General features: G+C 61.9%; 46 protein-coding genes, 1 other RNA gene and 1 pseudogene. 28 read left to right on the plus strand and 20 right to left on the minus strand.

All coding sequences use genetic code 11. The features are described from left to right. Positions 1-1,243, plus strand: a 1,243-nt coding sequence (locus IEX85_RS17555) for a PAS domain S-box protein (protein WP_188861915.1), incomplete at its 5' end; no start/stop codon positions are given. A 197-nt stretch (positions 1,244-1,440) separates the two neighbouring features. Here IEX85_RS17555 and IEX85_RS17560 read toward each other — a convergent pair. Next, positions 1,441-2,460 (minus strand): M48 family metalloprotease, encoded by a 1,020-nt coding sequence (locus IEX85_RS17560; protein ID WP_188861916.1) that lies wholly within the window; start codon positions 2,458-2,460, stop codon positions 1,441-1,443. Positions 2,461-2,662: 202 nt separating this feature from the next. Here IEX85_RS17560 and IEX85_RS17565 point away from each other — a divergent pair, with 202 nt between their 5' ends. The 5 genes from IEX85_RS17565 to rimK all read left to right on the plus strand — a co-directional run bounded on the left by IEX85_RS17565 (position 2,663) and on the right by rimK (position 6,497). Continuing rightward, a complete protein-coding gene (locus IEX85_RS17565) occupies positions 2,663-3,061 on the plus strand; it encodes a DUF2750 domain-containing protein (protein WP_188861917.1) in 399 nt (132 codons plus the stop codon). Beyond that, the gene (locus IEX85_RS17570) at positions 3,054-4,034 is read left to right on the plus strand and encodes a serine/threonine protein kinase (RefSeq protein ID WP_229721990.1); all 981 of its coding nucleotides are present in this window, start codon (positions 3,054-3,056) and stop codon (positions 4,032-4,034) included. Before IEX85_RS17565 ends, IEX85_RS17570 begins: the two co-directional genes overlap by 8 nt. Positions 4,035-4,071: 37 nt before the next feature. Then, positions 4,072-5,055 carry a zinc transporter ZntB gene (zntB, locus tag IEX85_RS17575; RefSeq protein ID WP_188861919.1) on the plus strand — a complete coding sequence of 328 codons (984 nt, stop codon included), beginning with the start codon at positions 4,072-4,074 and terminating at the stop codon, positions 5,053-5,055. 111 nt (positions 5,056-5,166) lie between these two features. After that, positions 5,167-5,595, plus strand: coding sequence for an ATP-dependent zinc protease family protein (locus IEX85_RS17580; protein WP_188861920.1), 429 nt, complete (start codon positions 5,167-5,169; stop codon positions 5,593-5,595). Continuing rightward, a complete protein-coding gene (gene rimK, locus IEX85_RS17585; protein WP_188861921.1) occupies positions 5,592-6,497 on the plus strand; it encodes a 30S ribosomal protein S6--L-glutamate ligase in 906 nt (301 codons plus the stop codon). The genes IEX85_RS17580 and rimK overlap by 4 nt, the downstream gene beginning before the upstream one ends. Before the next feature lie 56 nt (positions 6,498-6,553). Here the strand turns inward: rimK and IEX85_RS17590 are convergent, their stop codons facing one another. Beyond that, positions 6,554-7,669, minus strand: a complete 1,116-nt coding sequence (locus tag IEX85_RS17590) for a GNAT family N-acetyltransferase/peptidase C39 family protein (RefSeq protein WP_188861922.1) — start codon at positions 7,667-7,669, stop codon at positions 6,554-6,556. 162 nt (positions 7,670-7,831) lie between these two features. Between IEX85_RS17590 and IEX85_RS17595 the strand changes: the two genes are divergently transcribed. Beyond that, positions 7,832-9,304: a RimK family ATP-grasp domain-containing protein gene (locus IEX85_RS17595; RefSeq protein WP_188861923.1), complete on the plus strand. Its 1,473-nt coding sequence runs from the start codon at positions 7,832-7,834 to the stop codon at positions 9,302-9,304. 200 nt (positions 9,305-9,504) lie between these two features. On the opposite strand, the gene IEX85_RS17600 is transcribed toward IEX85_RS17595, so the two are convergent. Continuing rightward, positions 9,505-9,708: a cold-shock protein gene (locus tag IEX85_RS17600; RefSeq protein WP_188861924.1), complete on the minus strand. Its 204-nt coding sequence runs from the start codon at positions 9,706-9,708 to the stop codon at positions 9,505-9,507. Positions 9,709-10,257: 549 nt separating this feature from the next. Between IEX85_RS17600 and IEX85_RS17605 the strand changes: the two genes are divergently transcribed. After that, positions 10,258-11,508, plus strand: coding sequence for a DUF3422 domain-containing protein (locus tag IEX85_RS17605; protein ID WP_188861925.1), 1,251 nt, complete (start codon positions 10,258-10,260; stop codon positions 11,506-11,508). Positions 11,509-12,071: 563 nt separating this feature from the next. Here the strand turns inward: IEX85_RS17605 and IEX85_RS17610 are convergent. The 3 genes from IEX85_RS17610 to IEX85_RS17620 all read right to left on the minus strand — a co-directional run bounded on the left by IEX85_RS17610 (position 12,072) and on the right by IEX85_RS17620 (position 15,570). Then, a complete protein-coding gene (locus tag IEX85_RS17610; protein WP_188861926.1) occupies positions 12,072-13,373 on the minus strand; it encodes an MFS transporter in 1,302 nt (433 codons plus the stop codon). Between the two features lie 168 nt (positions 13,374-13,541). Next, positions 13,542-14,387 carry an S-formylglutathione hydrolase gene (gene fghA / locus IEX85_RS17615; protein WP_308425659.1) on the minus strand — a complete coding sequence of 282 codons (846 nt, stop codon included), beginning with the start codon at positions 14,385-14,387 and terminating at the stop codon, positions 13,542-13,544. 73 nt (positions 14,388-14,460) lie between these two features. Then, on the minus strand, positions 14,461-15,570 hold the full coding sequence (locus tag IEX85_RS17620; protein WP_188861927.1) for an S-(hydroxymethyl)glutathione dehydrogenase/class III alcohol dehydrogenase: 1,110 nt from the start codon (positions 15,568-15,570) through the stop codon (positions 14,461-14,463). Between the two features lie 233 nt (positions 15,571-15,803). Here IEX85_RS17620 and IEX85_RS17625 point away from each other — a divergent pair, with 233 nt between their 5' ends. From IEX85_RS17625 to IEX85_RS17635, 3 genes are all read left to right on the plus strand, one after another. Next, positions 15,804-16,277, plus strand: coding sequence for a peroxiredoxin (locus tag IEX85_RS17625; protein WP_188861928.1), 474 nt, complete (start codon positions 15,804-15,806; stop codon positions 16,275-16,277). Positions 16,278-16,423: 146 nt separating this feature from the next. Continuing rightward, complete coding sequence (locus IEX85_RS17630) at positions 16,424-16,561, plus strand: hypothetical protein (RefSeq protein WP_188861929.1); 138 nt, start codon at positions 16,424-16,426, stop codon at positions 16,559-16,561. A gap of 180 nt (positions 16,562-16,741) precedes the next feature. Further along, complete coding sequence (locus IEX85_RS17635; protein WP_188861930.1) at positions 16,742-17,257, plus strand: Crp/Fnr family transcriptional regulator; 516 nt, start codon at positions 16,742-16,744, stop codon at positions 17,255-17,257. Between the two features lie 91 nt (positions 17,258-17,348). On the opposite strand, the gene IEX85_RS17640 is transcribed toward IEX85_RS17635, so the two are convergent. Then, positions 17,349-17,894 (minus strand): DUF2058 domain-containing protein, encoded by a 546-nt coding sequence (locus IEX85_RS17640; RefSeq protein WP_188861931.1) that lies wholly within the window; start codon positions 17,892-17,894, stop codon positions 17,349-17,351. Between the two features lie 264 nt (positions 17,895-18,158). Here IEX85_RS17640 and IEX85_RS17645 point away from each other — a divergent pair, with 264 nt between their 5' ends. Both IEX85_RS17645 and IEX85_RS17650 read left to right on the plus strand, forming a co-directional pair. After that, positions 18,159-18,800, plus strand: a complete 642-nt coding sequence (locus IEX85_RS17645) for a LysE family translocator (protein ID WP_188861932.1) — start codon at positions 18,159-18,161, stop codon at positions 18,798-18,800. A 39-nt stretch (positions 18,801-18,839) separates the two neighbouring features. Then, complete coding sequence (locus tag IEX85_RS17650) at positions 18,840-19,403, plus strand: LOG family protein (protein ID WP_188861933.1); 564 nt, start codon at positions 18,840-18,842, stop codon at positions 19,401-19,403. Between the two features lie 188 nt (positions 19,404-19,591). On the opposite strand, the gene IEX85_RS17655 is transcribed toward IEX85_RS17650, so the two are convergent. Next, entirely contained in the window at positions 19,592-20,170 is a 579-nt protein-coding gene (locus IEX85_RS17655; RefSeq protein ID WP_188861934.1) for a YceI family protein, read from the minus strand. Beyond that, positions 20,167-20,739 carry a cytochrome b gene (locus IEX85_RS17660; protein ID WP_188861935.1) on the minus strand — a complete coding sequence of 191 codons (573 nt, stop codon included), beginning with the start codon at positions 20,737-20,739 and terminating at the stop codon, positions 20,167-20,169. The genes IEX85_RS17655 and IEX85_RS17660 overlap by 4 nt, the downstream gene beginning before the upstream one ends. 130 nt (positions 20,740-20,869) lie before the next feature. Between IEX85_RS17660 and IEX85_RS17665 the strand changes: the two genes are divergently transcribed. The 5 genes from IEX85_RS17665 to IEX85_RS17685 all read left to right on the plus strand — a co-directional run bounded on the left by IEX85_RS17665 (position 20,870) and on the right by IEX85_RS17685 (position 23,767). Further along, entirely contained in the window at positions 20,870-21,829 is a 960-nt protein-coding gene (locus IEX85_RS17665) for a LysR family transcriptional regulator (protein WP_229721991.1), read from the plus strand. 1 nt (position 21,830) lies between these two features. Then, positions 21,831-22,442, plus strand: a complete 612-nt coding sequence (locus IEX85_RS17670) for a LysE family translocator (protein WP_188861937.1) — start codon at positions 21,831-21,833, stop codon at positions 22,440-22,442. Between the two features lie 127 nt (positions 22,443-22,569). After that, an RNA gene (gene ffs / locus IEX85_RS17675) (signal recognition particle sRNA small type) lies at positions 22,570-22,666 on the plus strand. A gap of 174 nt (positions 22,667-22,840) precedes the next feature. Next, complete coding sequence (locus IEX85_RS17680; protein ID WP_188861938.1) at positions 22,841-23,365, plus strand: gamma carbonic anhydrase family protein; 525 nt, start codon at positions 22,841-22,843, stop codon at positions 23,363-23,365. Positions 23,366-23,605: 240 nt separating this feature from the next. Beyond that, positions 23,606-23,767: a hypothetical protein gene (locus IEX85_RS17685; protein WP_188861939.1), complete on the plus strand. Its 162-nt coding sequence runs from the start codon at positions 23,606-23,608 to the stop codon at positions 23,765-23,767. A 189-nt stretch (positions 23,768-23,956) separates the two neighbouring features. On the opposite strand, the gene aroQ is transcribed toward IEX85_RS17685, so the two are convergent. From aroQ to IEX85_RS17705, 4 genes are all read right to left on the minus strand, one after another. After that, positions 23,957-24,394 carry a type II 3-dehydroquinate dehydratase gene (gene aroQ / locus IEX85_RS17690; protein ID WP_188861940.1) on the minus strand — a complete coding sequence of 146 codons (438 nt, stop codon included), beginning with the start codon at positions 24,392-24,394 and terminating at the stop codon, positions 23,957-23,959. 134 nt (positions 24,395-24,528) lie between these two features. After that, the gene (locus tag IEX85_RS17695; RefSeq protein WP_188861941.1) at positions 24,529-25,797 is read right to left on the minus strand and encodes a TRAP transporter large permease; all 1,269 of its coding nucleotides are present in this window, start codon (positions 25,795-25,797) and stop codon (positions 24,529-24,531) included. A gap of 4 nt (positions 25,798-25,801) precedes the next feature. Continuing rightward, the gene (locus IEX85_RS17700) at positions 25,802-26,284 is read right to left on the minus strand and encodes a TRAP transporter small permease (protein ID WP_188861942.1); all 483 of its coding nucleotides are present in this window, start codon (positions 26,282-26,284) and stop codon (positions 25,802-25,804) included. Positions 26,285-26,366: 82 nt separating this feature from the next. Then, positions 26,367-27,380 (minus strand): DctP family TRAP transporter solute-binding subunit, encoded by a 1,014-nt coding sequence (locus IEX85_RS17705; RefSeq protein WP_229721992.1) that lies wholly within the window; start codon positions 27,378-27,380, stop codon positions 26,367-26,369. A 658-nt stretch (positions 27,381-28,038) separates the two neighbouring features. On the opposite strand from IEX85_RS17705, the gene IEX85_RS17710 reads away from it, so the two are divergent. Next, entirely contained in the window at positions 28,039-28,893 is an 855-nt protein-coding gene (locus IEX85_RS17710; protein ID WP_188861943.1) for a shikimate dehydrogenase family protein, read from the plus strand. A gap of 121 nt (positions 28,894-29,014) precedes the next feature. Continuing rightward, positions 29,015-29,680 carry a GntR family transcriptional regulator gene (locus tag IEX85_RS17715; protein WP_188861944.1) on the plus strand — a complete coding sequence of 222 codons (666 nt, stop codon included), beginning with the start codon at positions 29,015-29,017 and terminating at the stop codon, positions 29,678-29,680. Positions 29,681-29,962: 282 nt separating this feature from the next. Here IEX85_RS17715 and IEX85_RS17720 read toward each other — a convergent pair whose 3' ends face one another. After that, on the minus strand, positions 29,963-30,898 hold the full coding sequence (locus IEX85_RS17720; RefSeq protein ID WP_188861945.1) for an AEC family transporter: 936 nt from the start codon (positions 30,896-30,898) through the stop codon (positions 29,963-29,965). A gap of 145 nt (positions 30,899-31,043) precedes the next feature. Next, complete coding sequence (pcaQ, locus tag IEX85_RS17725) at positions 31,044-31,967, minus strand: pca operon transcription factor PcaQ (RefSeq protein WP_188861946.1); 924 nt, start codon at positions 31,965-31,967, stop codon at positions 31,044-31,046. Between the two features lie 238 nt (positions 31,968-32,205). On the opposite strand from pcaQ, the gene IEX85_RS17730 reads away from it, so the two are divergent. Then, the gene (locus IEX85_RS17730) at positions 32,206-34,047 is read left to right on the plus strand and encodes a bifunctional sugar phosphate isomerase/epimerase/4-hydroxyphenylpyruvate dioxygenase family protein (protein WP_188861947.1); all 1,842 of its coding nucleotides are present in this window, start codon (positions 32,206-32,208) and stop codon (positions 34,045-34,047) included. A 223-nt stretch (positions 34,048-34,270) separates the two neighbouring features. On the opposite strand, the gene IEX85_RS17735 is transcribed toward IEX85_RS17730, so the two are convergent. The 5 genes from IEX85_RS17735 to IEX85_RS17755 all read right to left on the minus strand — a co-directional run bounded on the left by IEX85_RS17735 (position 34,271) and on the right by IEX85_RS17755 (position 39,365). After that, on the minus strand, positions 34,271-34,822 hold the full coding sequence (locus tag IEX85_RS17735) for a cyclic nucleotide-binding domain-containing protein (protein ID WP_188861948.1): 552 nt from the start codon (positions 34,820-34,822) through the stop codon (positions 34,271-34,273). Positions 34,823-35,030: 208 nt separating this feature from the next. Next, entirely contained in the window at positions 35,031-36,023 is a 993-nt protein-coding gene (locus tag IEX85_RS17740) for an aldo/keto reductase (protein ID WP_188861949.1), read from the minus strand. Between the two features lie 98 nt (positions 36,024-36,121). Continuing rightward, positions 36,122-37,072: a Gfo/Idh/MocA family oxidoreductase gene (locus IEX85_RS17745; protein ID WP_188861950.1), complete on the minus strand. Its 951-nt coding sequence runs from the start codon at positions 37,070-37,072 to the stop codon at positions 36,122-36,124. 40 nt (positions 37,073-37,112) lie between these two features. Beyond that, positions 37,113-38,018 carry an NAD(P)-dependent oxidoreductase gene (locus IEX85_RS17750; RefSeq protein WP_188861951.1) on the minus strand — a complete coding sequence of 302 codons (906 nt, stop codon included), beginning with the start codon at positions 38,016-38,018 and terminating at the stop codon, positions 37,113-37,115. 123 nt (positions 38,019-38,141) lie between these two features. Further along, positions 38,142-39,365 carry a LysR family transcriptional regulator gene (locus tag IEX85_RS17755; protein ID WP_188861952.1) on the minus strand — a complete coding sequence of 408 codons (1,224 nt, stop codon included), beginning with the start codon at positions 39,363-39,365 and terminating at the stop codon, positions 38,142-38,144. Positions 39,366-39,596: 231 nt separating this feature from the next. Here IEX85_RS17755 and IEX85_RS17760 point away from each other — a divergent pair, with 231 nt between their 5' ends. The 7 genes and pseudogenes from IEX85_RS17760 to pntA all read left to right on the plus strand — a co-directional run. Then, a complete protein-coding gene (locus IEX85_RS17760) occupies positions 39,597-40,610 on the plus strand; it encodes an amidohydrolase family protein (RefSeq protein ID WP_188861953.1) in 1,014 nt (337 codons plus the stop codon). Positions 40,611-40,629: 19 nt separating this feature from the next. Continuing rightward, positions 40,630-41,307 (plus strand): 4-carboxy-4-hydroxy-2-oxoadipate aldolase/oxaloacetate decarboxylase, encoded by a 678-nt coding sequence (locus IEX85_RS17765; RefSeq protein WP_188861954.1) that lies wholly within the window; start codon positions 40,630-40,632, stop codon positions 41,305-41,307. Next, on the plus strand, positions 41,300-42,364 hold the full coding sequence (locus IEX85_RS17770) for a 4-oxalomesaconate tautomerase (RefSeq protein WP_188861955.1): 1,065 nt from the start codon (positions 41,300-41,302) through the stop codon (positions 42,362-42,364). Before IEX85_RS17765 ends, IEX85_RS17770 begins: the two co-directional genes overlap by 8 nt. A 17-nt stretch (positions 42,365-42,381) precedes the next feature. Further along, positions 42,382-43,257, plus strand: a complete 876-nt coding sequence (locus tag IEX85_RS17775) for an amidohydrolase family protein (RefSeq protein WP_229721993.1) — start codon at positions 42,382-42,384, stop codon at positions 43,255-43,257. Between the two features lie 154 nt (positions 43,258-43,411). Next, a complete protein-coding gene (locus tag IEX85_RS17780; protein WP_188861956.1) occupies positions 43,412-43,780 on the plus strand; it encodes a protocatechuate 3,4-dioxygenase in 369 nt (122 codons plus the stop codon). Next, positions 43,773-44,618 carry a class III extradiol dioxygenase family protein gene (locus tag IEX85_RS17785; protein ID WP_188861957.1) on the plus strand — a complete coding sequence of 282 codons (846 nt, stop codon included), beginning with the start codon at positions 43,773-43,775 and terminating at the stop codon, positions 44,616-44,618. Before IEX85_RS17780 ends, IEX85_RS17785 begins: the two co-directional genes overlap by 8 nt. Before the next feature lie 861 nt (positions 44,619-45,479). Then, positions 45,480-45,809, plus strand: a pseudogene (gene pntA, locus IEX85_RS17790) (Re/Si-specific NAD(P)(+) transhydrogenase subunit alpha); the annotation flags it as partial.

The raw sequence follows: 45,809 nt of genomic DNA on the forward strand, positions 1-45,809 counted from the left end.
CAGAATGCTGGTGCCGCAGGCCATTCGGGCCGGCCATGACGGCTTCGTCAATGCCAACCGCGTTACCGGCGAGGACAAGATCGTCGGCACCAGCCGCGAAGTTCAGATCGAGCGCAAGGACGGCGATATCGTCTGGGGCAGTCTGTCGCTGTCCCGAATCCGCGTCGGCGAGAATCTGATCTATACCGCCTTCGTCAAGGACATCACCCGCGAGCGCGAGACCCGCGAGATCATCAACCAGACGCTGGAACAGGCGCTGGATGCGGTCGTGACCATCGACGAAAACAACAATGTCACCTTCTACAACGCTGCGGCCGAGCGCCTCTGGGGTTACGCCCGGGAGGAGGTGCTGGGGCAGAACGTCAAGATGCTGGTGCCGCAGATAATCCAGGCCAACCACGACCGCTACGTCAACGCCAACCGCGAAACCGGTGAGGACAAGATCGTCGGCACCAGCCGTGATGTCCAGATCGAGCGCAGGGACGGCAGCTGTGTCTGGGGCAGCCTGTCGCTGTCCAAGGTCCGGCTTCACGACAAGATCATCTACACCGCCTTCGTCAAGGACATCACCCGGGAGCGCGAGGCGCGCGAAACCATCAACCAGACGCTGGAGCAGGCGCTGGATGCGGTGGTGACCATCGACGAGACCAACAGCGTCACCTTCTTCAACGCCGCGGCCGAGAAGCTCTGGGGCTATTCGCGCAACGAAGTGCTCGGACAGAACGTCAAGATGCTGGTGCCGCAGATGATCCAGGCGCAGCACGATGGCTACGTCAACGCCAACCGCCAGGGCGGCCAGGACAAGATCGTCGGCACCAGCCGCGAGGTGCAGATAGAGCGCAAGGACGGTGGCCGTCTCTGGGGCAATCTGTCACTGTCCAAGATCGAGCTGGAAGGTCGGATCGGCTACACCGCTTTCCTGCGCAATGTCACCGTGGAACGGGAATCCCGCGAAACCACCAATGCGGCGATGGATGAAGTGCTGGCGTCGAGCAACAAGATCGGCGATATCGTATCGGTGATCGACAACATCTCCGCCCAGACCGGGTTGCTGTCGCTCAATGCCGCCATCGAAGCGGCCAGGGCCGGCGAACAGGGGCGCGGCTTTGCGGTGGTGGCGGACGAAGTGCGTACCCTGGCGCAGCGCTCGTCGGCGTCCGCCAGCGAGATCAGCACCCTGGTTGACGAAACCAAGGCGCGCATCCGCGATCTGGCCGAGGCTCTGCAGCGGCTCGCAGGCTAGGGCCGCTTGATTCGCGGCGGGGCGCCGTCCCCATAAGGGCCTGCCTGCGCCTGTAGGAGCCCGGTCCCCGGGCGAACGCCTTGCGCACGGCGAAACCACCAGGGGGTTCGCCCACGGAGTGGGCTCCTACGGCGGCTCTGGCTGCTCCGGTCGCCTGTGGAAGGCGCCCTTTGGGTACGTCGCTCCCGCTGTAATGCTTACTTTTTCTGCAGCCGTTCGACTTCCGCCTGCATGCGCAGGTAGCGCTCGGCGGTGTTCGGGTGGGTCCCGCGACTGTGGCGTATCGCCCCCGGGAAGTCGGTACCGAGGCGGCGCCAGAAGGCCGGAGCCCGGTCGATCGGGTAGCCGGCGCGCTTGAGCAGCGTCAGCGCCGCCATATCCGCTTCCATTTCCCAATCCGGGGAGCCGTGCCTTATACCCAGAGTGGCCGCGATGCCGGGGCTTGGGATGCCATGAAGGGTGGCGGTGAAATCCAGCAGCGCGCCCAGCAGCAGGTTGCGTAGCTGGCGGTCGATATGATCGAGGCCGTTGTGGGCCAGCTCGTGGGCCACGACCAGCGCCAGTTCGTCGTCGTCGCTGGCGTAACGCAGCATCGCTTCGGGGATCCGCACCCGGTTGCCATAGGCGAAGGCGTTGACGGGGCCGCCATTGCTGAGCGCGACCGGCCAGTCGCACAGCATCAAAGGCTGGAGCTCGACGCTCTGCGACCCGGTGTCGCCGCGCTGGTATTGGACGCGCACGGGTCCTGTCTGTTCGCGCAACAGCTTTTCGGCCTGCTCGAGTGGCATCTGTCGGCTGTCGAGCGTCCGGCCCTGAATGCGAATGATGCGGTCCCCGGCTTTCAGGCCAGCACGGGCGGCGGGACTGCCCGGCAATGGCGCGCGCAGCCTGGCATGCCTGTCGAGGTGGTAGAGCGTTGTCGCCGCCTCCCGCCAGGCCGGTGGATAGCCATAGCGGTAGTGCATGCGCAGCCCGAACCAGCTGCGGGTATGCTCAGGGCACAGCGGCAGTGCGGCGTGCAGCAGAGGTACCGCAACCCGCGCCAGGCGAAACTCGCGGGCATGGCGCAGGGCCAGGGCCTGCTGTTGCTGCGACAGCGTTTCGCGTTCGATCGCGTCCTTTGGCGGCGCTTCGGGGAGCGGGCCCGGCGCGGCGCAGCCGGTCAGCCACAGGCACAGCAGCCAGCCCAGGCCCCGGCGGGCGGGTTTCAGTTTCATCGACACTCCTTGCCTGTACGTCGGCGCCTTGAGTGTATCGTCTGTGCCGACGCTCATTCATTCCCCGATATCGCTATTCAGCCGTAAAAACGCCGCACCGGAGCCTGTTTGCATACTTGATCGGGGGCCCGCATTCGTCCATGCTGCACGGCAAAGTTAGGGCGCTTGCGAACAAGTCCCCACGACCTGAAGAAGACCGATTATGACCTATAAACTGACAGAACAGCAGCGGACCCGGGTGCAGGAGCGCGATGCGCAGGAGCGCTTCGATCATTTCCTCGAAAAAACCGCTGACTGGGAAGAGATCTGGAGTCTGGCGGACGCCAACGGTTGCGTCATGCTCACCACCGACGACGGCGAAAGCTGCCTGCCGGTGTGGCCGCATCCGGACTACGCCCTGGACTGGGCCACCGAAGGCTGGGAGGACTGCGAGCCGCTTAAAATCGATCTCGAGTCCTGGTTCGAGCGCTGGACGCCGGGGCTGGAAGAGGACGAAATACTGGTGGCGGTATTCCCGCGCCTCGACGATGAAGGCGTGCTGGTGTCCTCGCGCGAACTGTCCGCCGCCATCGAGGCGCTGTTCGGAGCCGGTGGTGACTGACGCCCTGCACCCTTTCGATACCCTGACACCGGATTTCATCATCGATGCGATCGAGGCGAACGGCTACCTGTGCGATGGCAGCATGCTGGCGCTGAACAGCTACGAGAACCGGGTGTATCAGGTCGGTATCGAGGGCGAGCTGCCGCTGATCGCCAAATTCTATCGTCCGGGGCGCTGGAGCGATCAGCAGATTCAGGAGGAGCACGACTTCTGTTACGAGCTGGTCGAACAGGAGTTGCCGGTCGTGGCGCCGCTGCGCGATGGCGCGGGCAACAGCCTGTTGCGCTGCGACGGCTTCCGGTTCGCGCTCTATCCGCGTCGCGGCGGCCGCGCGCCGGAATTCGACAATTTCGACAACCTGCTGGTGATGGGGCGGTTTCTCGGGCGTTTGCACGCCATAGGGGCGCGGCGGCCATTCCAGCACCGGCCGGAACTGGACAGCAGGAGCTACGGCCACGACAGCGTCGAGCTGCTGTTGCGGGACTTCATTCCGGCTGAGCTGCGCCCGGCCTATGAAACCCTTGCGCGGGACCTTTTGGTGCGTATCGACGAGCTCATGGCGCAGCCTCTGGATCTGCTGCGGGTTCATGGCGACTGCCATGTCGGCAACGTGCTCTGGCGCGACGACACGCCGAACTTCGTCGATTTCGACGATTCCCGCATGGCGCCGGCGGTGCAGGACATCTGGATGCTGCTGTCGGGGGATCGCCTCGAGCAGACGCGCCAGCTGGCCGAGGTGGTCGACGGCTACAATGAATTTTGCGACTTCCAGCCGCGTGAACTGCGTCTGGTCGAGGCGTTGCGCACGCTGCGCATCATGCACTATTCCGCCTGGATTGCGCGACGCTGGGAGGACCCGGCGTTTCCCAAAGCCTTTACCTGGTTCAACACCCCGCGGTACTGGAGCGAACATATCCTCGAATTGCGGGAGCAGTTTGCGGCGCTGAACGAGCCGCCGCTGCTACTGATGTAAGCCCTGTCACTATACTTCAACTCTCATGGATGCAAGGATGGAAGTGTTATCTGGCCCCGAGGGGCTGATTTACGGGTTTGTATTCGACCGCCGGGGCGGCGCCCGGGCGCTGGCCTGGAACGAGGTCGGCGACTGGAGCCCGGAGCAGGGTGTGCTCTGGCTGCATTTCGACTATACCGAGGAGGCGGCGCAGCATTGGCTGCGCGAATGTTCGGGGCTCGATCCGCTGGTGGCCAATGCGCTGCTGACGGAAGATACCCGCCCGCGGACCACGGTAGTGGACAACGGCCTGCTGGTGGCGCTGCGCGGCGTCAATCTCAATCCGCAGGCCAACCCGGAGGACATGGTGTCCATCCGGCTCTACGTATCGGACGCGCTGGTCGTCAGCACGCGCAAGCGCCGGTTGCTGTCGGTTGCGGATATGGTCGGGCAGATGCAGGTGGGGCGCGGGCCGCGCAGCAGCGCGGAGTTTCTGCTCGAGCTGGCCGACCGGCTGGTCGACCGGATGAGCGATACCGTCGACGAGTTCGAGGATCGGGTGGCGGACCTGGAAGAACAGGTGCTGCACAGCGGAGACGGCGGGCTGCGCCAGCCGCTGGCGCAGCTGCGGCGTCAGACCATCGGTCTGCGGCGGTACCTGGCGCCTGAGCGCGAAGCCCTGGTACGCATGGCCAGCGAGCCGCTGGACTGGCTCGACGAGGGATTTCGTCTGCGCATGCGCGAGGTGTCGGACCGGCTGGTGCGGCATATCGAAGACCTGGACGCGGTTCGCGAGCGCGCGGCCGTGACCCAGGAAGAGCTTTTGAGTCGCCTGTCGGATCAGCTGAACTCGAGGCTGTACGTGCTGTCGCTGGTGGCGGCGATCTTTCTGCCACTGGGATTCTTGACCGGTTTGCTCGGCGTCAATGTCGGTGGCATTCCCGGCGCGGACAATCCCCGTGCCTTTGTCGAGTTTTCCATCCTGCTGCTGATACTGGTTGCGCTGCAGGTATGGATCTTCCGGCGCAAGAGATGGCTTTAGCGGGTTGTTGAAATGCGTTTTCGAGGTAGCCCTCGGCAACACAGATAGATTTTCAACCGCCTGTCAGACAGGTGTTCCTAAACCAACAGAAAGCAGGAGCGGGAATTAGCTATGCTGGAAACCATAGGGTGGCGCGAGTGGATGTCGCTGCCGGAGCTGGGTATCGACAGGATCAAGGTGAAGGTCGATACCGGAGCGCGTACCTCCTGTCTCCACGCCTTCAGGGTCGAGCCGTTTCGCGAAAAGGGCGCGCTCTGGGTGGCGGCGGATGTGCACCCGCTGCAGAACAATCAGGAGCGGGTGGTCAGTTTCGTGGTGCCGGTGCTCGATGAGCGGCAGGTCTCCGATTCCGGTGGACATCGCGAACAGCGCTACGTTATCGAGACCCTGGCTCGCCTTGGCGAGCATGAGTGGCCTATCGAGATGACACTGACCAACCGAGACAGCATGAAGTTTCGCATGCTGCTGGGGCGGACCGCGATGCGCGGGCGTTTTTCCGTCGACCCGGCAGCCTCGTACCTGCAGGGAGGACGGCCATGAAGCTGGCGCTACTATCGCGTAATGCCCGGTTGTATTCGTCGCGCAGACTCGTCGAAGCAGCACGGGAGCGGGGACACGACGTTCAGGTTGTCGATGTTCTCAAGTGTTATATGAACATCAATATGCAGCACCCGGAAATTCACGTGAAGGGGGAGGTGCTTTCCGAGTTCGATGCGGTTATTCCGCGCATCGGCGCCTCCGTGACCTTCTACGGGACCGCAGTGCTGCGCCAGTTCGAGATGATGGGCACCTATCCGCTCAACGAGTCGGTCGCCATCTCCCGCTCGCGGGACAAGCTGCGCTCGATGCAGCTGCTGTCGCGCAAGGGTATCGGTCTGCCGGTGACGGGTTTTGCCAACAAGCCCGCGGATATTCCCGACCTGATCGAGATGGTCGGCGGCGCGCCGCTGGTGATCAAGCTGCTCGAGGGTACCCAGGGCATCGGCGTGGTGCTGGCGGAAACCCGCAAGGCGGCCGAGAGTGTGCTGGAGGCGTTCATGGGGCTCAAGGCCTCGGTAATGGTGCAGGAGTACATCAAGGAGGCCGGCGGCGCCGATATCCGCTGCTTCGTCATCGGTGACAAGGTGATAGCGGCCATGAAACGCCAGGCCAAGCCCGGCGAGTTCCGCTCCAATCTGCACCGTGGCGGTGTCGCGACCCTGGTGCGGCTGACGCCGGAAGAGCGCAGCACCGCGGTGCGGGCCGCCCGCACCATGGGGCTCAATGTCGCTGGTGTCGATATCCTGCGCTCCAACCACGGGCCGCTGGTGATGGAGGTCAACTCGTCCCCGGGTCTCGAGGGCATCGAAGCCGCGACCGGGCTCGATGTCGCCGGCCGCATCATCCAGTTCATCGAGAAAAACTACTCCAGCCACAAGACACGAACCCGCGGCAAGGGGTGAGTGCCTACATTCGCGGTGCCGGGCTGTTCGCGGCGGGGCGCCGCTCCTACGCGATTCTAGAGCGTGCTGCGCAGGCTCAGTGCCAGGGTGCTCTTGAGCCGCGAGCGGCCGAAAGCGGCCATGGCGAGAAACTCGCCGACCTCGACCGGCACGTCGATGTAGTCGGTTTCGCTCTGGTACTCGTCACGTTCCCGGTCCGGGTCCGTCAGGTAGACGAAGCGTTCGTCCGCGGCGGTGATCATGACCCAGTGCGGCGCCTTGTTGCGGTTCAGGCGCCAGGTGCTGATCAGGCTGATCAGCACATCGCCGCGCGCGATATGGCGCTGGAGCTGCTCCGGCGTCATTTCCTGGTTCTGTATATCGACATCGCTGTCCGCCAGCTGCTCGGTGAAATCCTCATGCACCAGCGCGATTACCTGTTTCTTGTCCGGGTCCCTGACGCTGTCGATAAAGGGAACCTGTGTCGCGTTGCAGTAGAGGGTAACGGCAAAGCCGCGGCGCCAGGCGCTCAGCGCCAGCCCCTGCGGCGAGCAGCCGCCGTGCCCGGCGGTCATGAAGATGGTGGTCGACTCGCGCCAGATCTTGAGCTCTTCGCGGCGGCTCATGCGGTAGCCCGGGTCGAGGTGGTGCATGCCCATCATCAGGCTTGCCGGGCCGCAGCTGAACGGGGTGGTCTGTTCGTAGAAGGCGGTGCGGCGTTCCGGGGCGATGCCGCCCTGGCGCCGAATCGGCTTCTCCATTTTCAGCGCATCGCCGCCATCCTCGTAGTAGGCGCGGATGGTGCCGATGGCGTGATAGCCGGCGCGGCGGTACAGCGCGATCGCCGCCTGGTTATGAACATTGACCTCCAGCCGCATGAAGATGCAGTTCTGTTCCCGCGCTGCCTGCTCGCTGTCATCCAGCAGCCGCTGGGCGACGCCCTGGCCGCGAAGCTCGGGTAGCACCGCCAGCGAATAGAGGCGCGCAAGCCGGGTACCGCGCCGATAGAGCACCAGCGCGTAGCCGGCGGGCAGGGTGTCGTGAAAGGCCAGGAGTAGGGAGGCGTGACCGTGCCGGATCAGGCGCTGAAAGCTGCGCCGCGACAGGCGGTCGCTGGTAAAGCACTGGCGCTCGATCCGCAACAGATCGTCGATATCGGCTGCGGTCGCCAGGCGGGTGCTCGGGGCGTTCAAGGCTCGTTTTCCTGAAGGGGTACGGCCCGATAGTAGCACTGCCCGATCGAACGGGAGAGGGGGACGATAAAATTTGTTTCCGGGCGCTTGCGCTCTATTGTGCCGGCCGATCCGCCATGCGCATAATCGCGCAATTACCAGCTGATGCGGAAGCACCAAGCCATGTCTGCGTTCTACGTCGTCGTCGACGATCTGGGCGACTGGGGGCCCTACTATCCCAGCAAGGATGTCATCTCCTTCGATCAGTATCTGGCCCTTGCGGCTGCTGGCAGCGGCCGGGTCCGGGTGCTCAACTTCTGTCGCAACAGTCGTGCGCTGGGCCGGGGCTACTACTGCTCGCTGCTGGCCGAGGCGCGCGGCCACCATGTGATTCCCAGCGTCCGCGTCATCAGCGATCTGCGGCGCAAGTCGCTCTATTCGCTGCAGCTCGATGGCCTGTCCCAGATCCTGGACAAACTCGCCAAGCGGCTGTCCGGCGATCAGAACCGGATCGAGCTGAGGATCTTTTTCGGCGAGACCCGCACCGCGGAGCTTGCCGCTGTTGCCAAGCAGTTGTTCGAGCGTTTTGCCTCGCCGTTACTCGAGGTGCGGCTCAAGCGCAACAAGGTGTGGCAGGTCGAGAGTATCCGCCAGCTGGCGCTGCGGGAAGTCACGGACGAAGCCGAGCAGGAGCTGCTTGCGGCGGCGCTCGAGCGCTTCAGTAACCGTATCTGGCTCAAGCCCCGCGCGCGCAAGCGCTACCGCTACGATCTGGCGATGCTGGTCGATCCGGACGAGGCGCTGCCGCCGAGCGACAAGGATGCGCTCAAGCAGTTCGTCGCCAGTGGCCGCCAGCTTGGCATCAATGTGGAGATGATCGGCAAGCGTGACCTGATGCGTCTGCCGGAGTACGACGGGCTCTTTATCCGCGAAACCACGGCGGTGGACCACCATACCTATCGCTTCGCCAAGAAGGCGGAAGCCGAAGGCCTGGTGGTGATCGACGACCCGACCTCGATCCTGCGCTGCACCAACAAGATCTATCTGGCGGAGCTTTTGAAGACCAACCGGGTGGCGACGCCTGCGACCAGTATTGTCAGCCACGCCGACAAGGCGACGGTCGATGGCATGATCGCCACTCTCGGTTTTCCGATGGTGCTGAAGATACCGGACGGCGCCTTTTCCCGCGGTATGTGCAAGGTGGAAACCCGCGAGGCGCTGGTGAAGGGGCTGCGCGAGCTGCTGCAGAACTCATCGCTGGTACTGGCCCAGGAGTTTCTCTATACCGACTACGACTGGCGCATCGGCGTGCTCAACAACAAGCCGCTGTTCGCCTGTCGCTACTACATGGTCAAGGATCACTGGCAGATCTATCGCCATGGCAACGCCGGCGACGTCGATTCCGGCGGTTTTGATACGCTGCCCACCTATGAGGTGCCGCCGGCGGTGCTGGAGGCGGCACTCAAGGCCACGCGGCTGATCGGCGACGGCCTCTATGGCGTGGATCTGAAGCAAAGCGGCGACCGGGTGGTGGTGATCGAGGTCAACGACAACCCGAGCGTCGATGCCGGTGTCGAGGATCGTTTTCTCGGCACCGCGCTCTACCACGAGATCATGGCCGAGTTCCTGCGCCGGATGGAGATGAATAGAAGATGATGCGTAACCCGTCACTCGTAACGAGCGGCAGTACCTGATGCCCGCCGCTCCTCGGCTTTGGCATCCTGCGGCGCCCTAACTCCTGCATCCCTGCAGTCGTGCGCATCCCTGCGCCCGCGGCATACCGTTCATCCTGAACATAAAAAAACCAGCGGCTCTTGCGAGGCGCTGGTTTTTTTTAAAGCGAGATCGGGTCGGTCTTAGATGACCTGGACGTTCTCAGCCTGCGGACCTTTCTGGCCCTGAGTGATGTTGAACTGTACTTTCTGACCTTCGGCCAGGGTACGGAAGCCATCACCAACGATCGCACGGAAGTGTACGAATACGTCCGGACCGTTGTCCTGAGCGATGAAACCGTAACCTTTCTCTTCGTTGAACCACTTAACAGTGCCGGTAGTAGACATTCTGAACTCCATAAAGGATTTGTTTTTCAAAAATATGCCCAGCTGGATTCGCAAGCGAATCTGGCTGCGCGGGTCTAGCTGAGAAATGCAGGTATTCCGTTATGAAGATCAGACGAGCTACTACAAGGAGAAACTTCGTTTGGTGACATCAATCTGGAGCCGTATTTCGAGCCTGCTCACGAGCATAGCGAATTCCGGGGGGAAGTCAACAGCAGATGTGGCCGCTGTGGCGATAAAATTACGTGCTTCAAAAAAGCTTCATGCGGTACGCGTCCGGGGCCGTTCAGGCACTGTCCGCAGACCTGCTTTTGGGGTGTGAAAATGCCCTCGGGACGGTTCAGCCGAGGTAGGTGTTGAGGCCGTACCGTCATTGCCTCAGAATAGGCACAGTGCCCGATAAAACCGCGACCAGGCCCCGAGACCCGGTGGCCGCTGTTGTCGGATGACGCTGGCAGCAGGCTACGGAGGACGCATCGCCAGAGCGATGGTCCGTACCGTTTACAGAGCAAGGATTGAGGGCTTTGTGGCCCCCAGCACAGGATCCGCAGTATGCAAAGCCATCCCCTCCGGGACCAGATCATCGCCGAGGTTCACGCCCGTCCCTTCCAGCAAATGAGTGCGCCGCTGGCGTTGCTGCAGGTGGCGATACTCCATGAAGACAAGTCGCCGGAGGAGATCGACGCCACTGTCAGGCGGCTGGCGTGCGAGGCGGGCTACGATGTCGGGGCCGGGGCGCCGGGGTTCTTCTTCACGCGAAAGGGCAGCGAGGCGTTGCGCTACGAGCCGCACAGCGAATTCTACAGCCTGACGCTCTACCATTTTGGCGACCTCGAAGTGCCGGTGCTGCCCGAGGCCTGGGCAGATCAGCTGCCAGGGGCCTTCCTCTGCGGTGTCGAGGTGCTGTTCCGGCAGCAGGGCGTTGATTTCGATGACTGGGTCGCGGGCAGTTTCGGCGGCTTTCAGGTCAGCGGCGCCGATGTGATGGACAGGGCCGCGACGCTGCGGACCGATTTCCAGGTGCGTGCCGATACCGGCTACAACCGGGTGCTGGTGGAAGACCGCGAGGGCATGAACCTGTACCGCGCCGGCCGGCTGCTGCAGCGGATCTGCGAGATCGAAACCTACAGGCACATGGCGCTGCTGGCACTGCCCCTGGCGCTGGAAACGGTGCCGCGAGTCACCGAGCTGGATCAGCAACTGGCGGCGGTTGTCGAGCGGATCGCCGAGTCGCAGAGCGAGCCGTCCACACTGTTGCAGGAACTGATGGCGCTGGCGGCGCAGGTCGAGACGCTGTCGGCGCGCACCGCCAATCGGTTGTCGGCGACCGAGGCCTATTTTGCGCTGGTGGAACGGCGTATCGCCGAATTGCGCGAAACCCGCATCGAGGGGCTGCAGACGGTCGAGCAGTTTATGGAGCGTCGTCTGGATCCGGCCCACCGCACCTGTCGTTCGACCGGCGAGCGCATCGACAGGCTGTCGCAGCGCATCTCCCGCTCGACCGAGCTGATCCGCTCCCAGGTCGACCTCTCCATCGAAAATCAGAGCCGCGACCTGCTGCAGGGCATCAACCGCCGCGCGCGCAGCCAGCTGCGCCTGCAGGCCAAGCTGGAAAGCTTCACGGTGATCGTGGTGACTTACTATGCCTTCGACCTGATCGACAGAACCTCACGCAACCTGCTCGAGGATCACAGCCTCGAGGACAAGGCGAGCTATTTCCTCAGTGCGTCGGTGCCACTGATTGCGCTGGTGCTGTTCTGGTATGTGCGGCGCATGCTCAAGGGTGTCGACAAGGACGATTGAGTGGTGTTGGGTGAGCACGGCCTCAACGGAAAACCACTGCCGGAGGATGGCCTGAGTGATGCAGGGCACTCTTTGGCCGTTACCGGCAAAGTTCGGGCATCACGAAGCCCGTCAAAACGATCGCAGTACAGATCGTTTGGTGTCGGTCGGCAGAGTGTATGACGGTAGGACAACAGGCGCAGCCCGCAGCCTGAAATGGGTACCGCGCATGTTGGGTTACGCGGCTGCGCCGCTAGACCCAACCTACCAAAGCCTGTGGTATCGCGTGCTTCGTAGGATGCGGTGGAGCGCAGCGCAACCCATCACCCGGGCGCAGCCCGCAGCCTGGACTGTGTACCGGGCATGTTGGGTTACGCGGCTGCGCCGCTAGACCCAACCGAAGCCTGTGGTATCGCGTGCTTCGTAGGATGCGGTGGAGCGCAGCGCAACCCATCACCCGGGCGCAGCCCGCAGCCTGGACTGGGTACCGGGCATGTTGGGTTACGCGGCTGCGCCGCTAGACCCAACCTAGGTTCTTGCCCGCTCCTTGCGAGCTCTGGGCATCGCTCAGCCCGTCAAAACGTTCATCCGGCCGCCTGGCCCTGCTGTGCCGGTGGTGCTTTGGTGGTGTCGCTCGGAGTCTCCGTCACCGGCTCGGCGGCATCCTGAGCGGCGTGGAACAGCTCTTCGGCCGGGAACTGCGCTGCGGGCTGTGGCACGAAGGCGACTTTTTCGCGCGCCTGGCCTGCCACGACGGACTGATAGATCGCAAACAGCATCAGCAGGAACACGCAGACTCCGGTATAGGCGAACAGGGCGCCCGGGCCGAACTGTCCCATCAGGGCGCCGCTGATCAGCGGTCCGGCGATGGCGCCGCTGCCGTAGCCGACCAGCAGGCCGGAGGAGGTCTGCATCAGCTGGTTGGGGTCGCTCCAGTCGTTGACATGGGCCGACGACAGGGAATAGATCACGAACGCCAGACTGCCGTAAGCGAATACGGTGCCATAGAGCCAGTAGTTCGGCAGCGATAGCCGGCTCAATTCGATCATCGCAAGACTCAGCAGCAGAGTTCCGAAGCTGACCGCGGCCAGCACGCGACGCCGTTCTATCCTGTCCGAGAGCCGTCCTATGGGAATCTGCAGGAACAGGCCGCCGAATATTCCGCACATCATGAATATCGATATCTGTTGCACGCTGAGGCCGAGGTCCTGGGCGAATATCGGCGCCATGGCGAAAAAGGCCGAGTTGATGGCGCCGGCGCAGATGGCGCCCCAGAAGCCCGCTGGCGCCGTCTCCAGCAGCGGTTTGATGCGCAGCCGGGACATGGGCTCGGGCGCCGGGGCCTGGGACCGGGTCAGCAGCAGCGGCACCAGCGACAGCGAGAAGGCGATCGAGGCCATGGCGAAGAGGTCGAAGTGGCCGGGGTCGGAAAAACGCAGCAGCAGCTGGCCGATGCCGTAGGCCAGATAGTTCACCACCATATACAGCGCCAGAATACTGCCGCGGGTCTCGTTGGTGGCGCGGGCGTTGAGCCAGCTTTCGGTGACGATGAACAGCCCCGCCAGGCAGTAGCCGTCGACGTAGCGCAGTACTGCCCAGACCCTGGGGTCGATCCAGAGCATATGGATCAGCGGCGACATCGACAGCACCGAGGCGAAGGCGGCAAAGGCGCGGATATGTCCGGCGCGCTCGATCTGTTTGGGTGCAAAGCGGGCCCCGACGAACATGCCGAGGAAGTAGCAGGCCATCAGCAGGCCGAGCACTTCGACGGAGAAGCCCTCGAGCTTGCTGCGCAGGCTGGTCAGGGTGGTGAACAGGCCGTTGGCGAGCAACAGCAGACCATAGCTGGAAAACAGCGCAGTAAGGGTACGGGCAGTGGCGAACATCCGGGTGACATCCGTGAGCAGCAGGGGATGATTGGGCCCGTACGGCAGAAAGCCGTCGCAGGGGTAGGTGCTGCATTATGGAGCCGGCAAACGGAAATGGGGAGTCGCATACGCGACTGGATATTGCTCAAATGCGACAGCCCGGTTCGGGCTGTCGCTCTCTTGCCGTCAGGCCTTGCGCAGGGCGTCGGCGTGGAAGCGCAGGTGCGCTTCGATGAAGGTCGCGATGAAGAAGTAGCTGTGATCGTATCCCGGCTGCATGCGCAGTTCCAGCGGGTGCCCGGCATCGGCGCAGGCATCGATCAGCAACTGCGGCTTGAGCTGTTCTGCGAGAAAGTCGTCGGCTTCGCCCTGGTCGACCAGAAGCGGCAGCCGCTCCTCGAGCTCGCCGCGAATCAGCTCGCAGGCATCGTGCTGACGCCAGCTGTCACGGTCGTCGCCGAGGTAGTTGCTGAATGCCTTTTTACCCCAGGGGCACTCGACCGGATGGGTGATCGGCGCGAACGCCGAGACCGATGCATAGCGGCCGGGGTTCTTCAGTGCGCAGATCAGAGCGCCGTGTCCGCCCATCGAGTGGCCGCTGATGCTGCGGCGGTCCGAGACCGGGAAGTTGGCCTCGACCAGTGCCGGCAGTTCCTGCGTCACGTAGTCGTACATGCGGTAGTGGTCGGACCAGGGCTTTTCGGTGGCGTTGAGATAGAAGCCGGCGCCGCTGCCGAAGTCGTAACTGTCGTGCTCACCAGGCAGGTCGGTGCCGCGCGGGCTGGTGTCCGGCGCGATCAGCACCAGGCCGAGTTCCGAGGCCAGGCGCTGGGCGCCGGCTTTCTGCATGAAGTTCTCGTCGCTGCAGGTCAGGCCCGAAAGCCAGTAGAGGCTGGGGCAGGGAGCGGACTCGGCCTGCGGCGGCAGATAGACCGCGAACACCATGTCGCAGTCGAGGGTTTCGGAGCGGTGGCGATAGCGTTCCAGCCAGCCGCCGAAGCAGCGGTTGCGTGCGATACGTTCCAGGCTCATGACGTCATTCCGGAAAGTTGCGGGTGATAGAACAAAACGGGCCCCGAAGGGCCCGTCAGCAGGGTAACGGCGATCAGAACAGGATGACGGAGCGAATGCTCTTGCCTTCGTGCATCAGGTCGAAGGCCTTGTTGATATCGTCCAGGCCCATGGTGTGGGTGACGAAGTCGTCGATGTTGATCTGGCCGGCCATGTAGCGGTCGACGTAACCCGGCAGTTCGGTGCGTCCCTTGACGCCGCCGAAGGCGGTTCCGCGCCAGACGCGGCCGGTGACCAGCTGGAACGGACGGGTGGAGATTTCCTGGCCTGCGCCGGCGACGCCGACGATGACCGATTCGCCCCAGCCCTTGTGGCAGCACTCGAGCGCCGCACGCATCAGGTTGACGTTGCCGATGCACTCGAAGGAGTAGTCGACGCCGCCGTCGGTCAGGTCGACGATGACTTCCTGGATCGGAGCGTCGTACTTCTTCGGGTTGACGAAGTCGGTGGCGCCGAGCATGCGTGCCATCTCGAATTTGTCTTCGTTGATGTCGATGGCGATGATGCGGGAGGCCTTCGCCAGCACGGCGCCCTGGATGACGCTCAGGCCAATGCCGCCAAGACCGAACACGGCCACGGTCGAGCCCGGCTCAACCTTGGCGGTGTTGAGCACCGCACCGATACCGGTGGTGACGCCGCAGCCCAGCAGGCAGACCTTGTCCAGCGGGGCTTCCTTGTTGATCTTGGCGACCGCGATCTCCGGCACCACGGTGTACTCGGAGAAGGTCGAGGTGCCCATGTAGTGGAAAATCGGCTTGCCGTTGAGCGAGAAGCGTGTGGTGCCGTCCGGCATCAGGCCTTTGCCCTGGGTGGCGCGGATGGCCTGGCAGAGGTTGGTCTTGCCGGAGAGGCAGAACTTGCATTTGCCGCATTCCGGGGTGTAAAGCGGAATGACGTGGTCACCGGGCTTGAGGGTGGTGACACCGGGGCCGACTTCTTCGACGACGGCGCCGCCTTCGTGGCCGAGGATCGCCGGGAAGATGCCTTCCGGGTCGTCACCGGACAGGGTGAAGGCGTCGGTGTGGCAGACGCCGGTGGCGACCATGCGCAGCAGAACTTCGCCTTCCTTCGGGCCGGCGACATCGATTTCTTCGATCTGCAGAGGTTTGCCTGCTTCCCAGGCTACGGCGGCACGGGACTTCATATGCGTATCCTTAGTATTGCGGTTGTCGGGAGTCGGGACCGACCGGCAGCGGATGCCGGCGGCTACAGCGCTCCGCTAAGTGTAGTTTACCGGGGCAAGAGTCTAGCTACCCTGGCGCCGGAGGTTAAGTCACGACACTGCATAACATTGTTGTTCAGCTGCAATAATGGCGACATGCCAACCGGAGACTGAATGGTTAGACTTTCGAGGTCATGCAACGGAGGAGATATCGAATGATCAAGGTGGGAGACAGGATTCCGGCGGTCAATCTGACCCGGGTCACCAGCGAGGGAAACGAAACAGTGGCGGCCGACGAGCTGTTCAGCGGGAAAAAGGTGGTGCTGTTCGCGGTGCCGGGGGCCTTCACGCCGACCTGTTCCAATGCGCACCTGCCCGGTTACGTCGTCAATGCCGACACTTTCTTCGACAAGGGTGTCGACATGATTGCGTGCCTGTCGGTCAATGACGGGGCGGTGATGCGGGCCTGGCAGCAGGCGCAGAATGCCGAGCAGATCACCATGCTGGCCGATGGCGGAGCGGCTTTTACTCGGGCACTGGGGCTGGAACTCGACACCGGCGACTTCGGCGGTATCCGCTCGCAGCGTTACGCGGCGATTGTCGACGACGGTGTGGTGACGATGCTGAATGTCGAGGCGCCGAAGGCGTTCGAGGTGAGCGATGCCGAAACGCTACTGAAACTTCTTTAACGAACGGCTCGAAAATTGACCGGGGTCAAACTGTCTTCGCCTTCGGGCCGTTCCCCGGTCGAAAATTGAGCTGGATCAATTTCGACGGCGGTCAATGCGCATAATCTGCAAGCAACGAACAACGAGCGGTCTGCGAGGTAAATGCAATGTTTGGTATCGATGCTTACAGTCTGGAAGTGCTTGTGCCGAGTATCGTCGGTGTCCTGGGTATAGCCGGCGTGATGGTCTGGGCCTTCATCAAGGTACGTCATCTGATGAATGACGACCACAAGAAGGCGCATTGAGAAAAGTCGGAAAAATCCGCTCGTCGAGCGGGCACCGGGTCCGACAGGGCCTATACTGAAAATCAGGCTCCGCACCGCCCGTCACGGGATATCGGTCGGGGCCTGATTCCGGTTCGGGGTGCTTTTTTCCATCCGTTCTGCACTCTGCAGGCGAGGGGACCGGCCTCAAGGAGAGACCTGATGCGCAGGCTGTCAGGGCAGTGTCTGCTGGACGAGTGGGGGCTGCCGTATTTCAGGGATATATCCACCTTCGGCGCACTCGACAGCGCCACCATCTCTCACCTGATACGTTCGGGCCAGGTGCTGGAACTGGAACCCGGAGAAGTGCTGTTCGAGGCGGGGGACGGATCCGACGGCTTCTACGTCATTCTGCGAGGCCAGATCGCCTTCTTCAAATACCACGCCGGGCATTATGCCTTTATCCGCAACTACCACTTTGGCGAGAACATCGGCTTCGTCGGCATGATCGCCTTGCATCATCGTATCGGCAGGGCGCAGGCCGATGGTGAAGCTGTGGTGGTCAAGGTGCCGCTCAGCCTGTTCAACGACCTCTACGATAGGGATACGCAGGAGTTCGCGCTGCTGCTGATGAATCTTGCGCGTGATATGGCGCGGGGCATCCGGGCCGTTGACAACATTATCGTCGAGCACAGCTTTGCGGTGTCGAGGGATGGTCTGCCGCCCGGTGTCTATTGAACGGCGGTCTTTGAACGGATCGTCGCAGACCCGGCGGGTCTGTGCGGTGACCGGGCCGGCCGGGTAGCGTCCGGCCCGTGTTGCTCCGCTGCTACCACATCAGATCGTCGGGGATCTGATAATCGGCATAAGGGTCGTCGGGATCGGCTTCCGGTTCCGGACGGATGCGGATAACCAGCGACGGATCCTTCTCTTCGATGCGGGCGGCGATATCGTCCGCAATCAGCCCATAGCCCTTTTCCAGCAGTGCAATCGCCAGAGTGCCGCGGCTCAACTGGGTATGCTGGGTTCGGTCCAGGTGCAGCGTTTTGATGATGCGGTTGTGGACGAAGTTATAATCCAGCGGCCCCTCTTGTGGGGCCGGCTGGGCGTGCTGTGCCAGCAATTGCCTGGCTTCTGCCAGCGCCGCACGGCGCAGACGCTCTTCTTCGCGCTGCTGGTTGAGTGCCCGGTCGCGCGCCTGTTTTTCCTGGCGCTGCTGCTCCACCTGGGCCTGGATGGCAGCGCTGTTGTCCTCGACGTTCTGGCCGGATTTCTTCTTCTTCGCCTGCTTGCGCTTGCTTTCCTTGGCCTTTTTCGCCTGCGTCTTGTTGGCCAGCCCCATGTTGAGCAGCTGGTCGTGCAGTGAACCTGCCATGCGTACATCACCCCTGAACTGAAAAACAGCCGCACTATATCATAAGGGCACCCCGAAAAACCTACTGTGTGACTCCCGGGCTGCAGTGCGGGAGGGGCGGTGCGGCCGGTGGTTTTCTCTAGAATTGATCTGCTGTGGTTCCTGCTTGCCTTGCGCCTTTTTCTGTGGCTGAGGCCGGATTGCCGGTAACGGATCGGGAGCCAGTTGGCACCGCGCTGGGTTAACATAGGGTCTTGTCGTTTTTTGCCTGACCGGAGTGTGCACGTGGCCGAACTTTCCACCTGGCTGCCCGCGATTCTTGCGCTGACGCTGTTGTCGCTATCGCCCGGCGTCGATACTTTGCTGACGGTACGAAACGCCGCACGCAGTGGTGTGGCGGGCGGTGTTATCACCAGTTTCGGTATCTGCTGCGGTCTTTTTGCCCACGCGCTGCTGTCGTCGCTGGGCATCTCGGTCGTCGTGTTGCAGTCGGCATGGCTGTTCGAGGGCCTGCGGCTGGCCGGCGCCGGTTACCTTATCTGGCTTGGCTGGGGTAGCCTGCGGCAGGTACGCAACAGCCGCAACGGACAACTTGCGGCGGTTGCGGAGACCCGGCCGGCGCAGATTTCCGGCTGGCGCTGCTGGCGGGAGGGGCTGCTGTCGAACCTGCTCAATCCCAAGACCATCATCTTTTATATGGCGTTCCTGCCGCAGTTCGTGGATCCAGAGGGCAATGTGCTGCTCCAGTCGCTGGTGCTGGCGGCGGTACACTTTGTTATCGCGATGACCTGGCAGTCGCTGCTGGCGATATTGACCTGCCGAGTGCAGGGCTGGGTGCGGATGCCGCGTTTGCGGGCACTTTGCCACGGGATGACCGGGCTGGTCATGATAGGCCTCGGGCTGCGGCTGGCGATGGCCAGGCTCTGACGCCATTCACCCTTCATCATTAACTCAAAGGAGGCAGCAATGCGGATAGCGGTATTTTGCGGCTCGGCCGATGGTCGTGAGGGCAGTGGCTACAAGGACGCGGCGTTCCGGCTGGGTGTCCTGCTTGCAGAGCGCGGCATCGAGCTGGTTTACGGTGGTGCCCGGGTTGGGCTGATGGGGGCTGTCGCGAGTGGCGCGCTGAGCGTCGGCGGCCGCGTGGTCGGGGTGCTGCCCCGCGGACTGGCGGAAAGGGAGCTGGCGCATCCTGAGCTGACGGAGTTGCGAATGGTCGAAACCATGCACCAGCGCAAGGCGGAAATGTGCGATCTTGCCGATGGTTTCATTGCCTTGCCCGGGGGCGTAGGAACCTTCGAGGAGATATTCGAGGTCTGGTGCTGGGGGCAGCTGGGGTTGCATCGCAAGCCCTTCGGTCTGCTCAATATTGACGGTTATTACGAGAAACTGGTGGCGTTCATCCGGCACAGCAGTGACGAGGGTTTCGTCCGGCCAGAGTATGTCCGGATGCTGCAGATCGCGGATGATGCCGAGACAATGCTCGATGCCTTCGAGCGCTACCGGGCTCCGGCGGACAAATGGAGCTGAGCGTCGCTCTGCGGGAGGAGCGGCGTACCCCAACTTAAGGGTACTTCCCCTCCGCGACTGTGTTTGTCGCCTGCAATCGGGAAATAATCGTAGGGTGCTGGTGAACGGAGTGAACCGCACCGCCGATCGGTGCGGTTCGCAGTCTCACCGGCATCCTACGTAGCTTTCACCGTCCGAAGAGCAGTAACTTACTGGCGGATACCTTCGACGTTGAGGTCGAGGTAAACCACTTCTGCGGCCGGTCCCAGGTTGTATTCGATACCGAAGTCCTTGAGCTTGAGTTCGGCTGTGCCGTGGAAGCCGGCACGGTAGCCGCCCCAGGGGTCTTCGCCTTCGCCGATCTGTCTGACCTGGATCTCTACAGGCTTGGTTACGCCGCGCAGGGTCAGATCGCCCGCCAGTACGCCGGTGCCGTCACCGTTGGTGGTGTAGGCGGTGCTGACGAAAGTCACGCTCGGGTGGTTGGAAACGTCGAGGAAGTCGGCGCTCTTGATGTGCTTGTCGCGCTCGGCGTGATTGGTATCGATGCTGGCCGGGTCGATTTCGACCTTGACGCTCGAGGCATTCGGATTCTCGGCGTCGTAGCTGAAGGTGCCGTTGAAGTCTTCGAAGCGACCGGTGACGAAGCTGTAGCCCAGATGGTTGACGCGCAGGTTAATGTTGGCGTGGGCGCCCTTGGTGTCGATAACGTAGTCCGCGGCGAAGGCGGGGGCGCTGGCAGCGATCATGCCGCCGAGTACGAGGCCTTTGAAGAGCTTGATGTTCATGGAGTCTCCTGTCTGATTCCAATGATACGTTTGAGGGTTGCGTCTTTGTCGATGAAGTGGTGCTTGAGTGCGGCCAGCGCGTGCAGGCCGGCCAGGGCGAGCAGGGTGGTCGCGCTCCAGTAGTGGACGAAGCCGGCGATGTCTTCCTGGCCGTCGTACTGCAGCGGTGATGCCGGTACCTGGAACCAGTCGAAGACCTCGATCGGGCGTCCGTCCGCGGTCGAAATCAGGTAGCCCGACACCAGCGTGAGCAGCATCAGCAGATAGAGCGCCGCATGGCCGGCCTTGGTCGCCAGGCGTACCAGGGAACCGTGTTCCGGGAGCGGTGCGGGGCTGCGGTCCAGGGCGCGCCAGCCAAGGCGCAGTACCAAGGCGATCAGGACCAGAATGCCGATGCTGCGGTGCAGGTCGGGCATGGTCTGATAGTCCGGGTCGTAATAGGTCAGATCGACAATGTAGAGGCCCAGTAAATAAAGGCCGACGATGGCAAGTGCCATCAGCCAGTGCAACAGGATCATCACCCAGCCGTAGCTGTGGGTGTCGTTGGTGAGTCGGGCGGTAATGGCCATGGTCCCTCGGTCGATAGCGCTGGGGCCGGTTTGCTCAAATGTGTCTGCAGAAAACCGAACGGTACGCGCGAATCTACAGGGATCATAGGAATGCGTCTAATGCATTGATATGATTACCACTATGCATAAAATGAATTTACGTAAGGTCGATCTCAACCTGCTGGTGATCCTCGAGGTTCTGCTGGAGGAACGACACGTGACGCGGGCCGCGGAACGCCTGGACATGAGTCAGCCGGCGGTCAGCCGCGCGCTGCAGAGACTGCGCGAAACCTTTGCCGATCCGCTGCTGGTGAAGTCCATTCACGGGTACGATCTCAGTGCCCGTGCCGAGGAGCTTCTCCCGGCGCTGAAGAGCGTTCTGCAGGATCTCGGGCAACTGGTCGGACGGCCGGTGTTCGACCCGGCGAGTTCCACCGCCCAGGTGCGCGTCGCCTGTCTCGATCTCGAGGGCGCCCTCTTTCTGCCACGGCTCCTGGAGGCCATGCGCCGGGACGCGCTGCAGATGCAACTCGACATCCATTCCCAGCCCGGCGATCATTTTATGCTGCTGCAGCAGGGCGATGTCGATTTCGTTATCAGCGGTCTGGTGCCGCCGCAGGGCGAGGCGCAGATCAATCGCATTCCGCTGGCGACCACCTGTGTGGTGTGCGTGATGCGCCACGACCATCCGCTGGCGACCGCGCCGCTGACGCTCGATGCCTATATTTCGGCGAGTCACGGCTACGTGTCGATGACCGGACGCGGGGTGTCGGTGATGGATCAGTTGCTGCGTGGCTACGGCCTGCAGCGCCAGGTGGTGGTGCGTACCAACAGTTTTCTGACGGTGCCGGAGTTCTGTGCCCGTACCGATCTGCTGTTCGCGCTGCCGCAGATCGTTGCCGAGCGCCTGACGCGCGACGGCCAGCTCATTATGAAGGCTTTGCCGTCGGAGCTGGCCGAACGCGAGCTGCGTTTCTACCTGTACTGGCATCAGCGTCATCACCGTGATCCCATGCATCGCTGGGTGCGCAGGCAACTGGTGGCAGACCCTGAAGAGGCGTTTGACCTCACCGACAACAACCAATCTAAACGCGACAAGGAGTCCGATTGAGATGACCTGGGTCAGCTGGCTTTCACTTTGCGCCATCTGCGGCCTGGGCGCCATATCGCCCGGGCCGAGCCTGGCGGTGGTGCTGCGCCATACCCTGAACGGAGGGCGCGGCCACGGAATCGTCACCGGGGTCTGTCATGCCGCCGGCGTCGGCCTCTGGGCGCTGGCAACGGTCGCCGGGTTGTCGTTGCTGGTCGTGCAAATGCCCCAGCTTTACCTGGTGCTGACCTGGGCCGGTGCGGGTTATCTGGCCTGGCTTGGCGTCAAGGCGCTGCGTTCGGCGGGCGCGGCGCCGCTGGCCGTGTCCGGGTCCGGCGAGCTGTCGGTGGTCCGGGCCGGTTTCGACGGTTTCATGATCTCGCTGTTCAACCCCAAACTGGCGGTGTTCTTTCTGGCGCTGTTCTCGCAGTTCGTCACGCCCGGGATGCCGCCCGCCGGTCAGATGCTGATGATCGCCACCGCGGCGGTGATCGACGGTCTCTGGTACAGCCTGGTGGCGCTGGTGCTGTCGGGGCCGGCGCTGCTGTCGCGCCTGAACGGCAGGGCCCGGCTGATCGACCGGGTGACGGGTGTCATACTGCTGCTGTTGGCATTGCGGGTGATTACTTTGTGACCGGAAACGGTCGGCGGCAAAAGAATTTTTCCTTTTAGTTTCAATCCTTTTGCATTCCCTGGCGAGGCTGGTATACTGCGCGCCTGTCTCGTTCGAGACCGGTCAAGCGACCTCGTTATGGTAGCTCTGCCGGTCCTCCCGCAACGACAAACCGTGAACCTGGTCAGGCCCGGAAGGGAGCAGCCACAGCGGTGGACTCGTGTGCCGGGATGTGGCTGGTGGAGCTGCCCCCAATCTTTCAAGCTCCAAGCTCCTGTGTGCCGGATAACCCTGCCGGTTCCCGTCGTTCCCAGTTCCCAGTACTGTCTGCTGTTCGGTTTGGCGCCAGAGATGCGTCCGGCTTGTTGCTGGCGGTGTTTTCCAATAGTCTGCCCCGGTCAGTCTCAAGGAGAACAACAATGGCGATTTACCGTTACGCAGAACATACCCCCGAGATTCATGATGATACCTATATCGCCGAGCAGGCGACGGTGATCGGCAAGGTGCGGCTGAAAGCGGGCGCCAGTATCTGGCCGCAGGCGGTGCTGCGCGGCGACAACGAGCTGATCGAGATCGGTGAGAACAGCAATGTTCAGGAAGGGACCGTTATGCATACGGATCCCGGTTTCCCGCTGACCGTGGCGGCGAATGTCACCGTCGGTCATCAGGCGATGCTGCACGGCTGCACTATCGGCGAAGGCTCCCTGATCGGCATCCAGGCAGTGGTGCTAAACGGTGCGAAAATCGGCCGGAACAGCCTGGTCGGCGCCGGCGCCATCGTCACCGAAGGCAAGGAGTTTCCGGACAACTCGCTGATTCTGGGAGCGCCTGCGAAGGTCGTGCGTCAGCTCGATGACGACGCCATTGCCAGGCTGCGCGCCAGTGCCGCGCACTATGTCGAGAACGGCCGCAACCATAAGAAACTGCTGGAGAAAATCGGTTGAATCTTGCGTCATTCCGCTTCGGGGCTTTAGGTCGCACAGGCTGCAGCGCGGGCGCTGAACGAGTTGCCAGCGGTGTTGTCCATAGCTTGGTGGAATTACAAGACTTCACGTAATTTCGTTTAATTCTTAATCAAACCTGATTTTGCAATCGAATTCAGGTAGCTTCTTTGGGTTACTTGGATGCTGGCGACTGCCGGCACTGATTTCGACTCATCTTCGTTGACGCTGGAGGACACAGCGATGGCAGTATTCACGGTCATACTGACAGACGGTACCAGGGGCAAGGTAGAGGCCAATCATGTCAGGCCTGGCGATAAGGTGACGGTTTCTCTGAAAGACGACAGCGGTGGCCCGCTGGAGCGGGATGGTGAGGTGATGGAGGTGCTGTGCCAGTCGGATTGATCTGACAGGCTCCGTCACTTTCGGGACCGGCCGCCAGAGGATGGCAGGTCGGCAACCGGAACACGAACGATGAAACCCGGCCCTGGTGCCGGGTTTTTTGTTCCGCGGGGCGGGGGCGGGACACAAAAAAGCCCGGAAGCCAGCCCTTTTTTACGCGGCAGGCTTACGGGCCGGGATAGCCGAGGGAAATCAGCTCAGCTGGTGTGTCAGGTAGTCAAGCGCGGCCAGGTAGCCGCGTGTGCCAAGGCCTGCAATGACGCCGTCGGCGCGTAGCGAGACGTAGGAGTGGTGACGGAAGGATTCGCGCTTGTGCACATTGGAGATGTGTACCTCGACGACCGGTGCGTCGAACGTGTTGAGGGCATCGAGGATCGCTACCGAGGTATGGGTGTAGGCGGCCGGGTTGATGATGATGCCGGCGGCTTTCTCCCGCGCCTCGTGGATCTTGTCGACGATGGCGCCCTCATGGTTGCTCTGGAAAAATTCGATGGTGAAGCCGCTCTCGCGGGCGCTTTGTTCCAGCATGGCCTGAATATCGGCCAGGGTCTCGCGGCCGTAGACCTCGGGTTGGCGAACGCCCAGCAGGTTGAGGTTGGGGCCGTTCAGTACGTAAATCACTTTGCTCATCGCTTGATATTCCTGTCGCTGTCGGGCCCTGATCGGGCCCTGCATCGTCGCTGCTGATCAACTGAAAACCACAGGAGCATACAGCTTCGAGGCGAGTCTGTATGCTCCTCCTGGGGCAGCCCGGGGCCCGTGGGCTAGTATCCGAACAGCCTTGGCAGGAAGGTCACCGTCTGCGGAATGAAGGTGATGAGCGCCAGCACCAGCAGCTCCACCAGGAACAGCGGCATGATGCGCCGGGAGATCGCCCCCATGCCGACGTTGGCGATGGAGTTGGAGACGAACAGGCAGATGCCCATCGGCGGTGTCACCAGGCCTATCATCAGGTTGAAGATCACCACGATGCCGAAGTGGGTCGGGTCGATGCCAAGGCTCATCGCGATCGGGTGCAGAATCGGCAACAGTATCAGCATTGCCGCGATGCCCTCCAGGAACAGGCCGACGACGAGCAGGATGCCGTTGACCAGCAGCAGGAAGGCCCAGGGGTTCGAAATCTGATCCAGCACCAGCTCGCTGATGGTCTGCGGCACGCGCGAGAACGTCAGCAGCCAGTTGGCGGCGGCAACCACCGCAATGATGATCAGGATGATCGAGGAGTCGCGCATCGCCCGCACGAAAATCGCCGGCAGCTGACTGACCTTGAGGCTGCGCAGAATGAACATGCCCGCGACCAGGGCGTAACCTGCGGCCAGTGCCGCGGCCTCGGTCGGCGTGACCACGCCGGTCAGGATGGAGCCGACGATGAACACCGGCATGAACAGCGGTATCCAGGCATCGACAAACGCCTTCCAGCGTTCTTTCGCCGAGAGTTTGCGCTGCAGCGGGGCATAGTGACCGGCATAGAAGCGTACATAGACCGACAGGCCGACCGCCAGCAGGATGCCCGGCGCGACGCCGGCGAGGAACAAAGCCGGTACCGAGACACCGCTGGTGATCAGGGCATAGATGATCACCGGTATGCTGGGGGGGATCATGGGGCCGATCACCGACGATGCTGCGGTCAGCGCCGCGGCGAAATCACGCGGATAGCCATCTTTCTCCATCTCCGGTATGAAGATGCGGCCCAGTGCCGAGGTGTCGGCGACGGCCGAGCCGGAGAGCCCGGCGAAGATCACCGAGGCCCAGATGTTGACCTGCGCCAGGCCCGCCTTCATGTGGCCCACCAGGGCATTGGCGAACTTGATGATGCGACCGGTGATACCGCTTTCGTTCATCAGCTCGCCGGCCAGGACGAACAGCGGGATCGCCAGTATCGCAAAGGAGTCCATGCCGGCGAAGATGCGCTGGCTGACCAGACTGATGGAAAAGGGGGTCTGGCTGAGGTGGCTGACGATCGCCAGCAATATTGCAAACGCAATCGGGCTGCCGATTGCGAGCAGTACGAAGAGAGTCAGAAAGCCGACCATGACGTTATTCGCTCCGCTGAGGCTGTGTAATGGGCTGACGCTTCAGTCGCTCCAGCAGCTTGATCAGTGCCGCCAGCGCAAGACCTGCGCCACCGATCACCATGGCCGCCTGGAAGTACGCCATCGGCAGTCCTGTGCCGGTGGCGACGATACCGCCGCGCTTGATCACGAACAGGTAGCCGGACCAGACCAGAACCAGGCCGCAGCCCAGGGTGACGACATCGATCAGCACCTCGAAAACCCGCCGAACCGCCGCCGGGACCGCGTCTTCGATGAAGCCGAATTTGATGTGGAGACCTTCGAGGTAGCAGAGGATGGTGCCGAACATGGCGCCGTATATCATCGCGTACTTGGCGACTTCCTCGCTCCACTGGATCGGAGCGTTCAGGGCGTAACGGCTGAGGCTGCTGACCAGCACTACCGCGAAGACAATGAACAGGGAGCCGCCTGTCAGCCAGGACAGGGTCGTCTTGTAGATGTGTTTCATGGTTGTGATCCCGGGTGGCAGGGTCGCAGCACGCGCCGGGAGAGGGAGACCGTCCCGGCGCGTGCTGAGTGTGGCGGGGGCTTTAGTCCGCCGCCGCCGTCTTGACGGCGTCCTGTGCCTTGTCTATCCAGGTCGCATCCAGCTGACCCTTGAGCCATTCGACAACGGCCGGCTGTGCGGCGGCCTGGAATTTGCCGAGCTGTTCCGGTGTCGGCGTGGTGACCTCCATGCCGGCTTCGGCCAGTTTCGACAGGCCTTCGGCCGAGTTCACCTGCTGAATGGCACGGCCCACGAGGCCAGCGGTCTTGGCGGCATTCTCGACCAGGCGCTTGTCTTCGTCGCTGAGGCCCTGATAGAGGTCCTCGTTGATCACCAGGAAGTCGGTGCCGTATACGTGTCCGTCGAGTGTCAGGTATTTCTGCATCTCGTAGAACTTGTTGCTATAGATGACGCTGATCGGGTTTTCCTGTCCGTCGACGACGCCGGTCGCCAGCGCAGAGGGGACTTCCGGCCAGGAGATCGGGGTCGGCTCGCCGCCCAGCGATTTGACCATTTCCACGAACAGAGGCGTGGTCATGACGCGGATCTTCAGGCCTTCCAGGTCCTTGGGTTCGGCAACCGCGCGCTTGGAATTGGTGAAGTTACGAAAGCCGGTTTCACCGTAGGCCAGGGTGCGCAGCCCGGTTTTTTCCAGGCAGTGCTGGCTCAGGTCCTTGCCGAAGGGGCCGTCGAGCACTTCCCAGGCAATCGGCGCAGACGGAAACAGGTAAGGAATGTCGAGTACGGCAGCTTCCGGGCACAGCTGGGCGAAGGGGCCCGACACCATTGCCATGCTCAGGGTGCCATCCTGGGCGGACTGGAGCAGGTCGGTCTCGCCACCAAGCTGACCGGCAGGGTAGACGTTCACGGCAATGCGACCGCCGCTCTGACCCTCGACGAGATCCTTGAAGACCTTGGCCGCGGCGCCTTTTTTCGAGGTGGTCCACTCCTGTGGGTCGACGTGTCCTAAAGTAAGTTCGATATCGGCGGCCTGCGCCTGCAGGCAGAGTGCGGTGGTGGCGAGCGCCAGGGCGATTTTTGTTGTCGGTCGCATCATTGTTGTATCTCCATCGGGCGACGGGGTCGCGCAGCTGGTTGGTTGTTGTTGGTTCTCAGCTTCGACAGTCGGGTCGATGCTGGGAGATTAGCAATGGTATTGATTAGAGTCAATCTTATTGGGTTAAAAGAAAAATAACCTATATTTTTTGTTGCGTGCAAAACAAAGCACCGGCGGCAGCTTGGGCGCTCGCTTCCGGTGCTTTGGCGGTTCAATGCGGTCGGTGCCTGTCGAGAGCAGTCGCATCAGTCCTGTCTGGTATTACACTCTGTACCAATATTTTCGGTATGGAAAATGAGCTTTTGGTACTTTTATATATCGGTTTCGATATAAAACTTATGCCCATAGGCGCAGGGCGGTCTGGGTTCCGGGAGATTTCGGATCCCGCTGTGGCGCTGGGTTTCAGTTTAGCAGGCGCTTTGTCGCCGGATGGAAAAGTGACGAAATCCGGCGATTAGGGGTCTATCTATTAAATAACCTATATTTTAGTCAATACCATATATATTGACGACTGTAGATTGATCTGGATAAGATGCCGTCAGACTTCGCGCATCACCCATTGCCCCTCAAGGCCGAGCGGTTCCCCGGGTGCTGCCGGTTTCGGGCCCGTTTTTGCGTTGCAAGGCGGGGTCGTTCCCACTTTTTCTGGAGAACAACAATGATCAAGCTAGGGCTCATCGGGCAGTCGATCCAGCAATCCCGGGCTCCCTCCCTGCACCGGATGCTGGGTGAAATCTATGACCTGCCGCTCAGTTACGAGCTGCACGAACCGGCGGACGCCAGTCCCAAAGCCTTCGCCGAGACCCTGGCGCAGTTGCGTGAGCAGGGCTATCGCGGCACCAACGTCACCTTTCCGTACAAGCAGATCGCCGTCGCCCATGCCTCCACTGTGAACGGGGCGGTGTCGATGGTCGGCTCAACCAATACGCTGGCATTCGACGGCTCGGTAAGTGCTTTCAACACCGATTACACCGGCTTTATCCGCGGATACCGGGGGCGGGTCGGGGATCTGCCGGCGGGTTCTGTTTTGCTCGTCGGTGCCGGCGGAGTGGGGCGGGCAATTGCCTTCGCGCTGTTCGAGCTCGGGGCCAGCGAGGTGAAGATCTTCGATCTCGATCAGGGCAGCGCGCAGTCGCTGGCCGACGCCCTGACCGCCACCGGCTTTAACGCCAGTGCTGTCGATCGCGCGGGGTTCGAGGCGGCGGCCCGGGTTGCCGACGGGCTGGTGAACTGCACCCCGGTCGGTCATTACAAGACGCCGGGCAGTCCCGTTCCGGCTGATCTGATCGGTGGTCAGCGCTGGGCCTTCGACGCGGTTTATACACCGCTCGACACCGAATTTCTGATCCGGGCGCATGCGCAGGGCCTGCGCATTGTCTCAGGCTTCGATCTGTTCATTTACCAGGGGCTCGACGCTTTCGAGATCTTCACCGGTATCAAGGTCGAGGATCCGGCACCGGTGGTGACGCGCTTCAAGCAGGAGTTTGCGATCAGCAGCGATCTGGTCGACTGAGATAGAAGTGAAAGGGTGGCGCGTAACGCGTCACCTGTCACCCGTGATGCATATCACCCTGTCTGCCTGTTGGTGTAACATTGGGTGAATTACGAATAAGCCTATATTTCAGAGTCCCGTCATGAATACCGCCATAGACCGCAAGCTGGTCGGCCAGACCGCGTACGAAAGCCTTCGCAACGATATCGTCGCCGGTCATCTGCAGCCGGGACAGAAGCTCAAGCTCAACGAGTTGCGCACCCGCTACGGCGCCAGCGTCAATACCCTGCGCGAGACGCTGATGCGCCTGGTGTCCGATGGCTTCGTCTCCTTCGAAGATCAGAAGGGGTTTCGCGTGATACCGGTATCGAAGGATGATCTGGCGGAGCTGGTGGAGTTGCGGGTTGTTCTCGAAACGCTGGGGCTGCGCAAATCGATGGCCAACAGCGCCAGCAGCATGGACTGGAAGTCCCGTCTACTCAGTGCGCATTACCGCCTGACCTGCATGGAGCGGCTGATGATGGAAGACGAAGTGGCCCACGCGCAGGACTGGGAAAAGGCCGACCGCGAGTTCCACATGACGATCGTCTCGAACTGCGGCTCGAAACAGCTGATGCGCTACCACGCCTCGGTCATCGAGCTGTTCATGCGCTATCAGGTGCTGGCGTTGCCCAAACGGCCGTTCCGCGGTCGCGACAGCATCAATGACCATCAGCAGCTGCTTGATCTGATAATGAAGGACGATCAGTCGGGCGCCGAGGCCTTGCTTGTCGAGCATATCGGCAACGGGCGCGATATGCCGCTCTGATCGGCCGCCTGTCGAGCGTGGCAAGCGGGGAGCCCGGCAGGGCGCCTTGAGGAGTTCGAGCGTGCCACAACTCCGGCGCAGTTCGCTCCGCTCAGTGCGCCCTACGTTAAAAAGAGTCCCGAGAGCTGATAGGTATTCTCTGTGGCAAGCGGGGAACTCGGTAGGGCACCTTGAGTGAAACGAAACGTGCCACATATCCGGCGCCTCGAAGCGATGTGCACACTGCGTCTCTTCCCCCGTTGAATCCGCGGGGTATCAGTCAGCGCGACGCGTCGTCATGTTCTAAAGCACCAGCGCCAGGGTTACGCTGATGGCGATGAAGGACAGCACCGTGGTGGCCAGCAGGATGCTGGAACAGAGCTCCCGGTATCCGTAATTCCCGCCAACGATCGGGTAGACGCTCATCATCGGCATGGACGCCATCAGGATGGCGGCCGCTTTGAGCTGGGGGTCCATGCCGGGCACCAGCATGACCATCAGTGCGACGAGAAGCGGGTGCAGGATCAGCTTGCCGGCCGCAACTGTGCCGATTTCGGTCAGGTTGCCGCGCAGGCGGCTGCTCACCAGCGAGCCGCCTACCACGAACAGCGCGATGCTCGCCGAAGTGCGCGCCAGCATCTCCAGGCTCTGCTCCACCGGGCCCGGCAGTTGCAGTTCCAGCGCCGACAGCGTGATGCCGGCGGCGATGGCGATGATCAGCGGATTTCGGATTACCCGGACAAGGACGCCCTTCCAGGCCTCGGCGAGAGACATTCCGTTGCTGCGGCCGATGCTGTACTCGATCGTGACCAGCGCCAGCGGCACGACGATCATGTTTTCGATGATCAGGCACATCGCGAAGGCGTTGGTCGGAGGATGCTCGAACGTGAGCAACAGCACCGGATAGCCGAAGAAGGCGCTGTTGGAGATCGACATGCCGAGGGCCTTGACCCCGCTGCCGGTCAGGTTGTCGTGCAGCAAATGCTTGCTGATCAGGATGCCGAGCACCAGGGCGATGATCGAGGCGCTGCCGTAGACCAGCATGTAGGCCGGATCGATAACGCTGGCGAATTCCATTTTCCCCAGGGTGCTGATGATCAGGGCCGGGAGGGCGAAATACAACACGAAGTGGCCGAGGCCCGGGATCGCTTCCTGAGGCATCAGCGCGGTTTTGACCGCCGTGAAACCGAGGGCGATGAGCAGGAAAATGGGGGCCGTCGTGGTCAGGACCTCGAGCATCTTTTCTCTCCGTGATTCGTCTGGCGGCCTGCAGCTCGGGCCGGGGAAGGCAACAGCACCGCAGCTGGACTGTTCCGTATCGCTATTCTGAAGCCCCGGGCAGGGATGTAAATTGACTTTTCCCCCGGGTGTTATATCGCTTTTCCTATGACATGCCGTGGTGATCGGCGGCTTCGCGGATTGCGTTCATCAGCAGTTGCAGCATCGGGGTCGGCGTGGCATCGGCGCGGGTGGTCAGCCCGACGGGGCCCTGGGTGTCGACGGTGTCGATGGGCAGTTCGACGAATTCACCGGTCGACAGCTCATGCGCCACGACGCCGCGGGAGATGAGCCAGATGGCGTCGGTCTGGCGGATATATTCCTTGCCGAAGGAGTCGGAGATGGTTTCGACGGAATCCTTCGGTGTGGCGGTGCCCAGGGCCAGCAGCAGTCGCTCGATGGCCGGCGCTACCGCCGACTCGGGTGACGGGCGCAGCATGGTGTAGTCGCTGATCGCGGCAATGTTGAGGGCGCCATCGCGTGCCAGTGGATGTCGATTGCGAACCACGAAGGCGACGCGCTCGGAAAACAGGTATTGGAACGCCAGGCCGGACATCAGATCGACCGCGCCGAGGCGGCCTACCACCAGGTCCAGGGCGCCGACGCGCAGCTGGTTGAGAAGCTGGCTGTTCGGGCCCGAAACCAGGTTGAGGGTCACCCCCAGGTCGCTGTCGTACAACGACTTGACCGCATGGGGCATGATGCTGGTTGCGACAGTTGGCAGTACGCCGACGCTAAGGCGGGTCTTGCCCTTCTGGCGGGCCTGGGCAATGCTGTCGGCGCCTTCGCGCAATGCCGCGACACTGGCGCTGGCGTACTTGAGAAACACCTCGCCGAACTGGGTCAGTTCCACGCCTTTCTTGCTGCGCTCGAGCAGGCGGACGCCCAGCATCTCCTCCAGTTCCTTGAGTTTCTTCGAGACCGCCGGTTGTGTCAGCGCCAGCATATCCGCGGCGCGCCCGACGCTGCCCTGGCGCGCGACTTCCAGGAAACACTGTAGATGGCGGTATTTGATGCGATTCTCTAGCATGGGGTGTTCCAATAAATAAAGGGTACTTTCTGCAACGTTGATCGCATAACCAATTCGATAAATTATAAGCCTTTGATATCGGATAGTATATTGCTAACGATATATAAACGCCTCCAATATTCATTTCCAACTCGCCGTCAGCGGGTCTAATGTTAATGCCCTAGTCTAGGTTTAGTGTGCCTTGGCGGCTCGGTTCGAGCGCCGGCGCGATGCAACAAGCAACAATGGGATGCAGCACATGAAAACGGCACTGGCCACGGTCACCATCTCCGGAACCCTGCGCGAAAAGCTACTGGCTGCGGCGAGGGCCGGGTTCGACGGTATCGAAATCTTCGAAAACGATCTGACCCAGTTCGACGGCACGCCGGCCCAGGTGCGCCGCATGGCGGAGGATCTCGGGCTCGAAATCATCGCGCTGCAACCCTTCCGGGATTTCGAGGCGATGCCGGAGCCCTGGCGCAAGCAGAACTTCTACCGTGCGCAGCGTAAATTCGAACTGATGCACGAGCTCGGCACGAAGCGCATGCTGATCTGCAGCAATGTCTCGCCGCATGTGATCGACGATCGTGCGCGGGCGGCGGCGGATCTCAATGAGCTGGCGGAGCTGGCGCGGGGCGAGGGCTTCATGCTGGGCTACGAGGCGCTGGCCTGGGGCCGCTATGTGGCGGACTACGATGTCGCCTGGGATATTGTCCGGCGCGCCGATCACGACAATCTCGGCATCGTGCTGGACAGCTTTCATATGTTCGCCCGCGGCAATACGCTGGACTGTCTTCGCAACGAGATCCCGATCGAGAAGATCGCGCTGGTGCAGGTGGCCGATGCGCCGCGTCTGCAGATGGAGGTGCTGCACTACAGCCGCCACTTCCGCTGCTTCCCCGGCCAGGGCGACCTGCCGGTGGTGGAGTTCGTGCAGTGTCTCAAGGACAAGGGCTTCAAGGATTATCTGTCGCACGAGATCTTCAACGACGAATTCCGGTCATCGTCACCGCTGGAGAAGGCGGTCGACGGCATGCGTTCGCTGATCTGGCTGGACGATCAGACCCGGCAGCAGTCGGAGGCGCCTGAAATCACCGACGTCGAATTCATCGAGTTCGCCGTCGAGGGCGACAGCGGCGAGGAGCTGATCGGCCTGCTGCAGCGACTCGGCTTCCGGGAAACCCACCGGCACCGCTCCAAGAATGTCAGTCTTATGCGCCAGGGCGATATCAATCTGGTGCTGAACCGCGAGCCGCAAAGTCAGGCCCACGAGCATTACCAGTCCCATGGCGTTTCGGTTTGCGCGCTGGCATTCGCCACCACAGACCTGGCGCAGACGCTGGACCGGACCGAACGCTACCGCAGCAGCCGCTTCGCCAACCAGGCGGGCCCCGGCGAGCTGAATATTCCGGCTATCCGCGGCATCGGTGACAGCCTGGTCTATTTTGTCGAGCGGCGCGGCAGGTTCCGCTTTTTCGACATCGACTTCGTGCCGACCGAACCGTCGGCGTCGCCGGATGCAGGCCTTAAGTGCATCGACCATGTTGGCCAGACCGTATCCAATACCGATTTTCTTTCCGCGGCGTTCTTCTACAAGTCGCTGTTCGGCTTCGATATCGAAGCCAGTACCGATCTTCCGGATATCTATGGCCTGGTGGTCAGCCGCGTTGCGGTCAGTCCCAATGGCCGGGTACGCATTCCGATCAATATGACCGCGGCCCGCGAAGCGTCGGCACAGCGCTTTATCAGCAAGTCGAAGGGCTCGGGAGTGCAGCAGATCGCCTTCGGTTGCGATGATATTTTCGCCGCCGCCGAGGCGGTCGGCGCCGACAATATGCTGCCGATACCCGACAACTACTACCGCGACCTCGATGCCCGCTTCGCGCTGGCGCCCGAGCTTCTCGAGCGTCTGCAGCGCCTGAACGTGCTCTACGATCGCAACGAAGACGGCGAGTTCTTCAACTTCTATACCCGCGAGGTACACGGCGTCTTCTTCGAGGTGGTGCAGCGTGTCGGCGATTATGGTCGCTATGGCGAAGCCAATGCCCATATCCGTCTGGCCGCACAGGCGCGTGAGTACCGCCGTGAGGGCGATTTGTAGGACCGGTGCTCTCGCCGGGAACGGGCGCCGCACAGATAGGCCGGTAGAATTCGCGACGGGGCGTCGCTCCCACGAGGGCTGTAGGACCGGCGCCACGCCGGGAGCGGGTGTCGCACGGATAGGTCGGTAGAATTCGCGATGGGGCGTCGCTCCCACGAGGGCTGTAGGAGCGGCGCCACGCCGGAAATGGGTGTTGTAGGACCGGCGCCCTCGCCGGGAACCTTCAATGCCTTATCGAGTTCTCGACGAGAATATTGCTCAGCTTGCGTACCACCCGGGCCAGATCCCGGGCCAGGTTCAGCGTCATGATGCCGAAGTCGAACGGGTGCTTTTCATGCAGTTCGGCAAAGAGGGCGGAGGTTATCTCGAGCACGATGCTGTCTTCGCGAGCCACCGCTCTGCCAACATGCTCGTGTAGCGCGATCATCGCGACGAAGCCGACTTCGCCGCCGGGCAGCGCGGTGCGGGTGTAGGCATAGTCGCCCTGGTGTTGCTTGTAGAAATCGACCGCTCCCTGGCAGACGATGAAGAAGCTGTCGCCGGGGTCGCCGTAGGCGAATATTTCCTCGCCTTCGCCCACCCGGAATATCTTGCCATTTTCCAGCAGAAAGGCGATCGCGCCCTGGGATATGGCGCCGAAGATAGAGCCGCTCTGCAGCCAGTCGGGATGCAGTTGCTCGCCTATTACACTTTGGGATAGCGGTTCCACGTTGTCGCTCTTCTTGTCTTGTCCCGGTTTGGTGGTCTGCTGTTGCCGACCGCTTGTCTTGGGCATATCGTGCATCGGGGTGAAGCGTAACAGCAGGCGACCGGCAAACGGTTTCCGGTAAATCCCGAAAACCCTTGATTACCACTTTAACAATAGCCTGATTATGGCTGTTGTGGCGATTGTTGTGACGGGAAACGTCGAGCGGGATCGGGAGCGGGGCACTCAGGAAGTGAACGTCCCGCCGTTGCGGCAGGACGTCCGTGCAGCCGGCTTCTCAGGCGAACTCTTCGGTGTCGATTTCGACCTGCTGGGCGGCGCTGTAGCGGGGCCCGGAAACCGTGTTCTGGTTGATCAGCGCCTCGACCCGGGCGATGACGCCGGTCTCCAGGCGAACCTGGTCCGCTTCCAGGTTTTCATGCATGTGGTCGATCAGGCGGGTGCCCGGAATCGGGACCACGAAGTCGCCCTTGCTGCGCAGCCAGGCCAGCGCAAGCTGGGATGGCGTACAGCCGGCGTCCCGTGCGATGGCCACGTAGTCGTCCAGCAGCGCCAGGTTCTTCGGATAGTGCTCGGCGTTGAAGCGCGGCATGTTGTTGCGGATATCCTTGGGTTCGAGGCTGGCGATATCCGTCAGCGTCGCGCTCAGGTAGCCCCGTGCCAGCGGGCTGAACGCCACCAGTGCGGTGTTGGACTCGCGGCAGGCGTCGAGAATGGCGATCTCGGGGTTGCGGGTCCAGAGTGAATACTCGGACTGGACCGCGGCGATCGGGTGAACCGCCTGGGCCCGGGTCAGGGTCGCGGCCGACACTTCCGACAGGCCGATGGCGCCGATCTTGCCTTCCTCGACCAGGCGCGACAGGGCGCCGACGCTGTCCTCGATCGGCACCTGCGGATCGAGACGGTGCAGATAATAAAGATCGATCGAGTCTGTCTGCAGCCGGCGCAGGCTGGCTTCGCACTGGCTTCTGAGCGTTTCGGGGCGGCCGTCGATTTCTTTCTTGCCGCTCTCCTGACCGATCGCCATGCCGCACTTGCTGGCCAGAAACAGCTGCTGGCGCTTGTCTTTCAGCACCTTGCCGACCAGGGTTTCGTTGGCGCCGCCGCCGTAGAGAGTGGCGGTATCGAAGTGGCGGTAACCCATGTCGAAAGCCGCGCTCAGCGCCGCGGCGGCGTCCGGCTGCGACAGTGGCGAGCCGTAGGCGTGGGAGAGGTTCATGCAGCCCAGGCCGATACCAGGGCTTGAGAAGTAGGGGTTGTCAATCTGCATCGGTTGGGACCTTTGTTGAATGGTGAGGCCTGTTGCGGCGACGCCTGGCAGGTGATGCGTGACAAGTCACCCGTCACCTATCACGCGTCACCAACCAATCAACCTTCCTGCAGGCACTGCTCCAGACGGTGCAGGGTCTCCATTGCCGGCAGGCACTGGGCAACGCTGGCATTGGGCTCGCGGCCTTCGCGGATGGCGGCGATGAACTCGCGATCCTGCAGCTCGATACCGTTGTTGGATACGGCAACGCCGCTGAGGTCGATCTTGTTCTCGTGACCGTCGACCAGATCGTCATAACGGGCGATATAGGTGCCGTTGTCGCAGATGTAGCGGAAGAAGGTGCCCAGCGGGCCGTCATTGTTGAACGACAGCGACAGGGTGCAGATGGCGCCGCTCGGTACCTTCATGCCGATGCTCATGTCCATGGCGATGCCCAGCTCCGGGTGGACCGGTCCTTCCAGCGCCTGAACCTTGCTGGCGGTTTCGCCGGTCTGGTACTGGAACAGGTCGACGGTGTGGCAGGCGTGGTGCCACAGCAGGTGGTCGGTCCAGGAGCGCGCCTGGCCCAGGGCGTTCTTGTTGGTGCGGCGGAAGAAGTAGGTCTGTACGTCCATCTGCTGCACTTTAAGCTCGCCGGCCATGACCTTGTTATGGATCCACTGGTGGCTGGGGTTGAAGCGGCGGGTATGGCCTGCCATGGCGACCAGGCCGGTGCGCTTCTGGGTCTCGACCAGTTTGCGCGCGTCCTCGACGTTGTCCGCCATGGGAATTTCGACCTGCACGTGCTTGCCGGCTTCCAGGCACTGGATGGCCTGGGAGGCGTGCAGCTGGGTCGGGGTGGCCAGGATGACCGCATCGACGTCGTCACGCGCCAGGGCTTCGGCCAGGTCGGTGCAATAGTGGCCGACGCCGCGTTCTTCGGCAAAGGCGCGAATCACGTCTTCCTTGGTGCCGACAACGGAGGTGACTTCGGCGCCGTCGATAGCGGCGATGGCATCCATGTGCTTCATGCCAAAGGCGCCCGAAGCGCCTGCGATACAGATTCTCATCAGATTTCTCCTCAACTTGGTCGGGTTCGTCTTGTACGGTTCAGCCGGAGCGCCCGCCAAGGCGTTCCAGGATGGTGTCGGCCTGCAGGATCAGGTCGGTGCTGCTGTCATCCAGCTGCATGTCGCCGATGCGCTGTTGCCAGGCGGTGGTGGCGCGGGCCATGTCGTTGGCCATGCCGAGTTCGGTCAGGGTTGCGGTCACTTCCTGCATTTCGGCGGCGCGACGAATGCCATGACGCCGCATGCGCTCGAGGTTGTAGCCGGCGCGTGGGTACCAGTCAAAGCCGGGAAAGCTCTTGTCCAGCGATGCCAGTATATTCTCCTCGACGCCGGCGCGGCGGGCCGCCAGAAAGCACTCGGCGCTGAGCGCTTCCATGCCCTTGATCATGATGCTGCGCAGCATCTTGACCGTCGATGCCGCGCCAACGGCGCCCGGCATCAGCTTGGCGTTCATGCCGAGCCCTTCAAGCAGCGCCTGCTGTTGCGCCGCCTGTTCGCCGGCGACGAGCAGTGGTGTGCGCTGCCGGGCAGGGTGGATCGGCGCCATCACCGCGACATCGCCGTAACAGGCGCCTGTCGCTGCGATGAGCCGGGCCGAGTCCGCCTTGCAGCCCGGTGAGCAGGAATTGCAGTCGAGATACTGCTGCCCGGGGGCCAGCAGCGGGGCCGCGCTGCGCGCCGCAGCGGCCGCCTGGTCGGCGGTCACCAGCGAAAAGATCAGTTCGGCGCCATCGATTGCCTCGGCGAGGGTGGCACAGGCGGTGGCGCCGGCGGCATTGCAGTCTGTCAGCAACTGCTCGCGAATGGCGTCGTCGTCGCTGTCGGATTTGATGTCGAAGGCGCGCATTTCGATGCCTGTGTGCGCTTCGCTCAGCCCCGCTGCAATCGCGCTGGCGGCTTCGCCGAAACCGATAAATGCAAGGCGTTGGGGGGCTGTCGAGGGCATTGAGGTCGCTCCGGCTGGCGTTCGGTGGCTTGTCAGTCTGAAGTCAATCTAGCACCGGGGTGGGGAGCTGAATAATTAAATCTGGTTTTCAGGTATTCAATTTTTGCATAGCGCGCTTTGCTATCAATGCTCGGCGTAGCGGCTGGCCGCAGCGCGCAGCATTTCCAGGAACTCCTTTTGGGAAGGGGTGGGCTGCCAGTTCTGGCGCAAGGTGATACCGATAGGGCGTCGTGTATGACTCAGGGCGAAGGGGAGCACGCAGAGCATGCCCAGTCGCAGTTCGTGTTCGATCTGGTGGGTTGAAACCAGCGTCAGCCGGTCGCTGCCACGCAGTAGTTCGCGGATAAGTATTTGCGAACTGGTTTCCACCAGCCGGTGGGGCGTCGGCAGCCCCTTGTCGACGAACAGCGAGTCGAAGAAGGCGCGCGTCGGCGTACCGCTCGAGGGAACCACCCATGAATACCCGGCCAGTGTTTCGATATCCAGATGTCTGGCGGACGCCAGCGGGTGGCCCTTGCGTGCGACGATCGCCAGCGGAGGCGCCAGCAGTTCCTCCTGCACGATATCGTCGGCAGGCGGCGGGAAGCGCAGCGCGCCGACGAGAAAGTCGAGGTCGCCGTGGCGCAGATGCTGCAGCAGGTCGTTGTAGGGCGCATCGACGACATTGATTCCGATATCCGGGTGGGCGGCGCAGAATCGAATGAGCACGTCGGGCAGAATGGAGGTTCGGGCCAGCGGCATGCTTCCAAGGACGATCTTGCCCACCTCTCGCGAGCGCAGCGCGCTGATCTCGTAATAGCCCTGGCGGATCTCGGCGAAGCCGAGTTTGACGGCCCGCGCCAGTGCCTGACAGGGCTTGGTGGTGTTGATGCCGGTGCTGGTCTTCTCGAACAGCGTTACTGCCAGCTGTTGCTCGAGCTCCCGTGCGGCGCGGTGCAGCGACGATTGCGAGACGCCGAGGTTGCGGCTGGCGATGGTGAAGTTCTGCGCTTCGCTGACCGCCACCAGTGCCTTGAGCTGGGTAGTGGTGAGCAGCGGCATGATCTGTGCCGCCGGCACCGGCCGGCTGCCGGCACGGTTTTTCAGGGCTTCGCGGATGCCACGTTCGATGTAGTCCATGCAGCGCCGGACACGGTTGTGCCAGACCTTGCCGGACCGGGTGGGAAACATGCCGTCGGAATGGCGTTCGAACAGCTCCGACTCCAGCAGGGATTCCAGTTTTGCAATCGCCTGGGTGATGGCCGGCTGCGACAGGAAAACCCGCGGCGCGGCCTTGCTGATGCTCTTGCACTCGGCCACCTCGAGATACACGCGCAGGTGTCTCAGGTTGGGAATGGGGATGCTCATGGGGTTATTGGCGCTCTGTTGAAATTCAGGTGCTATATCAAAATTTAATATCAATGCGGGCAAATTGAAATGGTCACCCAGGGGCTGCCGGGTCAATACTGTATGGCATCGACGGGAAGCGCCGGCGCTGCCGGTGCGCCTCGCGCAGTTTCCGAGCGTCGCGCCCAGGGCTTAAGTTGGCTGCTGTGGCCGGGTGCGATTCAGACCGACCCCAAAAAAGAGAGACCCGCAATGATCATCGATTGTCATGGCCATTACACCACCACGCCGCCGCAGGTAGGCGAGTACCGGGAAAAGCAGAAAGAGGCGGTCGCCAAGGATCCTGCCTACGTCGGTGAAAAGGGCACTATCAGCATCAGCGACGACGAAATTCGCGAGAGCATCGTGAACAACCAGCTGCGCCTGCAGCAGGAGCGCGGCACCGACCTCACCATCTTCTCGCCGCGTGCCAGCTGGATGGGACATCATATCGGAAATGAATATACCAGCCAGTTCTGGACCGAACATCAGAATGACCTGATCCGCCGCGTCTGCGACCTCTTTCCGAACAACTTCGTACCGGTTGCGCAGCTGCCGCAGTCCCCCGGCGTGGACCCCGCCAAGTCGGTGCCGGAAATCATCCGTACCGTGGAACAGATGGGTTTCATCGGCATCAACCTGAACCCCGATCCGAGCGGCGGTCACTGGAACGGCTCGTCGCTGGCGCACCGCGACTTCTACCCGATCTACGAGAAAATGGTCGAGTACGATATCCCGGCCATGGTCCATGTCAGCGCGTCCTGCAACGACTGCTTCCACACCACCGGATCGCACTACCTCGGCGCCGACACCACCGGTTTCCAGCAGCTGATGATGTCCGACGTGTTCAAGGACTTCCCGGAACTGAAGATCATCATCCCGCACGGTGGCGGCGCGGTGCCCTACCACTGGGGCCGGTTCCGCGGTCTGGCGCTGGATCAGGGCTTTGATCTCGAAGAGCGGGTGCTGAACAACGTCTATTTCGACACCTGCGTCTACCACCAGCGCGGTATCGATCTGCTGCTCGACATCATCCCGACCAAGAACATCCTGTTTGCGTCCGAGATGATCGGCGCGGTGCGTGGCATCGACCCGGAGACCGGGCACTACTTCGATGACACCAAGCGCTACATCGACGGCAACAAGGCGCTGAGCGCCGAACAGAAGCAGGACATCTTCGAGCACAACACCCGTCGCGTGTTCAGCCGCCTGCAGATCCCCGCCTGATCAGAGAGGATACAGAGACATGAGACAGAATGTAGTTGTACAGAACATCGAACGCGCTGATCAGGCGATCATCGACGGCCTGGCCGAGTGCGGTGTCGCCACCGTCCACGAAGCCCAGGGGCGCGTCGGCCTGCTGGCGCATTACATGCGTCCCATTCAGCAGGACAAGTGCGTCGCAGGCTCTGCGCTGACCATCTCCGGCGCCGCCGGCGACAACTGGATGATGCATGTCGCGATCGAACAGTGCAAACCGGGCGACATGCTGGTGTTCGCGCCGACTTCGCCGTCGGTGCACGGCTTCTTCGGTGACCTGCTGGCGACGTCCGCCCAGGCGCGCGGGGTGGTTGGCCTGATCATCGACGGCGGCGTGCGCGATACCCGCGACCTGCGTCAGATGGATTTTCCGGTCTGGTCCAAGGCGGTGTTCGCCGAAGGCACCATCAAGGAAACCCTGGGCTCGGTCAACGTACCGGTGGTCTGCGCCGACGCTCTGGTCAATCCGGGCGATATCATCGTCGCCGACGATGACGGCGTCGTGGTGGTGCGTCGCGAGCATGCGGCCGAGGTGCTGAAAGAATCCCGCGAGCGCATGGCGCGTGAAGAAGCCAAGCGCGTGCGTCTGGCCAACGGCGAACTGGGCCTGGACATCTATGACATGCGCCCGCGCCTGAAAGAGAAGGGCCTGAAATATGTCTGACGGCATCCGCTGCATGTGGATGCGGGGCGGTACCTCCAAAGGGGGGTACTTCCTCGCCGATGACCTGCCGGCCGATGCGGCCGAGCGCGATGCGGTGCTGCTGCGCGTGATGGGATCGCCGGACGAGCGCCAGATCGACGGCATGGGCGGCGCCGACCCGCTGACCTCCAAGGTCGCGGTGGTGAAGCGCTCCGAGCGCGACGACGCCGATGTCGACTACCTGTTCCTGCAGGTGTTCGTCGATCAGGCAATCGTCACCGATGCCCAGAACTGCGGCAATATCCTCGCAGGTGTCGGCCCCTTCGCCATCGAGCGCGGCCTGGTCGCGGCGCAAGACGGTGAAACCGAAGTGCGCATCTTCATGGAAAACACCGGCCAGATCGCGATTGCGCGGGTTTCGACACCGGGCGGCCAGGTCAGCTATGTCGGCGATGCCCGCATCGATGGCGTACCCGGCCAGTGCGCGCCGCTGCCGATCACCTTCGCCGATACCGCAGGATCGAGCTGCGGCGCCTTGCTGCCGTCCGGCAATACCGTCGATGTCATCGACGGTATCGAGGTCACGCTGATCGACAACGGCATGCCGGTGGTCATCCTGCGTGCGGCCGATATGGGCATCAGCGGCCAGGAATCGCGCGAAGAGCTCGAAGCCAACGATGCACTGCGCGCCAGGCTCGAGTCGATCCGCCTTCAGGCCGGCCCGTTGATGAACCTTGGCGACGTCAAGGACAAGTCGGTACCGAAGATGACAATGGTCAGCGCCGCCACCCGCGGCGGGGCGTTGTCGACCCGGACCTTCATTCCGCATCGTTGCCATGCGTCGATCGGCGTGCTCGGCGCGGTCAGTGTCGCCACCGCGGCGGTGCTGCCGGGGTCGCCGGCTGCGGAAGTCGCCAGCGTGCCCGAGGGCAACCGCAAGTCGCTGGCGGTGGAGCATCCGATCGGTGAAATGACCGTGATACTGGATATCGACGAGGCCGGCAACCTCGGGCCTGCGGCGCTTCTGCGTACCGCGCGCAAACTGTTCGATGGCGAAGTTTTCGCCCATAACAACTGAGAGAGTGGGGCAGCATCATGATGGATCCCGATTACCTTCCGTTTCACCCGAACCCCAGCAAGCCGGCTTTCAAGGCGCCGGCCGGTGCGGTCGATGCGCACTGCCACGTGTTCGGTCCGGCGGACAAGTTCCCGTACCACCCCAAGCGCAAGTACACCCCCTGTGACGCGCCCAAGGAAAAACTCTTCGAACTGCGTGACTACCTCGGTTTCGAGCGCAACGTCATCGTTCAGGCGTCCTGTCACGGCACCGACAACGCGGCGCTGATCGACGCGCTGGAAACCGCCGGCGAGCTGGCCCGCGGCGTTGCCGTCGTCGATCCGGCGATTACCGTCGAAGAGCTGGAGGCGATGGACAGGGCTGGCGTGCGCGGCGTGCGCTTCAACTTCGTCAAGCGTCTGGTCGACTCCACACCCAAAGAGGTGTTCCTGTCGGTCGCCGAGAAGATCAAGCCGCTGGGCTGGCACATCGTGGTGTACTTCGAGGCACCGGATCTGGAAGACCTGATTCCGTTCCTCAACGAACTGAACACCACCATCGTTGTCGACCATATGGGTCGTCCGGACGTCGCCAATGGTGTCGATCATCCCGATTTCCAGCGTTTCATACAGCTGATGCGCGACAACGACAAGATCTGGACCAAGGTGTCCTGCCCGGAGCGGCTGACGCTGACGCCGCCGGATTACAGCGATGTGGTGCCGTTCGCCAGGGCCCTGGTCGAGCAGTTCCCTGACCGCGTGCTATGGGGTACCGACTGGCCGCACCCCAACATGAAGTCGCACGCACCGGACGACGGCAAGCTGGTGGATGTGATCCCGCAGATCGCGCCGACCGCAGAGCTGCAGCAGAAGCTGCTGGTCGACAACCCGATGCGGTTGTACTGGGAACGTTGAGGTTTATCGACCGGCGGCTTGGCCGGCCGCGAACGCTCGCCCGGGTCATCCCGGGCGTTTGCACATATTAGGCGTCATAGCGGTCTGATCCGGCGTCAGCCGACTCGGGCGCGCAAAACCAGGCAGACGCATCCCCCAGCAGGAGGGTACAACCATGACTGATTACAAAATGAGGCCGGTTGAAGGCACCATTCATTTCGATGGTGCCCAGGCGACCAAGGGTTTCAACTTCAACAAGATGTGTTTCTCGTTCAACAACGAAGAGGCGCGTCAGGCATTTCTGGCAGATCCGGAAGCCTACATGGAGCGGTTCAAGCTCTCTGAGGAGTTCAAGCAGGCTCTGCGCGACAAGGATCTGAACAAGCTGCTCGAACTGGGTGGCAGCATCTACTACATGGCGAAACTGGCCGGTATCTTCGGCTGGAACATGCAGGTGATCGGAGGCATGCAGTCCGGCCGCACCACCGAAGAGTTCCAGGCATATCTCGAGAGTCAGGGCAGGGGGAAAACAACCAATGGCTAAAGTAATCGGTGGTATTACCACGTCTCACATTCCCGCCATCGGTGTTGCGATCGACAAGGGGCTGGAAGACACGCCGTATTACCGTGACCTGTTCGCGACCTACCCGCCCATTCGCGAGTGGCTGAACGAAGAGAAGCCGGATATCGCCGTGCTGTTCTACAACGACCACGGTCTGGAAATGTGGCTCGACAAGAAGCCGACGTTTGCGATTGGCTGTGCGCCGCAGTACGAAAACGCCGATGAGGGCTGGGGCATCAAGCCCATCCCGCCTCTGACCGGTGAAACCGAACTGAGCTGGCACATCGTCAATCATCTGATCGAGAACGACTTTGATCCGACCGTGTGTCAGGACATCAAGGTGGATCACGGCGCCACCGTGCCCATGACCCTGCTGTGGCCAAACCACAACTACCAGGGTATCAAGGTGATTCCGGTGGCGATCAACTGTGAACGTCACCCGATGCCCAAGCCAAGCCGCAGCTACGCCTTCGGTAAGGCCATTGGTGATGCCATTCGTTGCTGGGATCAGGATGCCAAGGTGGTGCTGCTGGGTACCGGTGGTCTGTCTCACCAGTTGGATGGTCCGCGAGCAGGTATTCTCAATGCTGAATTCGACAACTACTGCATGGACAAGCTGGTTTCCGATCCCCAGGAGCTGTGCAAATTCAGCAACGTTGAGCTGATCGAAAAAGGCGGCGCGCAGATGGTGGAACTGGCCATGTGGCTGGCCATGCGCGGTGCGCTGGGCGAAGGTGTGCCAGAAGAGCGCCTGCGTAATTACGTATCGCCGATCTCCAATACCGGCGTTGGCGTGCAGCTGCTGATTCCGCAGGACTGAGCCGGACTCCCCAATCGGGGGTGTGCAAAAAGCGCAAAGCGGTGCCCGAAAGGGCACCGCTTTATTTTTTCTGTCTTTTCTCGAGCCGATCGAGCCAGCCTTCGGATGCAGGTTGCGAGTTGAGCATGCGGCTGGCGATGCGGGGCTGCCTGCTCGGCAACGTGCGCGAAGAGCATCGCTCCTGCCTGGCACCCTGGCACCGGTCTCGAATATCGACACCGGCGTCGGCGCTCAGCAGCAGCTGCTGAGCCAATACTCCACCCCTTCGCACCCGGCGGCGGCAGCCGGATGCCCGACGGTCGGCCCTCGCAGGCTTGCGCCGTTCTGCCTCTCCAGCATCTTCCTTGCCTTCAGGTTCCGCTGAATCGTCATTTTTGTACGCTTCAATTAGGGACGTTTTTTGCCTTTGCTGACCGTCTGGGCAATAAAGTAAATCAAGTTTTATACAAAAGGTTCAGGTTATCGATTCTATTAATGAATTTTTATAAAAAGGCGTTCTTTTGCCACTTTTTTATAAAAGTTAAAGGTTATCGGAGCTATAAATTATTCAGTATATCTATAAGGGCCTGTCCAAAAATGTCAAAAAATTGTCCCTTTGACCCCTCGACGGCAACATTTGAAACACATACATTAAGTCGAACTAAACGCAGGCCACGGCTGTTCCGGACGTCCGTTTCTTTGTCAAAAGACATCTGGGTGTCGCATTTGACCACCCCCGGACAGGCTGTGCACGGCATAATCGGGCGCATTCTGAATGACTGCCCGTCGGTGGACTGCAGCAAAAATTCAAAGCGTGACCAGGGTGTTTGAACCCCGTCACGAGAAATTTAATTAAAACCTTTGGTATTTGGAGAGACTACGATGCGAATAGGCGTCCCGAAGGAGATCGACGAAGGGGAAAAGCGCGTCGCGTTAACCCCGGAAGTCGCGACTCAGCTGCAGAAGCTCGGCTTCAGCCTCGCTATCGAATCCGGTGCTGGCCTCGAAGCCAGCTTCGATGATGATCAGTACCGCGCCGCTGGCGTCGAGGTCGTCGAGGACCCGAAAGAGCTGTGGCATTCGTCCGACATCGTGATGAAGGTGCGCCCGCCGAGCCCGCACCCGGAGCTCGGCTTCTACGGCGTCGAACTGATGGGCAAGGGCCAGACCCTGATCAGCTTCCTGTATCCGGCGCAGAACCCGGAGATGCTC

The organism is Marinobacterium nitratireducens, assembly GCF_014645375.1.
GTDB classification, from domain to species: Bacteria; Pseudomonadota; Gammaproteobacteria; order Pseudomonadales; family Balneatricaceae; genus Marinobacterium_A; species Marinobacterium_A nitratireducens.

Coding starts and splice junctions, on each gene's coding strand:
- IEX85_RS17560 (WP_188861916.1), bottom strand. CDS start 2,460: ATGAAACTGAAACCCGCCCGCCGGGGCCTGGGCTGGCTGCTGTGCCTG.
- IEX85_RS17565 (WP_188861917.1), top strand. CDS start 2,663: ATGACCTATAAACTGACAGAACAGCAGCGGACCCGGGTGCAGGAGCGC.
- zntB (WP_188861919.1), top strand. CDS start 4,072: ATGGAAGTGTTATCTGGCCCCGAGGGGCTGATTTACGGGTTTGTATTC.
- IEX85_RS17580 (WP_188861920.1), top strand. CDS start 5,167: ATGCTGGAAACCATAGGGTGGCGCGAGTGGATGTCGCTGCCGGAGCTG.
- rimK (WP_188861921.1), top strand. CDS start 5,592: ATGAAGCTGGCGCTACTATCGCGTAATGCCCGGTTGTATTCGTCGCGC.
- IEX85_RS17595 (WP_188861923.1), top strand. CDS start 7,832: ATGTCTGCGTTCTACGTCGTCGTCGACGATCTGGGCGACTGGGGGCCC.
- IEX85_RS17600 (WP_188861924.1), bottom strand. CDS start 9,708: ATGTCTACTACCGGCACTGTTAAGTGGTTCAACGAAGAGAAAGGTTAC.
- IEX85_RS17605 (WP_188861925.1), top strand. CDS start 10,258: ATGCAAAGCCATCCCCTCCGGGACCAGATCATCGCCGAGGTTCACGCC.
- IEX85_RS17610 (WP_188861926.1), bottom strand. CDS start 13,373: ATGTTCGCCACTGCCCGTACCCTTACTGCGCTGTTTTCCAGCTATGGT.
- fghA (WP_308425659.1), bottom strand. CDS start 14,387: ATGAGCCTGGAACGTATCGCACGCAACCGCTGCTTCGGCGGCTGGCTG.
- IEX85_RS17620 (WP_188861927.1), bottom strand. CDS start 15,570: ATGAAGTCCCGTGCCGCCGTAGCCTGGGAAGCAGGCAAACCTCTGCAG.
- IEX85_RS17625 (WP_188861928.1), top strand. CDS start 15,804: ATGATCAAGGTGGGAGACAGGATTCCGGCGGTCAATCTGACCCGGGTC.
- IEX85_RS17630 (WP_188861929.1), top strand. CDS start 16,424: ATGTTTGGTATCGATGCTTACAGTCTGGAAGTGCTTGTGCCGAGTATC.
- IEX85_RS17635 (WP_188861930.1), top strand. CDS start 16,742: ATGCGCAGGCTGTCAGGGCAGTGTCTGCTGGACGAGTGGGGGCTGCCG.
- IEX85_RS17640 (WP_188861931.1), bottom strand. CDS start 17,894: ATGGCAGGTTCACTGCACGACCAGCTGCTCAACATGGGGCTGGCCAAC.
- IEX85_RS17650 (WP_188861933.1), top strand. CDS start 18,840: ATGCGGATAGCGGTATTTTGCGGCTCGGCCGATGGTCGTGAGGGCAGT.
- IEX85_RS17655 (WP_188861934.1), bottom strand. CDS start 20,170: ATGAACATCAAGCTCTTCAAAGGCCTCGTACTCGGCGGCATGATCGCT.
- IEX85_RS17660 (WP_188861935.1), bottom strand. CDS start 20,739: ATGGCCATTACCGCCCGACTCACCAACGACACCCACAGCTACGGCTGG.
- IEX85_RS17665 (WP_229721991.1), top strand. CDS start 20,870: ATGAATTTACGTAAGGTCGATCTCAACCTGCTGGTGATCCTCGAGGTT.
- IEX85_RS17670 (WP_188861937.1), top strand. CDS start 21,831: ATGACCTGGGTCAGCTGGCTTTCACTTTGCGCCATCTGCGGCCTGGGC.
- IEX85_RS17680 (WP_188861938.1), top strand. CDS start 22,841: ATGGCGATTTACCGTTACGCAGAACATACCCCCGAGATTCATGATGAT.
- IEX85_RS17685 (WP_188861939.1), top strand. CDS start 23,606: ATGGCAGTATTCACGGTCATACTGACAGACGGTACCAGGGGCAAGGTA.
- aroQ (WP_188861940.1), bottom strand. CDS start 24,394: ATGAGCAAAGTGATTTACGTACTGAACGGCCCCAACCTCAACCTGCTG.
- IEX85_RS17695 (WP_188861941.1), bottom strand. CDS start 25,797: ATGGTCGGCTTTCTGACTCTCTTCGTACTGCTCGCAATCGGCAGCCCG.
- IEX85_RS17700 (WP_188861942.1), bottom strand. CDS start 26,284: ATGAAACACATCTACAAGACGACCCTGTCCTGGCTGACAGGCGGCTCC.
- IEX85_RS17705 (WP_229721992.1), bottom strand. CDS start 27,380: ATGATGCGACCGACAACAAAAATCGCCCTGGCGCTCGCCACCACCGCA.
- IEX85_RS17710 (WP_188861943.1), top strand. CDS start 28,039: ATGATCAAGCTAGGGCTCATCGGGCAGTCGATCCAGCAATCCCGGGCT.
- IEX85_RS17715 (WP_188861944.1), top strand. CDS start 29,015: ATGAATACCGCCATAGACCGCAAGCTGGTCGGCCAGACCGCGTACGAA.
- IEX85_RS17720 (WP_188861945.1), bottom strand. CDS start 30,898: ATGCTCGAGGTCCTGACCACGACGGCCCCCATTTTCCTGCTCATCGCC.
- pcaQ (WP_188861946.1), bottom strand. CDS start 31,967: ATGCTAGAGAATCGCATCAAATACCGCCATCTACAGTGTTTCCTGGAA.
- IEX85_RS17730 (WP_188861947.1), top strand. CDS start 32,206: ATGAAAACGGCACTGGCCACGGTCACCATCTCCGGAACCCTGCGCGAA.
- IEX85_RS17735 (WP_188861948.1), bottom strand. CDS start 34,822: ATGCCCAAGACAAGCGGTCGGCAACAGCAGACCACCAAACCGGGACAA.
- IEX85_RS17740 (WP_188861949.1), bottom strand. CDS start 36,023: ATGCAGATTGACAACCCCTACTTCTCAAGCCCTGGTATCGGCCTGGGC.
- IEX85_RS17745 (WP_188861950.1), bottom strand. CDS start 37,072: ATGAGAATCTGTATCGCAGGCGCTTCGGGCGCCTTTGGCATGAAGCAC.
- IEX85_RS17750 (WP_188861951.1), bottom strand. CDS start 38,018: ATGCCCTCGACAGCCCCCCAACGCCTTGCATTTATCGGTTTCGGCGAA.
- IEX85_RS17755 (WP_188861952.1), bottom strand. CDS start 39,365: ATGAGCATCCCCATTCCCAACCTGAGACACCTGCGCGTGTATCTCGAG.
- IEX85_RS17760 (WP_188861953.1), top strand. CDS start 39,597: ATGATCATCGATTGTCATGGCCATTACACCACCACGCCGCCGCAGGTA.
- IEX85_RS17765 (WP_188861954.1), top strand. CDS start 40,630: ATGAGACAGAATGTAGTTGTACAGAACATCGAACGCGCTGATCAGGCG.
- IEX85_RS17770 (WP_188861955.1), top strand. CDS start 41,300: ATGTCTGACGGCATCCGCTGCATGTGGATGCGGGGCGGTACCTCCAAA.
- IEX85_RS17775 (WP_229721993.1), top strand. CDS start 42,382: ATGATGGATCCCGATTACCTTCCGTTTCACCCGAACCCCAGCAAGCCG.
- IEX85_RS17780 (WP_188861956.1), top strand. CDS start 43,412: ATGACTGATTACAAAATGAGGCCGGTTGAAGGCACCATTCATTTCGAT.
- IEX85_RS17785 (WP_188861957.1), top strand. CDS start 43,773: ATGGCTAAAGTAATCGGTGGTATTACCACGTCTCACATTCCCGCCATC.